Consider the following 57,671-nt stretch of genomic DNA (forward strand, 5'->3'; position numbering starts at 1 on the left):
GTTGGTGAGACGGGCGTCGACCCGGTCGCGCTGGGAGATGGGGTCGCGCTTCCACTGGTAGAACGCTTGTTTGGAGAAGCGCAACACCCGGCAGGTCACCGTGACGGGGACACCGTCGACGGCCAGTTCACGGACCAGCGGGTAGATCATTTTGGGTTGACGTCCCGGGACAGATACGCGACAGCCCGGCGCATGACCTCAGCTTCCTACTCGAGCAGCCGGGTGCGTTTCTTGGCATCCCGCAGTTCCGCGGACTCCTTCTCGGTCACGCCCGGCTTGACGCCTTCCTCGACGTCGGCTNCGGCGGAACTCGGGTGGGTAGGGCTTGGGCATGTTGACATCCTTCCAGCGAAGACGAATCTCCACAGGTTAGGAGTCAACCAAACCGGGGGCAGTCCCTCCTTTCCGGCGGGGAAGACGGGTAGTGCGTCCTGGATTCCTTCCGGTAGATCTCCGCTCAGCACCCGGTCCAGCAGCACTTTGCGGTCGGGCTGGGCCAGCGCCCAGGCGTCGAACTGCAGCTGCCACTGGGCACGGGATTCCCAGCCACGCTCGATGGCACCGCGGGTGTGAGCGAGCACGGCCGGATCGACGGTGAAGGCTTCTGCCGGGTCGAAGCCGAGCACGACCTTGACCGCGGCGAGTTCCTCCGAGCCGAGGGCCGACCCGTGGATCTTGCCGCTGTTCTGTTTCGTGGGCGACGGCCAACCGATGATCGTCTTGAGGATGATGATCGACGGCTTGGACGTCTCTGCTTGGGCGGCCTCGATCGCATGGTTCAGGGCTGCGACGTCTTCGACGTAGTCGCCCGTCTTCTTCCAGTCCACGGTCTGCACGTGCCAGTCGTACGCGGCGTAGCGGGCGGCAACGTCCTCGGTGAACGCGATATTGGTATCGTCCTCGATGGAAATCTGGTTCGAGTCATAGATCACCACGAGGTTGCCGAGCTGCTGGTGACCGGCCAGCGAGGACGCCTCGCTCGTGATTCCCTCCTACAGATCACCGTCACCGGCGATCACGTACACGAAGTGATCGAACGGGCTGCCGCCAGCCACTGCATCCGGATCGAACAGGCCTCGCTCGAAACGTGACGCGTACGCGAATCCGACGGCGGAGGCCAGACCCTGGCCGAGCGGCCCTGTCGTGATCTCCACCCCGTCCGTGTGGCCGTATTCCGGATGTCCGGGTGTCTTGGATCCCCAGGTCCGCAGTGCCTTCAGGTCGTCGATCTCCAGGCCATAGCCGCCCAGATAGAGCTGGATGTACTGTGTCAGGGAGCTGTGTCCGACGGAGAGAATGAACCGGTCCCGACCGAGCCAGGCACTGTCACTGGGGTCACGGCGCATGACCTTTTGGAACAGCAGGTAGGCGACGGGTGCGAGACTCATGGCCGTCCCCGGGTGCCCATTTCCCACCTTCTCGACTGCATCGGCAGCCAGGATGCGGCTCGTATCAACGGCTTTGTCGTCGAGGGAAGTCCAGAGGAACGTGGACATGAAGGTACTTCCAGTCTTTGTACGAGGTACTGCAGCCGATTCCCGATCCTGGTGGGCTGCCTGGGGAGCGGGTCAGAAGCGGGTCATACTGAGGCCGACGGCGTCCGCACTTCCAATGCTTTCCCGACGGCGTGTAGGAGCTCGTCCCAGGAAGCAACGAATTTTTCGACACCCTGGCGCTCCAGCAGTTCGGCGACCTCGTCGTAGGAGATGCCCTGGTCAGCAATTGCGTTGAGCAGCTCCCTGGCTGTGTTGTAGGAGCCCGTGATCGTGTCGCCGGCGACGACACCGTGGTCGAAGACCGCGTCAAGCGTCTTTTCGGGCATCGTATTCACAACAGCCGGTGCGACGAGCTCAACGACATAGGTGGTGTCGAGGAGACCAGGGTCCTTGACTCCGGTGGACGCCCACAGCGGTCGTTGCCTGTTGGCCCCCGCGGATAGGAGCTCGGCGGCGCGGTCAGTCCTGAATGCGTTTTCGTACACTTCGTATGCGAGCTGGGCGTTCGCGATGCCGGATTTGCCCTTGAGGGCAGCTGCTTCCGCGGTGCCCATAGCCTCGAGGCGCTTGTCGATTTCAAGATCAAAGCGTGAGATGAAGAAGGAAGCGACGGAGTGAATTGTCGTCAGGTCGATGCCCGCCTGACGAGCCCTTTCGAGTCCGGCGAGGTACGCGTCGATCACTTCGGTGTAGCGCGAGAGGCTGAAAATGAGTGTGACGTTGACACTGATGCCGGCGGCGATCGTTTCCGTGATCGCGGTCAGGCCGGCGCGGGTGGCCGGGATCTTGATGAGCACGTTGGGCCTGTCAACGGCCTCGAAGAGTGCTTTCGCACGCGCGATGGTTCCGTGAGTGTCGTTCGCGAGGTCGGGCTCGACCTCGATAGACACGCGGCCGTCGGCCCCGTTCGTCGATTCATAGATGGCACGGAAGACGTCGCAAGCGTTGGCAACGTCCTCGGTCGTGATTTCGAAGAGGGTGTCCTCGACACTGGCCCCTGCCGCGGCTTTCTGCGAAATGGCGTCGTCGTAGTCCGTACCGGACGTGATCGCGGCGTGGAAGATGCTGGGGTTGGTGGTGACACCGGTAACTGTTTTCTGCTCAATCAGCTCCCGGAGGCTGCCCGTCCGGAGGCGACCACGGGAGAGGTCGTCGAGCCAGATGGAAACGCCGGCGTCGGACAGTAGCTGTGTGGGGGTATTTGTCATGTCATAACTCCTTGGACTTGGGGATTGTCGTCACGATTGTGCTCCGGACTTGAGACCGGTTGAGACGGCTAGCAGTGCCGCAGTAGTTCTCAGCGTCGGTTCTTGAATATCCTCCCGACCAACCACCGCTACGTAATGGCAGCGATGATCCAGCTCGACCGGTGGGACTCGCCCGGCATCAGCCGGATGAGATCGGTCCCGGAATTGAAGGCGTCCGGCGGACAGGTCATCGGTTCGACGGCCAGGCCGAGCCGGTTGATACCCGGTGCCGGCAGGTCGGCGGTGTGGATCTGCAGCCACGGGCAGTCCGTTCCCCAGCTCATGGTCACGCCGCTGCCGCCGGCCTCGCGCAGCTCAACCGTGGCGACGCCGTCGGCGTCGCGCACGAGCGCGGTGAAGGCGTGGTCGATCTGCACGGAACCGATCGGGCGCGGCTGCCGGAAGTCGAACGGGCCGCCGTCGACGTCGGTGAGGCCGACCGGCAGCAACCGGTCGGGCGTGACCCGCAGGTACCGTCCGGCCGGCAGGCTGAGCTGCCAGCTGTCCAGCGGCGAGTCGCCGGCGCGCAGATAAGGATGCGGGCAGACCCCGTATGGAGCCGTGCCGGTGCCGGAGTTCGTCGCCTCGACCGTGGTCGTGAGCCCCTCCGCCGAGAGCAAATAGCGGGCGACCAGGTCGAGCTGGAACGGGTAGCCGTCGCCGGCCGGCAGCCGCACCCCCAGCACAACCTCGCTGCCGCTGTGCGTCACCAGCTGCCAGTCCCGGTCGAAGACGAGCCCGTGCAGGGCGCAGTCGCGCGACGGTTCGTTGATCAGCAACTGCCGGGTCATTCCGTCGAGGTGGTACCGCCCGTCGGCCACCCGGTTGGGCCAGGGTGCGGCGAGCGCCCCGCGGAAGTTGACCATCGGCTGATCCTCCGCGAAGCTGACGATCAGGTCCCGTGAGTCATGCTGCAACACCCGCAGGGTGGCCCCGATCCCCGTCACGACGGCCCGGTAGCCGTGGGCGGAGATCTCGTACTGGGCCCGCGACGGCTCGGTCACTCCGCCCGCAGTTCGAGGGCCGTCCAGGAGACCGGCGGCAGGGTGAGCGTGACCACTCCGTTCGCGTACAGCGCGGACGCGTTGGCGGCCAGGCCGACGCGGTCGCGGGCCTCGAGCGTGTTCGCGGCGTAAACATCCGTGTCGCTCAGGGTCTGCACCTCGATGATGCCGATTTGCCCGAGAGCGGCGACGTCGATCGTGATCGTGGCGTCTTCGGTCTGTGAACGGTTCACCAGGAACACGGATGTCCCCCCGGTCGCCGCGTCATGCGTCGCGACTGCGTCGACAAGCGGCACGGTGCCGTAGACCTCGGTGTCGTAGTGCTCTGCTTCGAGCTTGACCTCGAGGGCGACTCCGGTGGCGAGCCGCGAGGTGACCGCAAACGGGAAGAAGGTCGTCTGCCGCCAAGCCGGACCGTTCGGCTCGGTCATGATCGGCGCAATCACGTTGACGAGCTGCGCGAGCGAAGCGCTGGTCACGCGGTCGGCATGCTTGAGCAGTGAGATCAGAAGACTGCCGAACACTACGGCATCCGCCACCGTGTAGGAGTCTTCGAGCAGGCGAGGCGCGACCGGCCAGTTGTCGAGGCCGGTGATCTTGTCGACGCCCTCGAACCGGTCGATGTACCAGACGTTCCACTCGTCGAAGGAGATGTTGATGGTCTTGTCACTGCCCCGCACGGCCTTCACGTGGTCGGCGGTCGCGACGACCGATTCGATGAACCGGTCCATGTTTACGCCGGAGGCCAGGAAGGAGTCAAGGTCGCCGTTCTTCTCCTCGTAGTAGGCGTGGCAGGAGATGTAGTCGACGTCGTCGTAGGTGTGGCCGAGCACGACACGTTCCCACTCACCGAAGGTCGGCATCTGCGCGCTCGAGGAGCCGCAGACGACCAGTTCGACCGACGGGTCGAGCTGGCGCATCCCCTTCGCGGTGCGGGACGCGATCTTGCCATAGTCGTCGGCCGAGCGGTGGCCGAGCTGCCACGGGCCGTCCATCTCGTTGCCGAGGCACCACATCTTCACGCCGAAAGCATCCCGCTTCCCATTGGCGATCCGACGTTCGGCGAGATCCGTGCCGTTGCCAAGGTTGGCGTATTCGAGCAGGTCGAGCGCCTCGGACACTCCCCGGGTGCCGAGGTTGACGGCGAGCATGAGCTCGCTGCCGACCTTCTCCAGCCAGGACGAGAATTCGTGCAGGCCGATCTGGTTGGTCTCGGTGGAATGCCAGGCTAGGTCGAGCCGGGTCGGCCGCGCGGCCCGGGGGCCCACGCTGTCCTCCCAGCGGAAGCCGGAGACGAAGTTGCCGCCGGGGTAGCGGATCGCCGAGACGCCGAGCTCCTTGACGAGGTCGATCACGTCTTCGCGGAATCCCTCCGCGTCGGCCGAGGCGTGCCCGGGTTCGTAGATACCGTCGTAGACGCAGCGGCCGAGGTGTTCGACGAACGATCCGAACAGGCGGCGGTTGATGGCTCCGACCGTGAAGTGCGGGTCGAGGGTGAGGCTGGCGGTAGACATGGTGTTTCTTTCTTCGTGCTGGTCAAGACGTGGGAGGGTGCGAACGACGGATGCCCGGGGTCCGGGCCGGCCGCCTACTTGAGCGCGCCGAGCGAGAGGCCGCCCTGCCAGTACTTCTGCAGGGAGAGGAACGCGATGATGAGCGGGAGCACCGAGACGAAGGCACCCGTGACGATCAGGTTCCAGACCTGTTCGCCGCCGGCGCCGGCGTTGGACAGCGCCTGCCAGTTGTTCAGTCCGACGGTCACAGGCAGCAGGTTCGGGTCGCTGAGCACGGCGAGGGGCAGGAAGAAGTTGTTCCAGGTGCCGACCACCGAGAGCAGCAGCACCGTGACGATTGCGGGCCGCAGGAGCGGCAGCGCCACCTGGAAGAAGGTGCGCAGTTCGCCAGCCCCGTCGACGCGGGCGGCGTCGAGCAGTTCGTCCGGAATGGCATCCTGCGTGTAGACCCGCATCAGGTAGACGCCGAAGGGGCTGAGCAGCGAGGGCAGGATGACGGCCCAGATCGTGTTGACCAGGCCGAAGTTGCTCAGCAACACGAAGGTCGGGATCACGAGCGCCGTCATGGGCACCATCACGGCGCCCAGCAGCAGCGCGAAGAAGGCGTTGCGCCCGCGGAACCGGTACTTCGCGAAGCCGTAGCCGGCGAGCACCGCGAGGATGGTGGCGCCGATGCCGGCGGTGAACGCGTAGAAGAACGAGTTGCCCAGCCAGCGCCAGTAGATGCCGCCCTGGTGTTCGAACAGGCCGGCGATGTTGTTCCACAGGTTGAAGTTCTCGTCGAACCAGAGCGGCCCACCGGTGCCGCTGAAGAGCCCGGCGGTGTCCTTGGTCGCGGCCACGAGGAGCCACCACAGCGGGGTGATGAAGTAGACCACGAGGATGAGCAGCAGGATGTGCGACCCGATCCGTTTGCCGCCGTCGCGCGCTGTGTTGCGGCGGCGCACGAGGGAACCGGAGCCGGCCTGGGCGGGCTGCACGGGGGCATCCGTCCGGGGCGTGAGAATCGCCATTATTTGAGTCCGCTCTGCTTGCGGGTGAGGAAGAGGAAGAGGTAGGAACCGATGAAGACCACGATGCCGAGCGCGAAGGAGATCGCCGCGGCGTAGTTGAACTGGCTGTAGGAGAAGGCGAGCGAGTACGCGTACATGTTCGGCGTGTAGGACACCGGGATGGCGCCCTGGGCGACGGCCCGGAGCACCTGTGGTTCGGTGAAGAACTGCAGGGTGCCGATCAGGGAGAAGATGAGCACCATCACCATCGAGGAGGAGATCATCGGAATCTTGACGCGTAGGGCGATCTGGCGGCCGTTCGCACCATCCAGGCGGGCGGCCTCGTAGATGGCCGGGTCGATGCCGCGCAGGGCGGCGTAGATGATGATCATGTAGTAGCCGGCCCATTGCCAGGTGACGATGTTGACGAGGCTGGCGAAGATGCTGCCCTGGGACAGGAAGTCGGGGGCGGCGAGGCCGACGAGGCCGAAGATGTCGGTGGCCGGTCCGAAGCGGGGGCTGTAGAGGAAGCCCCACATCAGCGCCCCGATCACGACGGGGATGGCGTAGGGCACGAAGATCATCAGTCGGGAGAACTTCGACAGGGCGGTGGAGAGGTTGTCGAGCACGAGCGCCGCCACGAGGGCGACGATCATCTGGGCGGGGATCATGATCAGGGCGAACTGGCCGACCCGCCCGAGCCCACCGAGGAAGATCGGGTCGGTGAATGCCTTCGCGTAGTTCGCGAACCAGGTGAAGGAGGTGCCGGTGGCGAGGGTGCTCGTGTGCAGGCTCATCCAGAATGCATAGGCGAGAGGTGCCACCAGGAAGGTGAGGAAGACGATGCCGAACGGGGCGACGAACAGCCAGCCCCAGCGCTGTCGCTTGCGGTCCATCCGGTCGATGCTGTTTTTTCGCGGCTTCCGAACCGGCAGCGGCGGGGCCGCCTTGGTGGCCGCAGGCGTGAGTGCCATGAATTCATCCTTTTTCCAAGCGATTTTCCAAGCGAAGCCCTGAGGGGCTGCGGGATGCTGCCGGCCGGCCGGTGAGACCGGCCGACAGCGAGTGCGGGGTGAGCCGCGTTACTCGGCGACCGTGAACCCCTGCTCGGCCGCGTACTTCACGAGGGTGGCCTGCAGGTCGTCGAGCGCCTGCGAACCGTCCTGCTCGCCCTGCACCATGGAGTAGAGCTCCTCGGTCAGCTGGTCGTAGGCGTAGTTCTGGAACGGGCTGAACGTGGCGCCGTCATAGCCGGCGGCCGCGGTCAGGAAGACCTCCTTATTGATCTGCTGCCCGCCGAAGAACGGGTACTCGAGGTTGACGAAGTAATCGGAGTCGAGCATCGGCGCGTAGGAGGGGAACAGTGCGCCCTTTTCGACGCCGATCTTCCACGCTTCGTCGGTGCCGAAGATCTCGATGGCCACCTGGGCGGCGAGCTCCTTGTCCGTGGCTTGGCTGGTCACGGCGAAGGTCGAACCACCCCAGTTGACCTGCACCGGGTTCGCGGCGTCCCACTGCGGCAGCGGGGCGACGCGCCAGACGGCATCCGTGTCGGCGTCGGAGAGTCCCTGCAGATAGCCGGGTCCCCACGCCGCGGCGAGGTAGACGGCGTAGGTGCCGTCAACCAGGCTGGTGTTGTAGTCGGCGGTGAAGGCGTCGTCGGTCGTGACGAGGCCCTTCTGCACGAGGCCGTTCCAGTAGTTCAGCACGTCCTTCGATCCCTGGTCGTCAACGGCGATGCCGATGTCGGTCGGGCTGGTCGAGTCGTAAACGAACGGCACCGATCCGGCCTGGGCGAACAGTGCCTGGTTGAAGGCGCGGCCGTTGGTCGGGAAGTTGACCAGCACGCCGTCGGAGCCGGCGGACTTGAGGGCCTGCGCCGCGGTCTCGAACTCGGCCCAGGTGGTGGGAACGGGGATGCCGTACTGGTCGAAGAGATCCTGCCGGTAGAGCATGCCCATCGGGCCGCCGTCGACCGGGATGGCGTAGACGGCGTCGCCGCTCGACGCATCCTTCCAGGAGCCCTCGGTGTACTTGTCCTTCACATCGTTGGCACCGTACTCGGTGAGGTCGACGAGGGCATTGCGGATCGTGAAGCTCGAGAGCACCTCGGACTCGAGCATGATGACGTCCGGGGCACCGGACTTCGACTCGATCGCGGTGGAGAACTTGGTGTATTCGTCGTTGCCCTGGCCGGCGTTGGTCCAGCAGACCTGCACATCGTCGTGGCTGGTGTTGAACACGTCGACGACCTCTTCGAACGCGGGGTACCAGGCCCAGACGCTGACCTGGGGTGCATCCTTGTTCACGATCTTGTTCGTGCAGGAGGCTTCCGGCTTCGACTTCGATGCGGCGCCTTCGGCGGAGCATCCGGTGAGCGCGACGGCGGCGACGGCGATGACGCCGACCGCGGCCATGAACTTGACCTTCATGTTTTTGGTTTCCTCTCACGGTGTTGGAACACCGTTGTTCAAACTGTGATCAGCGCGTGAGGCGGCTGAGTGGTGCAGGAGGTGGTGCGGTCATTCTGAGACGCCAGCGGGGGCGAGGGGCCGTCGTTGGGTGCTTTACAACGTTGTAGGTAAACGTTGTAAATTTATCATTGCGAGTCCGTGGGCATGTTGTCAAGCGAATCGCCGAGATTCATCCGGGCAATGCCGGTCAGGCGGTCAGGGGCCCCGTGGACTCACGTTCGACCACGCGGAAGTCGGCCAGGATCTCCCGGGGCGGGGCGGCCGGGCCGGTGTCCGCGATGCGTTCGAGCAGGATGCGCACGGCGGTCTCGGCGATCTCTTCCCGGCCGGGATCCACGGTGGAGAGGGTCGGCAGGCTGTATTGGGCCTCGTCCAGGTCGTCGAAGCCGATCGCCGCGACGTCCGCCGGGATGCGGAGCCCGGCCTCCTGCAGCACCCGCATGGCGCCGAGGGTCAGGGTGTCGTTGAGCCCGAAGACGGCGTCGAAGTGCACCCCCGACGCGAGCAGTTCGCGCATCGCGGTCGCGCCGTTCGACCGGTGCCAGAGCGTCGTGTAGCCGATCAGGGCCGGATCGAAGGGGATGCCGGCAGCCTCGAGCGCCTCGCGGTAGCCGCGCAGGCGCAGACCGGCCGAGCCGATGATTTCCCCCTCGTGCGCGCCGATGATGGCGATGCGGCGGCGCCCCTGACTGATCAGGTGTTCGGTGGCGGCCCGCGCGGCGTCCACGTTGCGCATCGTGACGTGGTCCGTCGGTCCGCCGAAGATGCGTTCGCCCAGCAGCACGAGCGGATAGCCCACACTCAGGTGCTCGGCGTCGTCACTGTCCATGCCGAGGGCGCTGAAGAGCAGGCCGTCGGTCATCTGTCGGCGCGGGCTGGAGAGCAGCTCAATTTCCCTGCGGCGGTCGCCTCCGGTCTGTTCGATCAGCACGGTCACGTGGTGGCGCTCGGCCGAGCGGATCACGGCATCCGCAAGCTCCGCGAAATAGCTCAGCGACAGCTCGGGCACGGCGAGGCCGATCACGCCGGTGCGCCCGGAGCGCAGGCTGCGGGCCGATAGGTTGGGCTGGTAATCGAGTTCCGCAATCGCCTCGAGGACACGCTGCTTGGTCGAGGGCCGGATATGCGGGTAGTCGTTGATGACGTTGGAGACCGTCTTGATCGAGACCTCGGCGATCCGCGCAACGTCGTGCAGCGTTGCCGCCATGAGGACCCCTTTGGTATGCGAACGACGGATGCGTCGACATCCGTTCTCAGATATTTTACAACGTTGCACCCCTCTCCCGTGCAGTCAGGGGCGCCGGGGCGCAGTGCTCCCCCGCACGATCAGTTCCGGCTGGATCACGGGGATCAGCTCGGCGGGCTCGCCGCCCATCAGGCGCAGCACCCGCTCCACCGCCAGCCGGCCGACCTCGTTGAAGTCGAGGCGAACGGTGGTGAGGCTCGGCTGGAAGTAGCGGGCCTCGCTCATGTCGTCGAAGCCGACCACGCTCACGTCGCCGGGCACCTGGACGCCCCGCTCGGCCAGCGCCTTGATCACGCCCAGGGCCATCGAGTCGTTGGCCACCAGGACCGCGGTGATGGAGGGGGCGTCCGCGATGGCCAGGCCGGCCCGGTAGCCGGAATCGGCCGTCCAGTCGTCGGTGCGGAACTCGGGATTGACCGTTCGGCGGTGCTCGGCGAGTTCGGCCAGCCAGCCCGTACGGCGCGCGTCCGAGGCCATCCAGCCGGGCGGGCCGCCCACGTGCCAGACGGTCTCGTGGCCCAGCTCGAGCAGGTGCCGGGTGGCCAGTCGCGCGCCGAGCGCGTCGTTCATCGACACGGCCGTCGAACTGGCCGGGGAGCCCTGTTCGAACCGCACGATTGCCACCTCGTGGTCCAGCCCGCGCAGCACCTCGACGGCGGCCGTCATGGGGGCGAGCACGATGATTCCGTCGACCGCGTCCGCGACGAGCGTGTCCAGCGCGGCACGGATGCCCGCCGAATCGACCTGGGGAATGCTCACCAGGCTCGTGGCGTAGCCGTTGCGCCGCGCCTCCTCAGCAATCCCGAACAACACCAGCGCCGACCCGTGCACCGGGAGGGAGTAGGAGACGACGCCCAGGTTCATGGACCGGTTCGTCGCGAGGGCGCGTGCGGCGGAATTGCGGTTGTAGCGCAGCTGCGTGATGGCCCGTTCGACCCGTTCGCGCACCTCCGGACCGACGTTGCTGTGCCCGTTAACGACGCGGGACACGGTCTGCTGCGACACTCCGGCGAGTTTCGCCACGTCGATCATGCGCACGCTGCGGCCGCCCGGTCGAGGCTCCCTGCTCATCTGCACTCCCCTCCCGAGGGGAGATCCCTGGTTGAAACATGTTAGCGCACCATGCACAGTGTTTTTAATGCCTGAAGGGAGAGGGAATCAGCCGCTCCACCGGCAGTGAAGCCGTGGCAACAGCGCACCGATCACTGATTGACACGCCCTGATAGTGCGCTAACATGCATCAACGTCAACAATCATCAACGGCGAATCCCGCACGAAGTTGGCGTTCTGTATCCGCATGCCGGCAAGGGAGTCGATTCATGAGCGAGACCGCAGCACAACCCGATGCGCCCACATCATCCGGCGCCGAGTCCTACGTCATCGGCGTCGACTACGGCACCCTGTCCGGCCGCGCGGTCGTCGTGCGGGTCTCGGACGGCGCCGAACTCGGCTCGGCCGTGCTCGACTATCCGCACGCGGTCATGGACACCACCCTCGCTGCCACGGGCGGGAAGCTGCCGCCGGAGTGGGCGTTGCAGGTTCCGCAGGACTACGTCGCCGTGCTGAAGAGCGCCGTGCCGGCCGCCGTCGCCAACGCGGGCATCGACCCGGCCCGGGTCATCGGCGTCGGCACCGACTTCACCGCCTGCACCATGGTTCCGGTCATCGCCGACGGCACCCCGCTCAATGAGCTCCCCGGGTACGCCGACCGCCCGCACGCCTACGTCAAGCTGTGGAAGCACCACGCGGCGCAGCCCCAGGCCGACCGCATCAACGAGCTCGCGGCGGAGCGCGGCGAGAGCTGGCTGCCGCGCTACGGCGGACTGATTTCCAGCGAATGGGAGTTCGCGAAGGGCCTCCAGCTGCTGGAGGAAGACCCGGAACTCTACGCGCGGATGGACCACTGGGTCGAGGCGGCAGACTGGATCGTCTGGCAGCTGACCGGCCACTATGTGCGGAACGCCTGCACCGCCGGCTACAAGGGCATCCTGCAGGACGGCACCTACCCCGGGGAAGACTTCCTTGCCGCGCTCAATCCCGGCTTCGCGCGCTTCGCCACCGAGAAGGTGGCCCATGAGATCGGGCAGCTGGGCGCATCCGCCGGTACCCTCTCCGCAGAGGCCGCGGCCTGGACCGGACTGCCGGAGGGCATCGCCGTGGCGGTCGGAAACGTCGACGCGCACGTCAGCGCTCCGGCCGCCCAGGCCGTGCTGCCGGGCCAGATGGTGGCCATCATGGGCACCTCGACCTGCCACGTGATGAACTCGGACCGGCTCGCCGAGGTGCCTGGCATGTGCGGGGTCGTCGACGGCGGCATCGTCTCGGGGCTCTACGGCTACGAGGCCGGGCAGTCCGGCGTGGGTGACATATTTGCCTGGTACGTCAACAACCAGGTCCCCGCCCGCTACTTCGCCGCGGCGGAGGCGGCGGGCCTGAGCGTGCACCAGCACCTCACCGAGTTGATCAAGGACCAGCCCGTCGGCGGGCACGGGCTGATCGCCCTCGACTGGCACAGCGGCAACCGCTCGGTGCTCGTCGACCATGAACTCTCCGGGCTCGTGCTGGGCACGACGCTCACCACCCGGCCGGAGGAGATCTACCGGGCCCTGCTCGAGGCCACCGCGTTCGGCGCGCGCACGATCGTCGAGACCTTCAACGCGAGCGGGGTTCCGGTGACCGAGTTCATCGTGGCCGGTGGGCTACTCAAGAACGCGTTCCTGATGCAGACTTATAGCGACATTCTGCGGATGCCGATTTCCACCATAGACAGCGGGCAGGGGCCCGCGCTCGGCTCGGCCATCCACGCGGCGGTCGCCGCCGGCGCGTATCCCGATGTGCGCGCGGCCGGCCAGGCCATGGGAAAGCTCAACAAGAACGTGTACACGCCCAACGACGCGGAGGCGACGGCCTACGACAAACTGTTCGCCGAGTACTCGCTCCTGCACGATTACTTCGGCCGGGGCGCGAACGACGTGATGCACCGGCTGAAGGCGCTAAAGCGCGACGCAGGTGCATCGCTCGACTCGGCGGCGGTGCCGGCATGAGCTCTTTCGGCCCCGCCGTCGACGCGGCCATCCTGCGTGTCCGTGAGGACGTCGCCCGGCTGCACGGCGAGCTCACCCGCTACGGGCTCGTGGTCTGGACCGGTGGCAACGTCTCCGGTCGGGTGCCCGGCGCCGACCTGTTCGTGATTAAGCCCAGCGGCGTCGACTACGACGATCTCACGCCCGAGAACATGATCCTGTGTGACCTCGACGGCGCCGTCATCCCCGGCTCCACCGGTTCCGACCGGTCGCCGTCGAGCGACACCGCCGCGCACGCTTACGTCTACAGCCACCTGCCGGAGGTGGGTGGAGTCGTGCACACCCACTCCACCTACGCCACCGCGTGGGCCGCCCGCGGGGAAGCGATTCCGTGCGTGATCACGGCCATGGCCGACGAGTTCGGCGGGCCCGTACCGGTCGGCCGGTTTGCGATCATCGGTGACGACACGATCGGCCGCGGCATCGTCGACACCCTCACCGGCCACCGCTCCCGCGCGGTTCTGATGCAGAACCACGGCCCGTTCACGATCGGCAAGGATGCCCGCGACGCCGTCAAGGCCGCCGTGATGGTCGAAGACGTCGCCCGCACCGTGCACCTCGCCCGCCAGGGCGGCGACCTCATCCCGATCCCGCAAGCGGCGATCGACTCCCTTTTCAACCGCTACCAGAACGTCTACGGACAAGCACCTCAAGGAGCACTGCGCTAATGCCAACACTCACCACTACCCTCGACCACTACGAAGTCTGGTTCCTCACCGGCAGCCAGAACCTCTACGGCGCGGAAACCCTGCGGCAGGTCGCCGAGCAGTCCCGGGCGATCGCCGACGCGCTCGGCGCGAGCAGCGCCATCCCGGTGAAGATCGTCTGGAAGCCCGTGCTCACCGACTCGGAGTCGATCCGCCGGGCCGCGCTCAACGCGAACTCAGACGACCGTGTAATCGGCCTGATCGCGTGGATGCACACCTTCTCTCCCGCGAAGATGTGGATCTCCGGGCTCGACGCCCTGACCAAGCCGCTGCTGCACCTGCACACCCAGGCCAACGTCGAACTGCCGTGGAGCGAGATCGACTTCGACTTCATGAACCTCAACCAGGCCGCGCACGGCGACCGGGAGTTCGGCTACATCCAGACCCGCCTCGGCGTCTCCCGCAAGACCGTCGTCGGTCACGTCTCCAACCCCGCCGTGACGCACCAAGTCGGAACCTGGACCCGCGCGGCCGCCGGTTGGGCCGCATCCCGCAGCATGAAACTCGCCCGCTTCGGCGACAACATGCGCTACGTCGCCGTCACCGAGGGCGACAAGACCGAGGCCGAGCTGCGCTTCGGCGTGCAGGTGAATACCTGGCCGGTCAACGAACTCGCCGAGGCCGTGCACGCGGCGACGGATGCCGACATCACCGCCCTAGTCGCGGAGTACAACGACCTCTACGACGTGGCCCCCGAATTGCGCAGGGAAGGCGAGCGCCACGAGTCGCTCCGATACGGTGCCGCGATCGAGATCGGACTCAAGTCCTTCCTCGAGGCCGGCGGCTTCAGCGCCTTCACCACGAGCTTCGAAGACCTCGGCGCGCTCCGCCAGCTGCCCGGCCTCGCCGTGCAGCGGCTGATGGAACAGGGCTACGGCTTCGCCGGGGAGGGCGACTGGAAGACGGCCATCCTCGTGCGCGTGGCCAACGTGATGGGCGCCGGCCTGCCCGGCGGCGCGAGCCTGATGGAGGACTACACCTACGACCTCACCCCAGGGGCCGAACTGATCCTCGGCGCCCACATGCTCGAGGTGAATCCGGCACTCTCGACCGAGAAGCCCACCCTCGAAATCCACCCGCTCGGCATCGGCGACCGCGAAGACCCCGTGCGCCTGGTCTTCAACGCCGCCCCCGGCCCCGCCGTCGTGGTCGCGATGAGCGACATGCGCGAGCGGTTCCGTTTGATCGCCAACGTGGTCGAGGTCGTTGAGCCCACCGAGGCACTCCCGAAGCTCCCGGTCGGCCGCGCCGTCTGGCGCCCCGCGCCCGACTTCGCCACCTCCGCCGCGGCCTGGCTCACCGCCGGCGCTGCCCACCACACGGTCATGTCGACTGCCGTCGGCATCGAGGTATTCCAGGACTACGCCGAGATGGCTCACACCGAACTCCTCGTGATCGACCAGTCCACGACATTGCGCGACTTCGGCCGGGAGGTGCGATGGAATCAGGCCTATTACCGGCTGGCGCAAGGACTGTAGCTCCGGGGCGAACACGGGACGCGTGCCTCAACTTGGCGGGGGTCCCTTCGGTCTTACCTTTCGCGGCCGTCGTCGCGGGTGCGAGGGTCGTCGGTCGGTTTCGCTTCGTCGCCGCCGGTAGCCTGGCAGACCTTCACGGTGAGGCGCACGCTACGCTTCCCGCAGCAGATCGGCCGTGGCCGACCGCGAGGCGCAACCGCTCCTGCCGGCGGACGCATTCATCCATGACGTCGCCAGGCTGATGCGCCCAGTCGGGCTGCTCGATGGCGATCGCCATGCTGCGTTCCTCGAGGCGCACAGCAAGGCACTCGTACCGTTCGGCGAGGTGGACCCACCATGCGGGGTGGGTGGCGGCGGCATCGAGCACCCGCCGATCGGCAATCCACGCCAGTAATGCAGGGCGCTCGGTTGCTAACACTGGAGGCTGGTCGGCGGGGCCTGTTTGGATGCATCCCACTCAACGCGTCCACCAGGACGCTCGTCGCACGGTGGTCGGCCGCCGTCGCGGCCAACCGGGCCCGGTCAGGTCCTACGAGACCGCAGATGAGTGTGTCGATCCCAGCCGCGTCGCCCGCAGGCGAAGTTCGTTGATCCCACAAATTAGAGCAAGGCGAGCCAAGAAGTGAGCACTGCCCGCCAGCGATCGCGATCTGAGTTCCAGCTCATTGTGTGATCTGCGTAGAAAGCCTCAAGGTCGACTAGGTCAGGTCGCAGCTCCCAGAGGCGAGTTGAGGGCTCGAACGGCGAAGAAGTATCGAGTGTGCCGTGAAGGATGAGTGTCGGCACCGTTAGCTCTCCGGCCCGAACAATCCAGTCGAAACGGTGTAGTCCAACGGGGTTCCGGAGACCCGTCACTGCAGCTAGCAGCCGGGAGTTGAGCCACGGCAAGGAGAGTGCGCCGGTCCATGCAGGCAGGCCCGAGCGGGCGCAGTTCGCCTCTATCGTCGAGACCCAGTCGAGGACAGGCGACTCGAGCACGAGCCCCACGACGACGCCGCGAAGCTCGTGCTCGGCGGCGAGCTGTAGTGCAATGGCCGCACCCATCGACCACCCAAAGAGGACGACGTCGCGTGCGCCGTTCTCGCGAGCGAAGCGCACAGCCGCGCGCACATCATCAACCTCAGCGGCTCCGAGCTGGGACCTCCCCGCCCCAACGACCGGTCCTTCACCGTCATTCCGATACGTAACGACGAGCGACGTCAACCCGGCATCCGCGGCGACCTGAACGCCACGAAGTGTTCCGGCGCGCGGTCCTCAGCGTTGTCTACGAGGTCTCCCTCGCGGTGTCTGGGGCGGCAACTTCACATTTAGCTACGCCCTCGGCGCAGTAGTCGATGGTTCATTGGCCTTACTGTTTTTTCGGTCGTCCTTCAAATTGCGAAGAGTCCCTCCAGAAACGGCACTTGACCCCATCGAAGCACCGCGATGGAAGCCAATCAAATTCTAGCTATCGGGGTTCGTTTCGCGGTCCGTGGGTGCAGCCAGCTCTAGACCGTTTCGCTAGGACATTCTCGGCGTCTCTCTGCACCCGGAAGGACTCGCCGACGGCTGTTCCCCTGGACCAGCACCAAGCCAGCCGCGAGAATGGAAGCAGCTGAAGTGGCGAGCATAGCCGTCAACACCAAATCGGGTTTCAATATCATCGCCCGCCCGGTCATGGACGTGAATTCGCACTGTAACCCCAGCGGGATCAACGCGATCCGGCCAACGATCGGCTGTGCAGGGTCCACGCTCTCGCGCGACGCCGGGAGTGCGTCCACAACGCACGAATAGCTTGGATCGCGAACTGCATATATCGCCGCAGCAGGCGGCAATGCCATGAAGATAGCCAGCCCGCACAACGCAGCAGCCGCCCATCCCCTTGTTCCCATTCGGCCATGCAACCACATTCCCATGCGACCGCCGGGACTTTCTCCTCAAGTCGCGGGAAGTGACCGCACAGGGTTCCGAATTCGGGCAATGCCTTGTTCGAGAACCGCAGAGCGAGTCGGGGCAGGTGTCGATGCCGGACTGGGCGCGTGCTGGAAAACAACGAACGTCATCTCGCGACTGCCGCTGAGACGATTGTGCGATCGCTTGCCAGACGATGAAGCGCCCAGCGATTCCCTAAATTCCCCGCTGCCGAATGCGTGGTGCTCTCTGTGGCCGCCAATCCGTACGACTAACCCCCAGATGCAAGACGGAGTTCAATTGCTTTCTCAATCAGCCCACGGTTAGTGACCGATGCCCCATCAATGAAGATCCGGCGGCGATACTCCAGCTCCCCCATCTCGAGCGCAAGCTTGCCAAGCACCTCGTCGGCGAAGCTGGATGAAACGACACCCACTTGTGTCAGATCCACGACAATCTGCTTTGCACCAGCGGAGAGGTAGTTCTGTATGCGCACTCGAACCTCGCTTCCCTTGACGCGGGAACCGATTGAGTCCTCAATCTCGGCCGCATCTATCCGGTAATGCCCGGGCCCTACCTCGATTTCTTCAAGCAGTTCGCTCCCCCGATCCGTGCGACCGAGCGCCTCGTTGATGCTCACCGGCGTGGCACAGTCGAGTTGCCAGTCAACGGTTGTCGATTGATGGCGATCGGGGTCGAGCACAGGTCTGTTCAAGTCGCTGCTCGCGGTCACCACTCCAGCTTTTGACATCCAAAGTCCCCGTCCAGACCGGATCGAAAGACTCCCGCCATTTATTTCGATTGCCCGTCTAAGGCCGAAGAGACCATTTCCTTGATTCATCCGTCCCTTGCTGGTGACGCCCGCTTGAGCGGCGTGAGCGATTGCCAAATGGGCCTCTCGGAGCTGGGATGGGTCGATGTGTGATTCTGCACTTGCGCGAACCAAGGATTGTTGGACACCGACTCCCATATCCGAAACAGCTATAACGCACTTTCTGCTCTGATCATGCAGCTGCATCATGACGTAACCAGCCGGAGCTTTGCTGTGCTGGAAGACGTTGTCGAGAACCTCATAAATGCACCAATTGAGAGCATCGATGACACCGGCTTCGCAGGCAACCTTGTCTGTTAGTGCATCCATATACTTCGAGGTGAGTTGGTGAGCCTCATCCTCATTCCTGTACTTCCAAACAACGTTCGTGAGTGCCGTCTCATATCGGACATAGCGGTCCACCGTCATTGGGTCGATGACCCCCAATCGCTCTTTCTCTGCAGGCAGATTCGGGGCGGTGAAAGTCTTTCCCGCTTCGCGCATTGTGTCGATTGCCGCAGCGAACGGTACCGCACCGTTCGGATACACACTCCCATGCCCAAGTTCGATTTGAACGGGCTCCTCGGGATCCCAACCACGCGACGACCGGATGAGGTCGTCAACGTAGTCGTGGCCGCGCAGCGCAGGTACTTTGTACTGAATCATTGGATCCCCCCAAATTACCTCCGAGCATGAGCGAAGGTACTTCACAATACGATGTCTCGATCGCGGCAAGAGCTCACTGGGCCCCGATCCGCAGAATGGGGTTGGATTCGGCTGTACTAGGCGAAGCCCAGGATCTCGCAGAAGCCGTTGGACTCTTTCCCGTTACCGGTTCGCGCCTTGACCCGGCCCGGCCACAACCGAGCATCCGAGCTCGGAGGTCATCACTGTTCGATTAGTCCTCGTCGGGTGCGAATGCTCTGTCGAGCAGAGCCGCGGTCGCCGGATTCACCAGCTCGCTCCGTTGGATGTAGTGCTGCACCATGATCTTCGTGTCCGTGTGGCCGAGCAGCTCCGCAGCGAGTTCGATGTTGGCGTTGGCGTTGACCGCAGTCGCAACCGTGCGGCGGAACATGTGCGGGGTCACATCCTCGATTCCCGCTCCCCCGAGAACGTGACGCAATTGTCGACGCACGTTCGCGGTGGTCAAGGGGGTGCCGTCTCGGGATTGGAACAGCAGTTCATCCAGACCTATGCTGCCGACTTTGGCGAGCCGTCGACGGACCGCGTCGGCGGTGAACGTGGGCAGTGCCACAACGCGGCGCGATTTGGCGGTTTTGGGGTGGTCCTGCCGGAAGGTCTGCTCGCCGTTGCGGCTGACAATGGTGCCGGCCAGGCGGATGGACGGTATGGCGCTGGTGATGTCGACGTCCCGGCGACGGATGGCCAGCACCCCGCCGATTCGGGCCGATGTGCCGAGCATGAGCTCGATGATCGCGCCGAGCTGGCCGTCGGGTTTGGGCCCGGAGATGTGATTGACGGCGCTCTCCCACCGGGCGATCGCCGCGCGGATCACGTTCACCTCCGGGGCCGTGAGCGCATCCGGGAGATGCGGTTCGCGGTACAGGCGGGACACGTGGTCCATCGGATTGCTGGGGAGAATCTCATGCCGTACCGCCAGCGCCAGCCGCAGGACGACACGGCCTTGCTTGGCCCGGCTGTGGGAAAGCTTCGCCAGCTGCTTGATGAAGTGATCGCAGCGAGCAACACCAATCTCACGCAGCGTGAGACTGCGAAACACCGGGAGCACGAGCGTTCGCATGTTGCGCTCGTATAGATTCCGGGTCGTCTTCGAGATTCGATTCTCCATGTCGATGTCCTCGAGCCAGTACGTCGCCAAGTCTCCGAACGAGCTGTCCGGCGTCAGCGACGTGTTCGTCGGCTGCTGCAGATATCTCGTCGTGAGCTTGCTCTTCAGCGATCGCTCAGCAGCCCGGGCGGTGTCTCCGGTGGCCTGAACCTGGCGCGTCTGACCGTCCCAGTCCCGGTAGCGGGTCCGCGCCTCGAATCGGCCGGACGGCGTCACCCGGATGGTGACGTCGCCGAAGGTACTGATCGTCAACCGTGGCCGCGACATCTCAGCTCACCGCCGATCGGGGCGCCGGGGCGGGCTGGAGGGCTCCCGCTGCTCGGCAATCCAGGCCCGCACGTCGGAGATGGCGAACTTCAGATGCTTGCCGAACCGGTAGGCCGTCGGGCCTTTGCCGCGCACCCGCCAGTCGTAGACGGTGGAGATAGGAATGCCCAGGTAGGACGCCAGCTCGGTGATGTCCATCAGGGGTTCCAGGCCCCACGCGTCGGTGGAGGGGGTGGAAGAGGAGGTTGGGTAGTCGTCGTGGATGCTCATACCCAGGAGGTGCGCACCGCAATCCCGGAGGATCGGGATGGACCGAGAACGACGTCGCCGCCCCGGATAGGAAGGCCGTCTCAGCGGCTCCAGGCAGGAGTAAAAGATGGATTTGTGATGGGGTAGTCAAATCTCTAACCAAAAAAGTCCCGAAAACCCTTGAGTTTCCGGGACATTTGGTGGGCCGTTTGCGAAAGCCAGCAGGGAGAGGATCGTCGGTGAAGGTGGAGCTCCATTTCCTCCACAGCCCTCATTGTTTTCCTCCAGGAAGGCCAGCGCCTGACCAGTCTCGGATCAAACCCAGCGCGAGGCGCGAATCTATTCGCCGCTCAGCGGTGTCGACGACCAGTGCAGCTTGTTCGAAGTGGGATAGGGCAATCGCTTGGTTCGCGGATCGAAGTCAGCATCCGACGCGTTGATCACAAGCGGGCGGACTCCCCTGGCAACCATCGCGGCACGATCCGACTTGGCCAGTTCCTCGACCAGCCTCTGACGGACCGGCACGATCGCCTCGAAGAGGAGATCATCCACAGCCTCCACTAGTTCAAGGAAGCGGCTCACCATCGGCGGCGGTAGCGTCTGAGAATAGGTCGCTGCCGTCACATCTCTCACCCGCAGGGTGCCCGCAGGGTGCCCGCATCAAGGATTCCAACGGGGAAGGTCGTGTGGAGCTCAGACTGGGAATGCGCAATCGTGGTGTTCCTGAATGCTCCCCGGGAATCTCAGTGAACTTCACGCCCTACCCCCTACGAATTCGAAGGTGAGCCCACTGGGAAGTTCCCTCCTTCGACCAACCGTAGGATTTGCGATCGTCGCATCCGCGTTTCCGGCGAGGAACGAAGATTGCGTATTGAAAAGCAACAGCTTTCCAAGACACCAGGTGCGCCTGTATCTCGCCGCCCACTTTCCGCGCTGGCCCACGCCCCCGGAGGCACCACGCGGTCGAGCATGTCAGCCACGTCGAAGAGCGCACCTCCGGTCGGCTGTCGGTCGTGCTCACCCTTCGATATCGCTTTCCGGTGAGCCCCGACGGGCCCCACATCGATTCGTTGCCTAATCCAACAAATAACGTCGAAAATCCTTGACCGCGTCCCGAACGCGCCGTTATGGTACGAATACCTGTTTTGACACCGGCGTCGAAACGATCGAAAGGTGATATACGATGACGAACAATCCGCTCTGGGCTCACGGCCCCCGCTTCCCAGCCGCTGCTTCTTTTGCGCGGCACCCACTCCCCCGCGGAGAACACGGTCCGCTCCGGCGCTACGGACTGGTCGCGAGCGCGACCGCGTTCGGCCTTCTGGCCAGCGCCCTCGTGCTGCCTGCCGCGCAGGCCGAAGCCGCCGACGCGACGGTCTTCCTGCAGGAGGACTTCGAGGACGGCTCGTACGATCCGCTCACCCAGAACGGCGGGGCGACGCTCTCGGTGGTAGACGCCGACGGCGACAAGGCGCTGCTCGTGCAGGGCCGCACGAATGACTACGACGGGGTGAAGACACCGGCGAACCTGCTGCAGCCCGGTGGCTCGTACACGTTCACGGCGCAGGTGAAGCTCTCGGCCGCCGCAGGCACGACCACCTCGGCCCGCTTCGTTGTCGAACCGGCCTACACCTGGGTGGGGAACGCAACGGTGACAGCGGATGCCTGGACCACCATGAGCGGCACCTTCGAAGCACCCGCCGGTTCGGACCCCGCAACCCTTCGCGCCTATATCGGCACGGACGCGCTCGCCGGACCCTACGACTACCTTCTCGACGACATCGAGATCACCGGCACTGCGGCCCCCGCGCAGCCCGACACCTGGCAGCCCACCCCGGACGCTTCCTTCGTGCCCGGTGGCGCCGTCGCCGCGACGGCCACGCCGGTCGGCACGGCCCGCGGCACCGGCAATCGTGTCGCGCTCACCTTCGACGACGGACCGAACCCCGGCGAGACCGCCGCGATCCTGGACGTTCTCAAGGCGCAGGGCATCCACGCCACCTTCTGCATCATCGGCCAGAACGTGCAGCAGGCCGAGGGAACCGAGCTGCTCAAGCGCATCGTGGCCGAGGGCCACACCCTCTGCAACCACGGCACCTCCTACGCCGACATGGGATCCTGGACGCAGGCGCAGGTCGAGACCGACCTCAAGGCCAACCTCCGCATCATCCGCGAGGCCGTCGGCGATCCGACGCTCGCCGTTCCGTACTTCCGCGCTCCGAACGGCAGCTGGGGCGCGACCGGCGCGGTGGCCGCGGCGCTGGGGATGCAGCCACTCGGGCTCGGCTCGGTGATCTTCGACTGGGACGGCAACGACCTGAGCGAGGCCACCCTGACGGCGAACCTGCGCGCGGCCTTCACCCCGGGCGCGATCGTCCTCGCGCACGACGGCGGCGGTGACCGCACGAACACGGTGAAGGCGGTCACCACCGTCGTCGCCGAGAAGGTGGCCGAGGGCTGGACCTTCACGCTGCCGCAGGGCGGGGTCGGTGCCCCGGCGCCGACGGGCTTCTCCTCCGACTTCGAGGAGGGCACCGACGGCTGGACCGCTCGCGGCGACGGCGTGCTGGTGACACCCAGCACCGATGCCCGTACCGGCTCGGGCAGCCTGCTCGTCACCACTCGCACCCAGCCGTGGCACGGCGCCACGATCGACGTGACCGCCGACATGCCCGTGGCCACGGCCCTGGGCATTTCAGTCTGGGCCAAGCTCGCTCCGGGGCAATCGCCCGCGGGTCTGAAGATCTCGGTGCAGCGTGACAACGGCGGTGGCAGCGCCTACGAGGGTGTCGCCGGCGCGGGCGCGCAGGTCACCGCCGACGGCTGGACCCTCCTCAGCGGCACCTACACGCTCGCGGCCGCCGCCGACCGAGTCCAGGTGTACGTCGAGGGCCCGGTCGGTATCGACTTCCTGCTCGATGACTTCGTGATCGAGCCGATCGTCGAGAAGGGGATCCAGACGGATGTCCCGTCCCTGAAGGACGTGCTGGTCGCCGATGGCATCGAGCACGTGGGCGTCGCCATCGACGCGCGCGAGACGGTCGGTACCGCTGCCGACCTGGTGAAAAAGCACTTCAACGCATTCACCCCCGAGAACGCCGGCAAGCCGGAGAGCGTGCAGCCCGTCGAGGGGCAGTTCACCTTCACGCAGCTCGACCAGCTGCTCGACTTCGCCGACGCCAACGGGATCGACGTGTACGGACACGTGTTGGCCTGGCACTCGCAGACCCCGGCCTGGTTCTTCCTCGACGGTGCAAGGCCGCTGACGAACAGCACGGCCGACCAGGCGATTCTCAAGGCCCGGATGCGTGCGCACATCGGCGGCATCGCCGCCCACCTCGACGCGCGCTACCCGGACGGCAACAGCCCGGTGTGGGCGTGGGACGTGGTGAACGAGGTCATCGCCGACGGTGACACCGCCAACCCGCACGACATGCGCGACAGCCGCTGGTTCCAGGTGCTGGGCGAGGGCTTCGTCGACGAGGCCTTCCGGCTGGCGGACGAGTACTTCCCGGACGCGGCCCTGTTCATCAACGACTACAACACCGAGATGCCCGAGAAACGGGCCGACTACGTCTCGTTGATCGGTGCGTTGATCGCCCGCGGCGTGCCGATCGACGGAGTGGGCCACCAGGCCCACGTCGACATCGCCCGGCCGGTGCAGTGGCTCGAGGACTCGATCACGGCGGTCGAGGGCCTCGACCCGGACCTTCTCCAGGCCATCACCGAACTCGACGTGAACGCCTCGACCGAGAACCAGGGCGCGGATGTCAGCGGCGCACCGGTCGACCCGTACAGCCCGGCCTTCGAGAACGATGAAGACGCGGCGGCCGAGGTCGGCTACTACTACCGGGACCTGTTCGCGATGCTGCGGAAGCACGACTCCTCGATCGAGTCGGTCACCTTCTGGGGCATCAGCAACGCCCGCACCTGGCTGCGCACCTGGCCGATGGCGCGCCCGTGGGAGCAGCCGCTCCCGTTCGATGACGACCTGCAGGTCACCCCGGCCTACTGGGGCATCGTCGACCCGACGAAGCTGCCCGCCCGCCCGGCGGACGTGCTCGCCCCGCGGATCGCGGACCCGTCGGATGTGCGTGCCGTCGCCAATGGAGCAGCCGGAGTGAAGGTGCGCTACTCGCTGCCCGAGGCGATCGACACCCTCGACGGGGTCGTCCCGCTGGAGTGCACCTCGCCGAGCGGCAGCCGCTTCACGATCGGCACGACCACCGTGACGTGCACGGCAACGGATGCCGCGGGCAACACCCGCACCGCCACCTTCGACGTGATCGTCACGCGAAAGGTTCCGGGCAAGAAGTGACCCGCCGGATCTCGGCATAAGCAAGACGAAAGCCCCGGTGAAGGACTCTTCACCGGGGCTTTCGTCTTCGCCAGGTCTTCCGACGCTTGAAGGTAGGGCGTACAGTACCCCGCAATACGGCAACCACGGGCTCGACGAAGCGCCTGAGACAGCTGGATTGCCAGCGGTGAGCCAAGCCGTGTGGCAGCGCGAAAGCGAGATGACATGATCGGTCCAGTTGCTCAGATTCCGGCGGAAAACAGAACATCCCTCGACCTCTACCTGTTGAGGTTCGGAAAGGATGGACAGCTCGAGAGCCCCCAGACCGCGACGCTCGCTGTCGAAGCCGCGCGCGCAGCCACAGACGTGTTCGTGTTCTCCCACGGGTGGAACAACGTCTACGGGGACGCGCTGCGCAATTACACCCGGTTTGCCGAAGGCTTCATCGCCCAGCGCGCGAAGTTCAAACTGAAGGTGCCCGAGGACTATCGTCCGGTGTGATAGGAATCGTCTGACCATCCAACTGGTTTGTGCTGGACTCCGAGAAGGGCCCGGTCATCGCGGGTGCCGCCCCAAAGTAGTGCTTATTGGATTGCGCGCTCCTGACTCGTCAAGGTCACTGCCTCGAAAAGGATTCGGCTGTTTGAAGAATCCTCGGCAAGACAGAGGTCAAGGTCCACAGTGAACACGAAAGGTTCGATTAGTTCTCGGACGAATCATCCCCCACGCTCAAGAAACTGGAGCGAAAGATTGTGACCATCGAGCGCGCACTGAACTAGCTGAGGGACAACAGCCTAGAGCCAGCCGGTTACGTCCCTGTGAGTGGTGTGGTTTCCGGCTTCTGAGTGTTGCTTCGTCAACGTGAAGAGCCACCGTGGGATGGTCAGTGAGTACCGAACAAAGAACTCACGAAGGACACCACACGATGGCTCTAGATCAGTCTGCCTCCATCGAGTCGCTGAACAGCCAGATCAAGAGCAACGGACCCGAAGACATCGAGTCCGCCAGCAGACGTCGCGTTCGCGGATTCGGCGCCGCCCAGATCATCGTGACGATGCTGCTGACGAACTTCAACCTCCGCAAGATCGCCGCTTTCATCAGCGACAAGATCAAAGAGGAGGCGAAGAAGCCGGTCAACGGAGAACCCATCGTCCGCCCGATTCGCCGCCGCGACCGCGAATTCCACAACCCCTACACGGACACCTACCCGGCCGGCGTGATGCGGCCGGACAAGGCCAAACACCCTGCATCGGATGAGACCGGCGGACCACCGCTAAGGACCTAACCGTCCGGCTCAAGAACCGATACTGCCCGTGAGGGCAAAACACCCAGCTTTCGAGACAATCCGGCGCGCGTGGAAACGCGTTCAACAGCGGAGATCACAACCACAACTCAAGAATCATACTTCGTGAATACGTGGGGCACGCTGCGAGCCTCGCATGCTCGCCGAGCGGGACGCCGTTTGGAGAGAGGGTGGCCACAGCTTTGCTTACTTATCCGTGCTGATCGGACTCGAACAACTGAGTCGAAATCCACCGCCGCCACGAACCGACAGTTACCGACCAATGAGACTCTCAACAGGGATTCCCTGCTGTTCGAGCCGACGTCGACCGACAGGGACCAGCCCGAGCCGACGAGGTATATCGAGAGTATGTCTAGAGTTCTACCGGACGTGGGCACTCACCTCCAGCCAAAGGCCCCGTTCGTGCAGATGAGCCTCTGGTGCTGTCAGACGATGTCGTAAGGTGCGAGCGTCTCATACTCATGCTTGAGTTCTAACAGTTGGAAATTCAGCCGCTTTCTTTCAGAGGGAGAATCAGCTATCGATGCCTGAGTCTCCTGCTCATCGATATAGGCCTCGATTGCACGATCAATGTCAGCTTGAAGGCCAAGTATTTTTTCCGTCAACGCATCCTGTTCTGCTGGATCGTCGGCACCGTTTAGCGAATCGGCCAATCTCGACTTGGACCTCTCCAGGGAACGCAGCTCCTCCTCGATCTGCGCCATGCGCGTGGCGCTTGAGAGCAGTCCCATTCTCGGCGAGTCCAGTAGAGCAAGCCGAACACTCGTTTCACGGATTTGAGAGCGCACACGAGCGGCGGAGAGGCTCCAGTTCAGGCGTTCAGACTCGTGCTGCACTGAGAGGCTCTCAACTTCGTCATAAGTTGACTGACTGATGTTCGCATTGAATTCCTCTTGGGCACGGCTCAAGAACTGCTTCAACGAATAGAAGTGAACCTGGTGCCCTGTTTGATTCTTGAACTCTTGTACAAGTTCCGGCCGGGGGCCGATTGTCTTTCCGTGTTCTTGACGCCACCAGTCCTCTTTGTCGTCGCCGGTAATGAAAAGGACGTCTTTCTGATTGCTGCTTGCGTGCTCCATCAACTGCATCCAGAGGACAAGGTCGCCGTACCTCTGCGGTTCGGGCTTCTTCGAGTCCCTATATCCAGGAGGTATCTGCGACTGGTAGCGCTTCGCCCCGTCTTCGTAAAGCTTTTTCATTCGGCCGTCCTCGAACGGCTCCCCTACTCGACCGTCGAAAAGCGCGGTCACGAGAATCGCCGTCGTGTCTTCGTCCATATTGTGAGGGACGTGAGGATGTGCCTCCTTCGCAGCGCTGACCATCGCGATCAGGTCGTCTGACATGACCTGATGGTGGGACAAGAACTTCGCAACGTCAACGGACTCGTTCTTGCGGAATTGGCCCATGTCCTTCGCGAAGGCAGCCTGGGCGCTCGACAGATTCTTGATTACGGAGTTGAAGGCCGACACTTGCTCGTCAATTACGTTTAAACGGTTCTTGTGGAACTCGAGGGCAACCTGGTGAGGAATCCATAGTCGGTCGCAGACGGTTTGCAGAACGGCCGCGAACTCCGTTCTCGAGGCCTCCGAATAGCGGTATAAGTCTAGGAGAACGTTCGTGTCGACCACGATGGCAGCGCCTGCCCAAAGATGCTCGAACTCTGCCCCCGTCGGCGGGTAAAAATGACCGAGAGTACTTCGCACGACAACCCCAATTCCTAAGTCGCAGCCGGCTCACCCGGACCTTATTCATTACCGTATCAATAGCCCGCCAGGGCACTGTGCGTGTCCGTCGACACCACGGAAAGAGCCAAGAGTTTCCGAGTTGCTATCAGCGATTCAGGTGTGATTTAGTACGGTGAATCCGGCCAATGGTTCCGAGTAGCAGGTAGCCGCCACCGATCAGGAGTCCCTCGCCGTGGAGCCCCGAGCGCCTGTGGACGAGCGAGTCCCGGACCTGGACCGGGAACGAGCAGGGAGTCGCGCCACCTTCGACCGGCAGCAATCAGTCCGTACCGACGAGGTCGAGAATATGCCCGTCGTCACGCTTCCGGAGGGGCACCAGGACATCCACCCTGACTCGCACCCAGTGAGCCATACGGGGCGATGGGCCATTGAGTCTATGTCGGCCGACGGCGTGTGTAAGTCGAGTCAACAAACCAGAGGAAGCTCGTCAAGTGGGCGAGACCGATCACCGCATTGATCCGACTGTACTGACGCTTAGAGACACCGTGGACTGAGCCGTGCCTGTTGAACGAATGGGGGATCTTGTCGCCCGCACTCGGGAAGTACGGGCGGTGAATGCCCCACAGCTGGCTGAATGCAAAGAACTGTCGCGAGGAGAAGCCCTCGGCATCAAAACGCTTCCGACCGAGGACATCCCTACGAAGTGGTTGCCCGAGTTGCTTTTGCAGTAGTGAATCAAGCGTTGTCGCCGTGAACGCCTGGGACAACTCGTGATGTCCCTCTCGAAGCCCCTGTGCCGATTTCAGGGCGTAGCCCACGTACGGTGCAGTCTGCACTGACTGCATGCGCTGAAGAAGCTCTTCGCAGTCTGTGATGATGCTCCGCCATCGCGAGCCGAAGACGGCACGACGTTTCGCTGCATTCGGTGCTGAGAAGATTGCTTCTACTGTGGCCGGACGAGGCACCCAGGCAATAGGAAGTCCCTCGTTCAACATGATGTGTTCGCACTTGTCGAGTTCAATGTCATCGACGGCAGAGAGGTTCGCGGGAAATAAACCGCGCCGCAGGTCTGCGCGCGTTGGCAGGTCCTTGAGTAGGTCTGATGCCCAACGCTCGAGAATGCCGTTGATGGGGACTGCCCGCACCAAAGAATCCCCAAAGCCCGCCTGCCACAGCAACGCGGGTGTGATCAAAGACCCCAAGTTCTTCGACGACAACTCCTGCTGAGCAAACAACGGCCCAACCGACGCGCTCACGGACTTGACGAAGGAATCACCAAGACTCGACTGCCACATCGACGCGGGTGTGATCAAAGCCGCCGCATTCTTAGACAACAGCTCGTTCTGAGCAAACAACGGCCCAACCGACGCGCTCACAGACTTGACGAAGGAATCACCAAGACCGGACTGCCACAGCAACGTCGGCGCGATCAAAGTCCCCAAATTCTTCGACAACAAATCCTGCTGAGCAAACGACGGGCCAACGGACGCGTTTACAGACTTGACAAAGGAATCACCAAGACCGGACTGCCACAGCAATGTGGGCGCGATCAAAGCCGCCGCATTCTTAGACAACAACTCGTGCTGAGAAAGCAACCGAGAAACCGACGCGCCCAATGACTTCGCAACGGAATCCCCGAGAGTTACCCGGAATCTCCGATCGGACACAGGAACGGGGGCGAGCGATTCAAGAAGTTCGGAGAAGTCCTCTTGCCCTTCTCCGCTACCGCCGCCGTCGCGTCCTTCACCGGCAGTCTCTCTGTCACTCATGGGGATCGATCGTAGCTAGTCCTGCAGTCTGTATTGCTTCTTCCCCCGGCTCGAGGTCCGCTTCGAGCCCCCAGATCTCGCTGTCATCGAATTCGCACTCGCAAGAGAGCAGCTGGCCCCCGCAGCTCGGGCACTCTTCCTGGTCACAATATGGCCCATGGAGATCCGCAATGCCGGCGGCGCAGTCGGGGCAATAGTCGAGAGGCTCATCATCACTCATCCAGGTTGACCAATGCGTTTCAGCTCCCCACCGAAGCCTCGCGTACTCGACGCACGACCGACTCAGAACGACGATTTGCTGAGCCGCAACTAACCGACGCGGCCACCTGCGATGCATCATGCGGCCCCGGTACTCGATGAACTCCTTGTTAAAAGACTCCACTAGGTCCATGGCAGTCTGGACGTGAGCGTTGTCGATATGCTCCGACAGCGAGCCGCTGAAGTGTTGGTGGTGGAAGCCATCTAAGAATTCGAAGATGAGCAGGTAGTTCTCCCTCACCTCTTCGGCGATGAGGTCAACCTCGTAGTGTGTAATGTTGTTTCGCCATTTGATCGCCGTGCTGATCGCCTCTAGATCGGACTTCTGCACACCGACGTGGATATTCGAAAGTCTCGTCAATGCCTTGCCGAGTGAGGCCGTGTTCTTGCCTGGCTGGTCGATATTCTCCCAAATCAAGAGCGCGTGCTCATTGAAAAGGCGCTGTTTGATCACAAGCTCAACCGCGTGGACCAGATTGAGTACGGCGAACTTCCACCGAGTGGGATCGACAGCGGCCTTTTCGACATACCCGAGGGACTCGTTCAGCGAATCATATGCATTCTCGATCAAGGTGAGTCGCAGAGGAGTCCTGTCAACGACTTCCTTCGATCCCTCCGGGAGCTGCGTCACCCGCGTTGGACTGATGCCGGACGAGTGTGCCGAGCCGCCCTTCAAATCGTGGGTCAGCGAGCTCAGGGCACCGCTTATGGCCTTCAAATCAGCACGATCCTCAATCATGAACCGCGGATCGGTTCTAGCGATAACCTATCGACAACGTCGGACGGAAGCAGTCGCATGTCTGTGAGCGCTCCTTCCACGGCATCCTCACGATCGGCATCGTCGGCGATATTTCGCAATGTGATGAGTCTCTTCCAGAGCCGCTCTGCGGAGAGAGCTAGATCTCTCATCGTTTCAGGATCGACTTTGTAGGTGAATGCCTCAGCGATCACCATTGCGTCAGACTTGAATACATCCTTGGGCGAGATCATGATGCTGACGCTGCCGGGTGGGATCCCGGCGTTCAGATCGGCAGCCAAGAACTCCAGATGATGGTTGGTCTGCCGCACGTCATCCAACCCGATAGCGCCCTCCGGCTTGTGTTCGCTCTTTGCCTCAAGAGTCATCCACAACTCGTTATCCCAGCACCAGACTGAGTCCGCACGTCCGTCCCCGTCTGGCTTCCAAGCGTTGGCGCCAAGCAGGTCACCGAGCATCGAAAGTGCCGGCTCAAAAGCAGTATGGGATACGTCGGCAAGGCCCTCATGCATGGCGAGGACTCGCTTGTCATGTTTGCCACTATTCGTCGTCGCGCGAACTGCCTTCGCCAGAGCCCGGATGGCAACAGCGTCAGAGGGAGCCTTGGGTTTGGCTGACTGTCCCGGCAAAGGCATCGTCCCCTTCATCCATGTCGCCGGGGTCGCCGCTAGGACTGCACGATCCGCGAGACCATCTGCAGCCTTCACGACCGCGCTCAAGTCGTTCCTTCTTCCCGCAGCGTTCAGGTACACGGCGGCAAGAAACAGCTCCATCGCGTGGTAACCCCGGGCCGATCGGGCATTCGAAAGGGATTCCGCAGCGGCATGGAAATTTTCGCCCGCACCCTGCCAATCGTCATGCCAAGCACATTCGACAGCCAAAACTTCATAGGAGGCCGATACCTCGAGCGCGACGGCCGCATCAGGCTGCCGTCTCACGACCTCGCTCCGATACTCACTCAGGATCGGTTCGGCCTCCGTCAACCATGCCTCTCCCTGTTCGAGAAACACGCGCACGTTCTCGATGAGCTCGTCCGCCGCGGTTTCTGATTGCTCCAGTCCAAATCGAACCTCGGCCTGCAGGTCCTCGTCCAGCGCTGACTGGACTTCCGGACGCGAGAGGTAGGTTGTTGTGTCCGGGTCGGCCACAATGACCACTGCCCAGTCCTCAGGCCCGCGCGTGCACCGACCTGTGCCCTGGACCACTCTGCTTCGAACGCGTTCGTCAATAGCAGCGGATGCCCGCGCTCTCGAGGCAAGGAAACGCTCCTGAAGGTGGGTCGCATTGGGATGCCCGTAGAGAACTACAGCTCGGCATGCGCTTCCCGGTAGGTCGATACCGTCATACCGGTTCGCGAGGATACATAGCGAATTCGAGGATGCTGCGAACGCATCAAAGGAATCTTCCACGTCTGAGCGATGGAAGACTGCCCAATTCGCGGGGACGAGCGCCGCCTCGGCGTGGCTTACCGCGAAGTCGCTGGGAGTGATGACGATCGCCTTACCAGCCAGCTCGATTAGTGTGCGCGACAGCGCTTCCGGGTCGGCTCCCTGGACCATTTGGGGGAACACTACGAAGCGCCGTCCCGATTTTGGCCGCCCAGCTGACTCAGGCAGCGAAAGCCGCTTGATGGCAGGGCGACCAAAGGCACGTTCCAGCTCGCCGCCCGATCCAAGCGTTGCGGAGAGATAAATGCGTTGGGCTGCCTGGGAGAACGTGGAATTTTCGAAGGTGGGCGGCACTAAGGGACGAATACTGATCTCGTCCCAGGTGATATACACCGAGCATGCGGACAGGTGGCCCCTCAATGCTCCATACCGAAACGACTGTTCCCTCCACGCTTTGTCGTCTCTCAAGCCGAGCTTGCTCAACGCAGCGTCTAATGGGCCCAGCCAGTCGTCGTTCAGCACGGGGAAGACAACATCTACCGACCGTCGCGTGCCGGCACTCGGCGTGTTCATGATGAGCTCCTTGTTGAGCCCTTCCCTCAGAGCCTCAATCAGATCCTCATAGATTTCCGCATGCTTACCGCGATCGACGTTGACCGTGTATGCAGCCGTGACGTACTGCTCCCCCGCGTGGGCATCGTCGAAGATGATCAGGTCAGGGTTGGTGATCTTGGGATTGACGTTGAAGATCGAGCTGTACGTGACGACTGCTGTCGCTCGACCGCTCTCGAATTTGACCTTATCGGCCGTGTCCCAGTACTTGGCGGAGCCTGAAAGATCGACGACGGGTATGCCCTGACGTTTGGCGGCCGACACCACCTGACGCACGAGTTGAACCGTGGGGCAGGCAAACACGGTTCGCCCCTTCTTGGAACGGCGACGCCAATCCGCGATCAAGAGACCTGGGAGCGTTTTCCCCGTTCCAGTCGGCAGCTCTATCGCTAGATCGCGCGACGTAGAAAAGTTCTGTGCGTAGTCACGCAAGATGTCCGCCTGATGAGACCACAAGCTCGCAACGCTCTTGCCGGTCCGAGGGAGAAGCTGAAAGAGCTGCTCCGGGGTAGCTGCCGTCAGTTCTGGCGCCGATCGTTGCTTGAATGCCAAGAGTCCTCCGGGATCAGTGGCAACTTCACCACGGATCGAGTAAACCACCTCGACCAGCCATTCAAGGGACGCCCCGGGACGTGTGGCGAGACGAGAACATGGCTCAGCAGCCACGTCCTCGGGCGCGTTCGGCACGCTTTGAATCGATATCCACCAGCCCGGCAACGTCGCTCTCCGGCCGCACGGAAGGCACTAGAGCCGATTCGACGGCAGCTACCTGCTCCTCAGTAAGCCAATGATCGGATTCTCCGTAGATCCCGTCATACTCGATTGGGGGCATGCTGGCAGGGTACGACGCCTCCCCCATTTCTTACAGACGTCGATGCTTTCGCTGGTAACGTCGGGCCAACTCCTCTCGACGGGAGACTTGGCCTCGTCTGGCACGAGGTGGCCGACCCGGAAGAGCGACCGCCAACCCCTGTACGCATTGGCTGTTCAAGCGGACAACGAGAACATGCTCGAAATCCTCTGCCTAACCGTGACTCTGAGAAATGTGCTGCGAAACGACATCGGCGGTACGCAAGTTCGCGAGAAGCACGTTACCGAGCGAGCGCTTCCCACGAGACCGGAATCCCAGCATCGCTAAGCTCGCGCGCCACATTGAGTCGCCACCCCCCCGCGGAGTCGATTGGGATATAGACAAGACCCGTAACGTCACCAGGCTCCTCGACTCCCTCCTCATAGAGAACAGCTACTCGCCGCCTACCAAGAGCGCCAAAAAAGAAGCCCATCTCAAAGATCACATTTTGGCGCCCACGCGGGCGGTCCGCGTCCGCATCCTTGGCGCGCCCCAGATCATCAGCCGTAAGGAGCACGACGGCATATCCAGTTGTCGCCGCGTTGTTTTCGAATTTCTCGATTAGCGAGCGTCCATTGTTTGCCTGCTCATGCAAGATCACCGGCTCGTGACCAGTTAGGGAGACGAGAAATCGCGCCAACTCATGCTTCAACGCGCCGTTGTGGCCATGGACGATAAAGACTCGTCCATCACGCGCAGCCTCAGCACTTTGCTCCGGAGTCTCAGTGGTTGTGATGACATTCTCAATTTCAACTGCGAGCTCTATATCTTCATCCGCAAGTTCAGCCTCAAGAATCCCCGCCTCAAGGATGGAAATGACTTCTCGAACTCCCTGGGGTTGATAGCCGCTAATGTCCATTCCCTCGTAATAGAAATCTGGGCTGTAGCTGACCCCAGCGAACTTCTTGTGCATCGCGCTATCAGCACCGAAAACGCTCCGCAAAACGACTTCAGTTCGGTTGAGCCAACCGTCAAAATCTCGAGGCGTCCCGAGGTTCCCATCATCAATTTGGTTGGTAAGGAGCTCGATCTTCCGGCGGAGGTTCATGTCCTGAGACTAATGCGTCGCACAGCGTCCTTTCGGCAAGGAGCACGCCCCTCGGCCAACCGCGTTCCTTGGTTCAAGCGAGCGTCGCGTAACCCATGTGTTTCAAGACACAGGGGATATAGGACACTCTGTGTGTAGGAAACACAGTCGAGCGGATGCTGACACAGCATCCGTTAGAGCCAGGCGCTTCACAGGGGGAGATATGAAATTAGACGCGGTCATAGTGAAGAATTTCCGGGGGTACGCACGTGGCCACCCACATTAGGTGGCAACGTTCGGTGAGGCTCGAATCAGCGAGGAGCTCCAGCTCGGCGTCGTCCAAGACGCTGAGCCGCTGAATCGTCTCCCGAGTCACGCGCACGGTCGATGAGGTAGTGCGCGCCTGAAGGAGGTTTCCCTCGATGGCGACCTGCCGTACTCTACCCCAGTCGCGCTCACGCAAGTACACCGACGCGACCTGGTCAGCCTCACGAACCAGGAGTCCCCCACTAGTGAAGGACAGCGCGTAACGACCATGCGCGTCGGTACTTATCGCCAACTGGTGTCTTCTTCCGGGTTTAGGGCAGTCGATCAGGCTATAGCGAACCACCGACATCCATGACGGTGGCAGTCTGGGGCGTGGCGGTTCAGTCAGGTTCAGAACTTCCTGACGCTGCTGCACCGCCACTGCGGACCCACTTGTCCACCTCGCTGGCCTGAAACTTCCACAGACGGCTGATCTTGTGGGCGGGCATGTTTTTCTCGGCGATCCAGGTGTAGACGGTGTCTTTGGTGACCCCAAGGTGGGCGGCGATGTCGTCTGCGGACAGCCAAGGCTCGGTCACAAAGGCCCTCCATCTGCGTAGCGGACCCGAGTAGGTCAGCGTTCCCGATGATACTGGAGTGGACCGGGTTTAGTAGGGGAAGACTGGGCGTGGCCGGGTATTCTTGCTGGTATCGGTGCGAACGAGTCAACTAGCATCGGTCTACTTGCCTGCATGGTGCGAGTTCAGACACGTGCACCAATACGACCTACCCTGAGATCCCGGCTGGCTTCGCTGTCGCGGCCAGCGAAGCCAGCCACGCAGAGACGACTGCCCTCCAACGCTCGCGATCCGAGTTCCAGCCCATCGTGTGATCAGCGCCGAATGTCTCAAGGTCGACGATGTCGGGACGAAGCATCCTGAGGCGGGTCGAAGCCTCGAACGGCGACGACGTGTCGAGGTTGCCGTGGAGAATCAGCATCGGCACCGTCAGCTCTCCGGCGCGGGCAATCCAGTCGAAACTGCGCAAACCAACGGGGCCGGCGAGACCGGTCATTCGAACTAGCGGCAGCAAATTGAGCCACGGCACAGCGAGTGCGCCACTCCATGCAGGCAGGCCCGACCGTGCGCAGTTGGCTTCTATCGTCGAGACCCAGTCGAGGACAGGCGACTCAAGCACGAGCCCCACAACGATGCCGCGGAGCTCGTGCTCGGCGGCAAGCTGTAGTGCAATGGCTGCACCCATCGACCATCCAAAGAGGATGACGTTGCGGGCGCCGTTGTCGCGAGCGAAGGACAAGGCCGCTCGTACGTCATCTACCTCGGCAGCACCGAGTTCGGATCTACCAGTACCCGCTATTGGTCCCTCCCCGTCGTTCCGATACGTCACAACGAGCGACGTCAACCCGGCGTCCGAGGCAACTTGAACTCCACGAAGCGTCCCGGCGCGCGGACTACCGAGACCGTGGATATGGATTGCCCACGTGGTCGTCGGGTCGCCTTGAGGATTGATGAGCCAGGCGGGTGCCGGGCCCACATCCGTCAGGACATCGACATCCGTGGCCTCCTGGTCGGCATCCTCCGGGCTTGCGAAGAGGATGCCGCTCCAAGATGCTCGCTCGCCGGCAGCCAAGCCTTTCCCCGTCTCCCCCAGCACCTCGCGGCCGACGAGTCCCGGCCCGCGGTCCTCGACGTCGTGCGACAGCCGGACCCAGCCACCGTTCTCGAGGATGAGGCAGTAGAGGCCGGGCGCTGCAGTGGCCGACGTGCGATCGAGGATGACGATGGGCCGCTCCCCCGAGTCGTCCACGCCTCGAATGGTGAGGTCGTAGCTTCGCCCGCTTGCGGGGGCGGTCAGGCGCCTCGCGATCATCAGTCCGAGCCCTCCGAGTGCTATTCCAGCGGCGGCAGCCCCTCCAGCAACCGCCCAACCGGCTCTCATCGCTGCTGCCCTTCTCTTTCTGCTGCCGGTGCAGCGACAGGTGTTGAATCGGACGAACCGGCTCCGAGCAGGTGACGTTCGGCGCGCTCCACGAGTTCCCTGTCCTGGTCGTCGACCTCAAACGCAACCCGCGCGTCTATCATCGCGTCGCGGATCTCGACGACCTGGCGATGGAGAAGTGTCTCGGGCTTGTCAGCGTGGAACGGAACGTGTTCGTTGTGGCTGATCCCCGGCCGAACCCTCGTTGCTTCGGCCCAGATCGGCCCGAGCTCTTTGATGAGCATCCGGGTCTGCCTTTCACGAGCGCGCGCCTGCAGAGCACGGGAGGCAGGCTGGCCGGCGAACCCGAGGCAGAGGAAGAAGATCGTCAGCAGAAGCATTGGTCCATACGCGACTGAGATGGCCGCCATCAACTCCAGCTTGGTGGCCACATGGGCGACATCCATTGTGATGACGACAACGCTGAGAACGACCCCAAAGATGCTTCCGACAAGCAGAGAAGCAGCGGGTAGCCGCTCTACGCCCCTGCTGCTTCGGAGCTGCCGCGCAGCGAGTGCTGCCATAGCGGTCAGGACGATTCCACAGTATGAGAATTGGATCATCGAGTAGGCGGCGGCCGCTGGTTGCGCACCGAGGTCAAGCATGAAGTTGGTCGTGGTGCCGCCACGATCGATGAAGAGAAACGCAATGACCGCAGCGATGAGTGCGGTCACGAGTACGAACCGGCTGAGCACGAGCCGGACGGCCCACGGTTGATGCTCGGAGGCTTTCATCACGGCCCGGCCAAGGAAAAAGACGCCGAACATCAACGCAACATCCGCTATGAGAGTAACCGCGTTGACGCCGCTCGCGAGCCCGTCGAGCAGCCGATAGACCGGGTCGTTATTCAGCGTCATCGCGATGGCGATCGTCAGTGCGGCGTAGGTGATGTTGCGCTCGGCACGTGCTGTCGCCGATAGACGTCATTCCGGATTTCGTCCCTGTTCTCGGCTACGCGGACGACGCCATCGTTGTCGCGATCGCTCTTCGATTCGCGACTCGTCGGGCAGGCAGCGATGCGGTCCAACGGCACTGGCCAGGAACGCCCGACGGGCTAACGGCCGTTCTCCGTCTGGCCGGTTTGAAATCCTCCACGTAACGCGCGTATTCGCTCGAGGGTCCGCACCCGTCGGGCAAGCACGGGTGCACTCCCATGATCGGTACTGCTCAACGGCTCCGGTGCGTCTGTCACGGAATCGATCCTCTGTGGGCGACCGTTGGGCGTTCCCCCGCGAGTCAGATCGAATTCGGACTCACAGGGAGGAGTGCAGTTCTGCGGCTCGCCGGAAGGTCCACCGCCACACTGGTGGCTGCGATCGACCGTAGGCTCCGACGAAGCACGGACCGATATCGGCAACCGCAGCGAATCCTTCGGGAACGCGGAGTACGAGCAGAGCAAAGACTCGATCGTCAACATCCAGCCGATCCAGAGACCACACTTCCCGGTTGAGAACTTGATCGCCGAGTTCGGCTGCGCGGCCCATAGCCTCCTCGACGACAGCGATCGACTCGGACCCAGGTACTTCCGGCGGGATCGCCGACAGAAACAAGTCCATCACCGCCGTTCGGGCAGCACCTTGAATACTGCCATCCAGAGAGACACCGACCCCGTGCCCCATCGTCCGCATCCCCTCACGGTGCATAGTGCGAATGAAGTATTCGAGGTTGGGACTCGGTCGAACCGCCACGGTAGTCTCGAGCCATTCCCCGGTAGGACCGCCCCAGGCAACGACCTCGAGGTCGTCATCGTCCGTCCCACGGGGCACAAGAGCCGTAGGGCTTCTCTTAGGTGTCGTCACCTTCACAGGCTTGTCCCGTGACAGCGAACTTGTCAACAGCCTCGGGCATTCCGGAGAAACAGGACGGCGTTGTGGGCAAGCCAGCCCGCACAGGGTTCCCCTTGCGGGCACAACGATCCGTGCGGCTTCGCACGCGGCACCGCAATAAAAACTGGCTCCGCCTTCCTACAGTTTCAAGGGCAAGCTGGTGGCTGCTGCGCACCTTCAGCACGAGGGCAAACCCTTTCTCGCTACGGCAAAGGAGCACACGATGAACATGACGATCGACGCCACCATGGGGGGCGCCATCCTCACGATCGACCAGGCGGCGGCCTACCTCTCGATCCCGAAGGCGACCCTGTACACCTGGCGGACTCGACGAACGGGATTTGGCCCGCCAGCGGTGAAGCTTGGCGGATGCTTACGCTACCGTCGCTCTGACCTGGACGCCTGGGTCGCCGATCATGTCGAGAGCTTCGACGACCTCCCTGGCGGCCGCGACGACGGAGCAGCAGCGGGTGTCTCCCTGTCCCGTGCTAGTCGGCCGCGCTGACAGGGCGACAAGATGGGACGCGGACGCCCACCGACATCCTTGGGCACCTGGGGCACGATCCGAACGACGCGAGTTCGCGAGGGTGTCTACCGCGCACGCACCCGGATCCGAGACAAGGACGGCGTGGCCCGAGAAGTCACAGCCACCGGCACGACCGTCGCGGCCGCGGAACGTGCCCTGCGCGAGAAACTGGTGGACCGCGCAACACCGACGCAACAGGCGATCACTGCCCCACGACGATCGCCACGCTCGCCACGCTGTGGCTCAAGTACCTGCGCGATGAGGGCCGCATCGAGGGCACAACGATCAACGAGTACGAACGTGTACTCACCAAGGTCGTGATACCCGAATTCGGCGGACTGCGCCTTCGGGAAGTGACAACAAGTCGACTGGATCTGTTTCTGGTCCAGCTCCGGGCGACCAGCATCAGCCGTCAGCGCAAGACAAAGGTGGTGTTGGGCGCGATGCTGGGTTTGGCGGTTCGCCACGACGCGCTCGCCGTGAACCCCGTCCAGCAGACTTCACGTATTCACCGCGAGAGGTCTGAGCCCCGGTCGTTGAGCCTCGAGGACCTCAGCGCGGTGCGCAAAGCGCTCGGTGCGTGGACGACTGAGCGACGGCCTGGACCAAAGGCGTCCGGCGACATGGCCGACATCATCGACCTCATGCTTGCGACTGGAGCGCGGATCGGCGAGATCCTCGCCCTGCGCTGGGAGGACATTGCCCTCGATGCCCTACGGCCCAACCTCACCATCAACGGCACGATCAAGACGGAGCCGGGCAAAGGCACATACCGAAAGGCCCGCCCGAAGTCGGACTCCAGCGTGAGAACAGTTGCGCTCCCGGACTTTGCCATCATCATGCTCAAGCGCCGGCATACGGCATCGCCCGTGAACCCGATCGACGCGGTGTTCTCGACACGGAACGGCACTTGGCAGCAGGTCAACAACGTCGAGCGGCGCTGGCGGCAGATCCGTCAGGACACCGGACTCGACTGGGTCACGCCCCACACGTTCCGAAAGACCGTGGCCACTCTCATCTCCGAACGTGTCAACGCCGAGACCGCCGCCCACCAGCTCGGCCACTCCTCCCCCGCGATCACCCGCGAGTTCTACATTTCCAAACCGGCGATCGCCGCCGACGTTGCGCGCATTCTCGAGGACCTGGCTAGAGCCAATCCGGCAGCCACCGCGAATACTTCGCGAATAAGTAGGGAATAGCGGCTACGGGTTCAAATGCCAAACCGGCCCTGACCTCACGTTTCCGCAGATCAGAGCCGGTTCAATTGGTCGGGCTGACAGGATTTGAACCTGCGACCCCTTGACCCCCAGTCAAGTGCGCTACCAAGCTGCGCCACAGCCCGCCGCTCCTGCAACGATTCCAGCGAACAGAACCAGCAGGAGACAACTTGAATATCTTACCGCGTCCCGGGAGCGCTTGCGGACACCATCCGTCGCTTGAGCGCGGAATCTGCGGGCCGGTGTCCTCATGGTGCGCGCCAGCGTTACGCGGGGGGCTGCGCCGCTTCGCGGGTGGCGTGCCACGCGCGAAGCGGCGCACGTACAGCGCGGCGGTGCGACTCTGCGGGCGTAGCGTGAGTGCATGCCAGCAGAGCGCGAAGTCAGGGTCGAAGCCGTCGCATCCGTGCCGTGGGAAGACGTAAGCCAGGTGTTCGGCACCCGCGGCGACCCCGCACGGTGCTGGTGCCAGTACTTCAAGCTGGCGAACCGGGACTTCGAGACCTCCACCGCAAACGCGTGTGCCGGGATGCTGCGGGAGCAGGTGCAGGCCAGCTCGCCCGGACCCGGCGTGATCGCGTATCTCGACGGGGAGCCGGTCGGGTGGTGCGCGGTCGAGCCCAAAATGGCGTATTCGAGACTGCAACGGGCGAAGGTGGTCACGGAGGGCAGTCGGCAGGAGCCCGACGACGCATCCGTGTGGGCGGTGACGTGCTTCGTGGTGCGGGTCGGGTATCGGCGGCGCGGGGTGGCGGCGGCGCTGCTGCGCGGGGCGGTCGCGCAGGCCCGCGGCGGCGGGGCCAGGGTGGTGGAGGGGTACCAGGTGGATGTGGCGCTGCGCCCGAAGGCGCCGTCGGCGGAGTTGTACCACGGCACCATGTCGCTGTTCGCTGCGGCCGGGTTCGTGGAGGTGGCGCGGGTGCGGACAGACCGGGTCGTGATGGAGCTGATGGTGTAGACAACCGACAAGGCCCCGGCCGGGAGATGCAACATCTCCCGGCCGGGGCCTTTTGTCGTGCAGCGTGCAGCGTGCCGAGCGCTGAGCGTTCAGCGCAAACCGGCTAGCGCTTGCGCTTCTCGCGCACGCGCATGCTGATGTTGATCGGGCTTCCCTCGAAGCCGTAGACCTCGCGCAGGCGACGCTGGATGTAGCGTCGGTAGCCCGGGTCGAGGAACCCGGTGGTGAAGATGACGAAGGTCGGCGGGCGGCTGGACGCCTGGGTGCCGAACAGGATGCGAGGCTGCTTGCCGCTGCGCACGGGGTGCGGGTGCGACGCGGCCAGCTCGGCGAGGAACGCGTTGAACTTTCCCGTGGCGATGCGGGTGTCCCAGGCCTCGAGAGCGGTCTCGAGGGCCGGAACGAGCTTCTCCATGTGGCGGCCGGTCTTGGCCGAGATGTTCACCCGCGGAGCCCAGGACACGTGTGCCAGGTCCTGCTCGATTTCACGTTCCAGGTAGCGGCGACGGTCGTCGTCGATCTGGTCCCACTTGTTGAAGGCCAGCACGAGGGCGCGACCGGATTCGAGCACCAGGTCGATCACGCGCACGTCCTGCTCGCTGATCACCTCGGTCACGTCGATCAGAACCACGGCCACCTCGGCCTTTTCGAGGGCGGCGCTGGTGCGCAGCGAGGCGTAGAAGTCGGCGCCCTGGGAGAGGTGTACGCGACGACGGATGCCGGCCGTGTCGACAAAGCGCCACACCCTGCCGCCGAGCTCAACCTGCTCGTCGACGGGGTCGCGCGTGGTGCCGGCGAGCTCGTTGACAACAACGCGCTCCTCGCCGACGACCTTGTTCAGCAGGCTCGACTTGCCCACGTTCGGTCGGCCGAGGATCGCGACGCGGCGCGGTCCGCCGACTTCCTGCTTGGCGACGGCGGAGATCTCGGGGAGTTCCTCGAGGATCGCGTCGAGGAGGTCGGCGACGCCGCGGCCGTGCAGGGCCGAGACAGGCCACGGCTGGCCGAGGCCGAGCGCCCAAAGGCTCGCGGCCTCCGGCTCCTGGCGGATGTCGTCGACCTTGTTGGCGACGAGGAAGACGGGCTTGCCGGCCTTGCGCAGCAGGCGCACGACGGCCTCGTCGGTGGAGGTCGGCCCCACGTTGGCGTCGACGACGAACATGACAACGTCGCAGAGTTCGATGGCGAGTTCGGCCTGGGCGGCGACCGAGGCGTCGATGCCCTTGGCGTCGGGCTCCCAGCCGCCGGTGTCGACGAGGCTGAAGCGGCGTTCGTGCCATTCGCCCTTGTAGGTGACGCGGTCGCGGGTCACGCCGGGGGTGTCCTCCACGACGGCCTCGCGGCGGCCGAGGATGCGGTTCACGAGCGCTGACTTGCCCACGTTCGGGCGGCCGACGATGGCGATGACCGGCAGGGCCGGCAGGTACTGGATGGCGTCGGGGTCTTCCGTCACCGTGTCGAGAACGTCGAAGTCCTCGTCATCGAGGTCGTACTCGTTGAGTCCCGTGCGGAGCGCGGCGGCGCGTTGCGTCACCAGGTCGTCGTCGAGGTCGTCCAAGCGCGTCACCAGTTCGGTGTCGAGGTCGGGGATCGTGTCGTCGAAGTCGTTGTTGTTGGTCATGCGATGGCCTCGCGGTAGGTATTGATGACGTCGAGGACCGCGTCAATGGTCTGTTCGAAGTCGAGATGGGTGGAGTCGACGGTGGTCACTCCGTCTGCGGCGCTCATGAATTCGACTACCTGTGAGTCAGCGCGATCCCTCGATCGCAACTGTTCTGCCACGGTTTCAGCCGACTGGGTCGATATTTCCGCAGAGCGCCTAGTCATTCTAGCCTCCTCGGAAGCCGTGAGCAGTATGCGGATCTCTGCGGTGGGGGCGACCACGGTGGTGATGTCCCGGCCCTCGATCACGATTCCGGTGCGCTTGGAGCTTGCCGCGATGGCGCGGAACAGCTCCGTCAGGTGCGTGCGCACCTCCGGGATGCGGGCCAGGGAGCTGACGATGGCGGAGACGGCGGGGTCGCGGATCGCGTCGGTGACATCCGCCTGGCCGACCCGAACGACGTGCTCGTCGGGGGCGATACCGATGGTGTAGTCGAAGTCGCCCAGGGCGGCCACGACGGCGTCGGTGTTCTCCGGGTCGATGCCCCGGTCGCTGACGAACCAGGCGAAGGCCCGGTAGGCGGCGCCCGTGTCGAGGTAGTCGAAGCCGATGCGCCTGGCGGCGGCGCGGCTGACGCTGGACTTGCCGCTGCCGGCCGGCCCGTCGATGGCGACGATGTGGGGGCTTGAGTGACGACCCATGATTAACCAGCAATCCGCCAGCCGCGGGCGGCCAGCTCTTCGGTGAGGCGACCAACGGCCTCAGGGAGAACAGAAATTTCGGCCAGGCCCAGTTGGGCGCCCGGTGAGTGCTCGAGGCGGAGGTCTTCGAGGTTGACCCCGACCTCGCCGACCTCGTTGAGGAGTCGGGCCAGCTGCCCGGGGGTGTCGTCGACCATCACGCTCAGCGACACGAAACGGCGGTCCTGGCCGTGCTTGCCGGGCAGGCGGGCCACCCCGGCGTTACCGCCGGCGAGTTCCTCGGCCACCTTGCGGCGCGCGCCCGGTGCGGCCGGGGCTTCCAAGGCGTCGATGAAGCGGTCGAGGTCGTTGCGGTAGGCCAGCAGGATGTCCCGCACGGGTTCGGCGTTCGCGCCGAGGATCTGCACCCACAGCTCGGGGTCGCTGGCCGCGACGCGGGTCACGTCGCGCAGACCCTGGCCGGCGAGATTGAGGGCCGAGCCGGCGGCATCCGTCAACCGGCGAGCCATGATCGTGGAGACGACCTGCGGCACGTGGGAGATCAGCGCCACGGCACGGTCGTGCTCCTCGGGGCTCATCTCGACCAGGATCGCGCCGAGGTCGAGGATCAGGTCGTCGATCGCGGTGGCCTGCTGGTAGCTGATCGCGTCGTGCGCGGCCACCACCCAGGGGCGCCCGACGAAGAGGTCGGCGCGGCCGGCGAGGGGTCCCCCGCGTTCGCGGCCGGCCATCGGGTGACCGCCGATGTAGCGGGACACGTCGGCGCCCAGCTCGCGCAACTCCTGCAGCGGGGCGAGCTTGACGCTCGCGACATCCGTCACGATCGCCCGCGGGTAGGCGGCCAGCTCACGCGCGACGATCTCGGCCGTCACGTCGGGCGGCACGCAGACCACGATCAGTTGCGGCAGGTCGCCGGCCGTGGCGGCGCGGCCGGCGCCGTAGTCGACGGCGATGCTGAGGTTGGTCGGCGACGCGTCGGCGAGGATGACGTCGATGCCGCGCGCGCGGAGGCCCAGGCCGATGCTGGTGCCGAGCAGGCCGGCGCCCACGACGCGCACGGGCCCGATCAGGCGAGATTCAACCACTGGAACTCCTGACCAGGGCCTAGATCTTGGTTTCGGCCCGCGACACGGTGAGCAGCTGCCCGAGTTCGACCTTGGTCAGGTCGCGCACGGCGCCCACCCGGAGCGTGCCGAGGTGCAGCGGGCCGAACTGGCGGCGCACGAGGTCGACGACGGGGTGGCCAACGGACTCCATCATGCGGCGCACGATACGATTGCGGCCGGAGTGCAGGGTGAGCTCGACCAGGCTGAAGCCGTCACCGGGAGGGCTGGTCAGGATGCGCGCCTTGTCGGCGGAGATGGGCCCGTCGTCGAGTTCGATGCCGCTCTGCAGCAGCTGGATGGTCTGCGCCGACACGCGGCCCTCGACCTTGGCGATGTAGGTCTTCAAGACCCCGAACGACGGATGCGCGAGCACGTGCGCGAGATCGCCGTCGTTGGTCAGGATCAGCAGGCCGCTCGTCATCGCGTCGAGGCGGCCCACGTTGAACAGGCGCTCGTCGAATTGGTCGGTGAACTCGCGCAAGTCGGGGCGTCCACTCTCGTCCTGCATCGACGAGACCACGCCGACGGGCTTGTTCAGCATCACGTAGCGGCGGCTGGTGTCCAGCTGCACGGCGACGTTGTCGACCATGATCAGGTCGGAGTCGGGGTGGATCCGGCGGCCCAGTTCGGTGACGACCTTGCCGTTCACGCGCACGCGGCCGGCGGCGATCATCTCCTCGGAGACTCGGCGGGAGGCGACGCCGGCGGAGGCCATGACCTTCTGCAGGCGCACGCCGTCGGCGGCGGCCTCGGGGTTGGTGGGTGTCCCCTGAATCCCCTGATTGTCGTTAGTCATGGCAGTTCCTCAAATCCGTTCGCGCCGTCATTGAGCAACGGCGATAGGTAGGGCAACTCGTCGAGCGAGTTGATTCCGAGCTGGGCTAGCAGAAGGTCTGTGGTGCCGTAATTGATCGCACCGGTCTCACTGTCGGTGAACGCTTCGGTGATCAGACCGCGGCCGAGCAGCGTGCGCACGACCGAATCCACATTAACGGCACGAATCGAGGCTACAGCCCCGCGGCTGATCGGTTGCTTGTAGGCGATCACGGCGAGGGTCTCCAGGGCCGCCTGCGACAGCCGGCTCGGGTTCTGGGTGACCACGAAGTCGGCCACAGTCACATCGTGCTCGGGCCGCACGTAGATGCGCCAGCCGCCGGCCACCTCGCGCAGCTCGAAGCCGCGGCGCACGGTGCCGGCGAGGCCGTCGAAGTCGGCCACGAGCCGGGCGACGGATGCCCGCACCTCCTCCAGCGTGCCATCGACCGCCGCGGCGAGCTGCAGCAGCCCCTGCGGTTCGTCGGCGACCATCAGGATGGCCTCGAGGGTGCGCTCGAGCGGAGGTTCTGTGTTCATAGTCGTGTCACTGCTCATAGTCGTGTCACTGCTCATAGTCGTGTCACTGCTCATAGTCGGCTCCGAGGTTGGCGAGGGTGTCGTCGGTCCAGGTCTCGGCACTCCAGTGCAGGCTGAGGTCGCCGAGCGGCACGAGCTGGTCGAAAGAGATGGCGTCGAGGCGGTACAACTCGAGCACGGCCAGGAAACGGGCGATCACGACGCCCTTCACCTCGGCGCCCACGATCAGCTCGCGGAACGTGAGCGTGTCGGCGGCGCGCAGCATCCGTACCACGTAGGCCGCCTGTTCACGAATGCTGACCAGCGGCGCGTGCAGGTGGTCGAGCCCCACGCCGGGCAGAACCCGCGGGGTGAGTGCGAGGGCGGCCAGGGCGGCGAAGTCGCCGAGGGAGAGAGTCCAGACCAGCTCGGGGGTCTGGCGACGGAATTTCTCCTCCAGCCGCACCGCCCGCACGTGCCGGGTGGACTCGGCGTCGAGCCGGCCCTGGAACCAGGCGCTCGCGCTCTTGAAGGCCCGGTACTGCAGCAGCCGGGCGAACAGGAGGTCGCGGGCCTCGAGCAGGGCCACGTCTTCGGCGTCGACAAGCTCACCCTGCGGCAGCAGCCCGACGACCTTGAGGTCGAGAAGGGTGGCCGCGACCACCAGGAACTCGGTGGCCTGGTCGAGCTCTTCGTCCTGGTCGAGGCCGCGCAGGTAGGCGATGAACTCGTCCGTGACCCGGCTCAGGGAGATCTCGGTGATGTCGAGTTCGTGCTTGCCGATCAGGGACAGGAGCAGGTCGAACGGACCCTCGAAGTTGCCGAGGGCGACCGAAAACGACTTCGGTGCGGCCGCGTCAGGCGACGGCGCCACGCTGGATCAGTTCCCGCGCCGCCTGCTTGTAGGCCTTGGCGGCCGCGTGCTCGGGTGCGAATTCGGTGATCGGGACGCCGGCGACGCTCGCGTCGGGGAACTTGACCGTGCGGCCGATGACCGTCTCGAGCACACTGTCGCCGAACGCGTCGACGACCCTCTCGAGCACCTCGCGGGAGTGCAGGGTGCGGGAGTCGAACATGGTCGCCAGGATGCCGTCGAGTTCGATGGCCGGGTTGAGCCGGTCCCGCACCTTGTCGATGGTCTCGATCAGGAGCGCCACACCGCGGAGGGCGAAAAACTCGCACTCGAGCGGGATGAGTACGCCGTGGCTGGCCGTGAGCGCGTTGACGGTAAGGATGCCCAGCGATGGCTGGCAGTCGATCAGGATGACGTCGTAGTCGCCGGAGATCTTGCGCAGCACTCGGGCCAGGATCTGTTCGCGGGCGACCTCGTTGACGAGGTGCACCTCCGCGGCGGACAGGTCGATGTTGGCCGGGATGATGTCGAGGTTGTGCACCGACGTCTTCTGGATGGCGTCGTGCGGGCTGACCGAGCCGCTCAGCAGAAGGTCATAGATGGTGGTGACGTCGTGGGTGGGCACACCGAGACCGGCGGAGAGGGCGCCTTGCGGGTCGAAGTCGATGGCGAGCACGCGGCGGCCGTAGCCGGCGAGGGCGGCCCCCAGGTTGATGGTGGTCGTCGTCTTGCCGACGCCGCCCTTCTGGTTGCACAGCGAAATGATGCGCGCCGGGCCATGACTGGGCAGAACCGCGGGTTCGTCGAAGTCGCGCTTGGGTCGGCCCGTCGCACCGACCGGTACCTCGTCTAAACCGGAAAGTCGTGTCCGGTCATCCTGCTTGCGCGCCACTGAGATGTCCTCGATCCGTCTTACACCTGTCACTGTCTCCACTGTAGCGATCGGATCGGGCATGTTGCGGCACGGATCGCCGAAAACCGCAGGTCTGCCGCGCGAATCCGGCGTTTCCGGGTGCCTGGGCGGTCTCAAATCTTGGGAGCAGGGTCGGTCACAGCCTCGTGCGTTAAGATTTCCGAGTGCCTCAGCTACTCACTCCCCTCCGTATCGCGCTCGTTTGCCTGCACACCTCCCCGGGCGCCGAGCCCGGCTCGGGCGACGCGGGCGGAATGAACGTGGTCGTGCGGCACCAGGCGGAGGCTCTGGCATCCGCCGGCCACCACGTCGAGATCCTCACCCGCCGCTCCTCCCCCGGGTCGGAGACCGCGCAACTGAGCCCGGGCGTGACGCTCCGCTTCCTCGACGCCGGACCGGCCCGTCCCGTGCCGAAGGGCGACCACGAGGGGTTCATCGACGCGTTCCGCGTGCAGATGGATGCGCTCGGTCCGTACGACGTCATCCACTCGCACCATTGGTTCTCGGGCATGGCGGCGCTGCCGCTCGCACGCCGCCGGGGCACCCCGCACGTGCAGAGCTTCCACAGCATCGCCGCCGACGCGTCGACGCCGCTGTCGGCGGGCGAGCGCCCCGAGTCCCCCGGGCGTATGGCCGGCGAGGCCTGGCTGGCGCAGGAGTCGGATGCCCTGGTCGCCATCAGCGAGGCCGAGGCCGACACCATCGTGCAGCGGCTCGGCGGTGCGCCCGAGCGCATCTCGATCGTGCTGCCGGGGGTGGACGGCATTCTGTTCCGGCCCACGGACATCCGGAATGTCGGTGCCGCCGGGGCTGGGGCTGCCGAGCTTTCTGGACCGATCGACATCCGCGGGTACGCGGTCGTCGCAGGGCGCCTGCAGCCGCTGAAGGGCCTCGACCTCGCGATCGAGGCGATCGCCGCCGTGCCGGAGCCGATCCGGCCCGAACTCGTGATCGCCGGCGACGCGTCGGCCGACTACGACGGCTATATCGACGAGCTTCGGTCCCTCGCGGCCCGGCACGGAATCGAGCGCAATGTGCGTTTCGTGGGTCCGCAGTCCCGCGTGGACCTGGCTCTGCTGCTGAGCGGCGCTCGGGTCGTTCTCGTACCCTCGCACAGCGAAACGTATGGGCTCGTGGCGCTGGAAGCGGCCGCGAGCGGTGTTCCCGTCGTCGCCGCGGCGGCCGGCGGACTGCGCGAGGCGGTGCTCGACGGCGACACCGGCGTGGTGCTGGACTCGCGCGACCCGAAGGTCTGGGCCGGCGCGCTCACGCAGATTCTCTCGAACCCCGCGTTCGCCCGGCGTCTGTCGCTCGCCGCGCGCGAGCGGGCCGAGCACCTGGACTGGCCGCGGTCGGCAGAAGGCCTCGTGACCGTGTACCGGGCGCTCATGCGCCCCGGTGCCGGCGACCGCCGCCCCTCGCTGCTCAGCGCGTGAGTCTGCTGGACGGAGTTCCCAGTGTTCTGTTCGTGCACGCTCATCCCGATGACGAAACCATTGCGACGGGTGCGCTGATTGCGGAAGTGGTGGCCCGGGGCATCCGGGTGTCGCTGCTGACCGCCACACGCGGCGAGCAGGGCGAGGTCGTGCGCGGGCCGCTGTCGGTGCTCGAGGGCACGGATGAGCTCACCCGGGAACGCGAACGGGAGCTCGCCGGCGCCGCGACGGCCCTCGGCATCGACGGGCGGTTCTGGCTGGGAACGCCGCCCGCGCGCGCCGCGGGCCTTGAGCCGCGCGCGTACCGGGACTCGGGCATGACCTGGATCCGTCCTGGGCTGGCCGGGCCGGCCGACGACATCGACGGCGACGCCCTGGTGCGGGCGCCGCTCGGCGACGTGACCGCGGATGTGGCCGCGCTGATCGGGCAGCTTCGGCCTGCCCTCGTGATCAGCTACGACAACGCTGGCGGGTACGGGCATCCGGATCACGTCCGCATGCACGAGGCGGCGGTTGCCGGTAGTCGTTTGGCGGGGGTCGCGTTTGCCGAGGTGGTGCAGGTGGGGGTGGATGGTGCTCCATCGGGTGCGGGTGCGGCGGGTGCTGCCGATGCTGCGGGTGCTGCGGGTGCTGCCGAGTGGTTCGACCTGTCGGCGCACCTCGCGACGGTCACGGCTGCCCTGCGCTGCCACGCGAGCCAGCTCACCGTCGACGGTGACCACATCGTGCACTCCGGCGGGCAGCGCGAGCCGATCATCACCGTGGTGGGGCTGCGGCTGCTCTGAGGTCGGCCGCACCGACCTGCGCCCGTCTGCGGGGTCTGCGCTGGCTTCCGCTGGTCAGCCGCCGGCCTGGTGTGTGGCCCCTCGTGCATCACTCCTGCAAATCCTGCGGAATAGGCCCGAAAACACGGTGGAACCGGCTCCCGGCAGCCAAATTGCCGGAGTTAGCCAGGGAGGGCGCCGAGACTCCGACGGCTGACGCCGCGGGTGACGGATGCCCCGCGCGGCGGATGCCCCGCGCGGCGAACCCGACCGCAACTGTTGCCGTTCCGGACGATTGTTGCCAGTACGCGGGCAACAGCTGTCCGGAACGGGAACAGTTAGGCGGGGTTGGGCTATTTATCCCGGACCGGCGGGGCCGTCGCAGCCGCGAGCGTGGGCGGCAATCGGCATCCGTCGTCACGTAAGTTCGGAGATAATCGCGACACGCCGCATTCGGTGGCCGCTTGAACGGAATGTCCCGGAAAGCTCAAACGTCAGCGGCGCGCGGCGGCCCCGGCCGCGACTGTTGCCGTTCCGGACGATTGTTGCCAGTACGTGGGCAACAGCTGTCCGGAACGGGAACAGTTAGGCGGGGTTGGGGTCCGGGTGCGGCGAGAGCGGCGAGACCGGCGAGAGCGGCGAGACAGGCGAGACCGGCGGGACCGGCGGGACCGGCGGGACCGGCGAGACCACGGGCGCCGTGCGGGACACCCGCGCCCGCGGATGCGCCGTCGTGTACATGTCGCGCAGGGTATCCGCGGTGACGAGCGTGTAGATCTGGGTGGTGGCCACCGAGGAGTGGCCGAGCAGCTCCTGAACCACGCGCACATCGGCCCCGCCCTCGAGCAGGTGCGTCGCGAAAGAGTGCCGCAGCGTGTGCGGCGAGACGTGCCCCTCGAGGCCGGCGCGTTCGGCCGCGGCCCGGATGATCAACCACGCGTTCTGCCGGCTGAGCCTCCTGCCGCGCAGTCCCAAGAACAGGGCCGGCGTCGCCGGTCCACGGGCGGAGAGCAGCGGTCTCCCCCGCACCAGGAACGTGTCGATGGCCGCGCGCGCGTAACTGCCGACCGGCACGATGCGCTGCTTGTCGCCCTTGCCGGTGAGGCGCACCACCTCGGGATCGAGCACATCGTCCACATTGAGGTTGACCACCTCCGAGACGCGGGCGCCCGTGGCGTAGAGCAGCTCGAGCAGCGCCTTGTCGCGCAGGTTGTGCACCTCGTCGCCGTCGGTCGCCGCGAGCAACAGCGTGACCTGTTCGATCGAAATGGCCTTGGGCAGCCGGGTGCCGAGCTTCGGCGGCTTGGACTCGTGGGCGACATCCGTGTCGACCACGCCCTCCTCGAGCAGAAATCGGTGAAACCCGCGAACGGTCGAGAGGATGCGCGCGATCGACGCCGCGGTCAGCGGCGACTCCTCGCGGGATCCCAAGAACCGCACGTAGTCGGAGATGTGCTGCCGGGTGACGTCGGCGAGTCCGGTCAACCCGACAGCGGCAAGCCACCGGCTGTAGATGGCCAGGTCACGCCGGTAGGCGGACACCGTGTTGGTGCTCAGGCCGCGTTCGATCGCGATGTGCCGCAGATACGAGTCCACGGCCGCCGCGACGACCCCACCGGCAACTCCCGGAGCAGGCGGACCGCCCACACCCGTGACGCCCCGGCCAGCAGGAACACCGGCCGCACCGCTCACACCACCAGTCGAGGCCAACCGGTCACACCGTGTGGTCCCAATTGACCGGATGCCGCGGCCACGGCTCATCCGCCGCCCCGAGAGTGCTCCAGCCACGCGCGCGGGCTGCCTGGGCGGCGAGCACCCCGATCACCAGCGGCGGGTTCTGCACCCGGCGGGCCAGCACGGCATCGACACAGTCATCGAGCGGCACCCAGCGCACCTCGATGTCGGCTTCCTCCTCGGTACGTTCGAAGACCTCCGGAGCCGCGGCGAGGCCGCGCGCCAGGTAGATGCGGATGACCTCGTTGCTGCCGCCGGGCGAGGTGGCGAACTCACCGAGCACATTCCACTCGGTGGCGACGAGGTCGGCCTCCTCGGCCAGCTCGCGCTGGGCTCCGACGAGCGGATGCTCGCCGTCTTCGTCGAGCAACCCGGCCGGCAGCTCCCAATCGCGCGTGCGCACGGGGTGCCGGTACTGCTTGATCAGCAGCACCTGGTTGTGCTCGTCGAGGGCGAGGATCGCCACGGCGCCCGGGTGGTCCAGGTACTCGCGCATGATGCCGGAGCCGTTATAGCCGAAGGTGTCGCGGCGGACATCCCACACCTTGCCGTCGAAGGCGATCTCGGTGGCTGTGACCGGGGCGAATGCGGGCTCGTCCGCCAGCATGGACGGGTCCGAGCCGGTGGAGTTGTCGGCGCTGACCGATCCCTCGGCCACGGCGTCAGACAACTGCCGGGACGTCGAGATCGTCGACGGCGTCGGACGCCTCGACCTCGAACAGGCGGCTGGCCTGCTGGCGGGCCAGGGCCGCGCTGATCAGGCCACGGAACAACGGATGCGCGTGGCTGGGCCGGCTGCGCAGCTCCGGGTGCGCCTGCGTACCGACGTAGAACGGGTGCTCCTCGCGCTTCAGCTCGACGTACTCGACCAGGTGGCGGTCGGGTGAGGTACCCGAGAACCACAGGCCGGCATCCGCGATCTGAGAGCGGAACGCGTTGTTGACCTCGTAGCGGTGGCGGTGACGTTCGGACGCCTCGGAGGCACCGTAGAGCTCGGCCACGATGGATCCCTCGGCCAGGGCGGCCGGGTAGAGGCCCAGGCGCATGGTGCCACCCAGGTCGCCGCCCGCGATGATCTCGACCTGCTCTTCCATGGTCGCGATCACCGGGAACTCGGTGTCCTCGTCGAACTCCGAGGAGGATGCGCCGGTGAGGCCGGCCTTGTTGCGGGCGTATTCGATGACCATGCACTGCAGGCCCAGGCAGAGGCCGAGCACGGGGACGCCGTTCTCGCGGGCGAACTTGAGGGCGCCGAGCTTGCCCTCGATGCCGCGCACGCCGAAGCCGCCGGGAACGCAGATGCCGTCGAGCTCTCCGAGCAGGCGGTTCGCGCCCTCCTCGGTCTCGCAGTCGTCGGAGGCGATCCAGGTGACTTGGACCCTGGTCTGGTTGGCGAATCCGCCGGCGCGCAGCGCTTCGGTGACCGACAGGTAGGCGTCGGGCAGGTCGATGTACTTGCCGACCAGTCCGATGGTGACGGTGTGCTGGGGCTCGCGCACGGCGTCGAGCACCTTCTGCCAACCGGTCCAGTCGACGCTAGTGACGGGCAGGCCGAGATGGTCGGTGATGTACTTGTCCAGGCCCTGGTCGTGCAGCATGGTGGGGATCTCGTAGATGCTCGGCACGTCGACCGCGTTGACCACGGCGTCTTCGTCGACGTCGCACATCAGCGCGATCTTGCGCTTGTTCGAGTCGGAGACGGGCCGGTCGCTGCGCAGCACGAGCGCATCCGGTTGGATGCCGATGGAACGCAGGGCGGCGACGGAATGCTGGGTGGGCTTGGTCTTCTGCTCCCCCGCGGCGCCGAGGAACGGCACCAGCGAGACGTGCACGAAGAAGACGTTGTTGCGGCCGAGTTCGTGGCGTACCTGGCGTGCCGCCTCGAGGAACGGCTGGGACTCGATGTCGCCGACCGTGCCGCCGATCTCGGAGATGATCACGTCGGGGCGCAGCTCGTCGCTGGCCTGCAGGCGCATGCGGCGCTTGATCTCGTCGGTGATGTGCGGGATGACCTGCACGGTGTCGCCGAGGTACTCGCCGCGGCGTTCCTTGGCGATCACCTGCGAGTAGACCTGGCCGGTCGTGACGTTCGCGGCCTGGTTGAGGTTGATATCGAGGAACCGCTCGTAGTGCCCGATGTCCAGGTCGGTCTCAGCACCGTCGTCGGTCACGAAGACCTCGCCGTGCTGAAACGGGTTCATCGTGCCGGGGTCCACGTTGAGATAGGGGTCCAGCTTCTGCATGACCACGCGGAGTCCGCTGGCCGTGAGGAGATTGCCGAGGCTCGCCGCCGTCAGGCCCTTGCCCAAAGAAGAAACGACACCACCGGTCACAAAGATGTGTCGTGTCGTGTCGTTGCGTACTGATTCGTCCGTGCTTTTATTTTCCACCACGGGCTTCGACTCTAGCATTGAGGGCTGACCTATCGGTTGGCGCGGGCGAGGTTCATGAGCTCCCGGGCATGTTCGAGTCCGCTCGCGGAATCGGGCAGGCCGGAGAGCAGGCGGGCCATTTCGGCGGCACGCTCGTCGCCGTGCAGCTGGCGCACGCTGCTGGCGGTGACGGAGCCGTCGCTGTCCTTGACGACGCTGAGGTGGTTGCCGGCGAACGCGGCCACCTGGGCAAGATGGGTGACCACGATCACCTGGGCGGTTTCGGCGAGCCGGGCCAGCCGGCGGCCGATCTCGATCGCCGCGGCGCCGCCCACGCCGGCGTCGACCTCGTCGAAGACGAAGGTCGGCACCGGGTCGGCCTGGTTGATGACGACCTCGATCGCAAGCATCACCCGGGACAGTTCGCCACCGGAGGCCCCGCGGGCCAGCGACCGTGGCTCCGCCCCCGCGTGCGGGCGCAGCAGAATCTTCACGAGGTCGCGTCCGGTGGCGGTGATCTCGGCCCGGCCGTCGACCTCGACCAGCAACGACGCGTTCGGCATGGCCAGGGCGGCCAGTTCGGCGGTGACGGCCGCACCCAGGGCCTCTGCGGCAGCGCGACGGATGCCGGTGAGCTGGTCGGCGAGGCCGTCGGTCGACTGGCGTGCGGCATCCGTTTCGGTGCGGAGCGTGTCGATGCGGTCGGAGTCGCTGTCGAGTTCGAGCAGGCGGGCACTGCCGGTGTCGAGGAAGTCGATGGCTTCGTCAAGGCCGCCCGCGTACTTGCGGGCCAGGCCGGTGAGCTCCGAGCGGCGCTCCTGGACGACCTCGAGTTCGCGGGCACCATCGGCGTCGAGGCCGGCCAGGTAGCTGGAGAGCTGCGCGGCGATGTCGGCAACCAGGAAGCCGGCGTTCGCGAGTGCCTCGGCCAGGGGCGGCAGGGCCGGGTCGTGCTCGCCGGCCCGTTCGAGCTGGCGCCGGGCGGACTCGAGCAGGGCGACGGCGTCGGGCATCTCGTCGGGGTTCTCCTCGGCGGAGAGCAGCTCCCGGGCCTGGGCGGCCGCGATGCGCAGCTCCTCGAGGTTGCCGAGGCGTTCGGCGCGTTCGCTGAGCGACTCGTCTTCGCCGCGCTGCGGGGCGACGAGTTCGATCTCGTCGATGGCGGCACGCAGCGTGTCGGCCTCGCGGGCGCGCTGGTCCTGCTCGTCGACGAGTCGGTCGAGCTCGCCCTGGTGGCCCTGCCAGCGGTGGTAGGCCCGCTGGAACAGGTCGAGGGTGTCGGCGAGCGTCGGCCCGGCGAAGCGGTCCAGGGCTGCAGCCTGGGCGACGGCCGAACGCAGACGCACCTGGTCGGACTGGCCGTGCACGACCACGAGCTCGCCACCGAGGTCACTGAGCACGCCGGCGGGGGCGCTGCGCCCGCCGACCACGGCCCGGCTGCGTCCCTCTGCGGACACCGAGCGGCTGAGGATGAGTTCGGGTCCGTCGAGGTCTCCGCCGGCGTCCCGCACGCGGGTGGCGACGGTGCCGTCGGCGGGGATCAGCCAGCGGCCCTCGACCCAGCTCTGCGGCTGGCCCTGCCGCACCAGTCCGGGGTCGGCACGCTGGCCGAGCAGCAGGCCGAGGGCGGTGACGACCATGGTTTTGCCGGCGCCGGTCTCGCCGGTCACGGCGGTGAATCCGGGGCCGAGCGGCAGGGTGGCCTCGGCAATGACACCGAGGTCACGGATGACGAGTTCCTCGATCATGCGGAACTCCTATTCACGGCCGACCGGGCCTCTCCAGCCCGTGACGGGCAGGTTGAATTTGTTGACCAGTCGGTCGGTGAACGGGCCGCTGTGCAGGCGGGCCAGGCGAACGGGAATCGGTGAACGGCGCACGATCACGCGGGAGCCCGGCGGCAGGTCGTGCACGCGGCGGCCGTCGGCGCAGAGCACCGCGGCCCCGCCGGTGCGGGCGAGCACCTCCACGGCGAGCGACGAGTCCGGGCCCACGACGAGCGGGCGGGCGAAGAGGGCGTGGGCGCTGAGCGGCACCAGCAGCAGCGCGTCGAGCGTCGGCCAGACGATCGGGCCGCCACCCGAGAAGGCGTAGGCGGTGGAGCCCGTGGGGGTGGACATGACCACGCCGTCGCAGCCGAAGGAGGAGAGCGGGCGGCCGTCGACCTCGATGACGACCTCGAGCATCCGTTCACGGCTGGATTTCTCGACTGTGGCCTCGTTCAACGCCCAGGTCTCGTAGATCACCTGATCGCCGAGCTTGACCCGAACGGCGAGGGCCATGCGTTCCTCGACCAGGTAGTCGCGCAGCAGGGCCCGGCGCACGGCCTCACCGAGGTCGTCGCGCTCGCTCTCGGCGAGGAAGCCTACGTGGCCGAGGTTGATGCCGAGCAGTGGGGCCGAGCAGCCGCGCACGATTTCGGCGGCACGCAGGATGGTGCCGTCGCCGCCGAGCACGATCACGAGTTCGAGTTCGGTGGTCGCGACGCCCTCGTGCAGGATCGCGATCTGGTCGTCGAGGTCCGGGCAGTGCGCGAGCAGGTCGGCGCGCTCGTTGCGGGCCAGAACCGGCACGGCTCCGGCGGCCAGCAGCTGCTGGCAGACGGTGACGGCGGCCTCGAGGGAATCCGTGCGGCCGGTGTGCGCGACGACGAGGATGTTGCGTGGTGCTGCACTCATTTAGTCACTCCCACCAGCGCCGTTGTGCGTTCGATCCATTCTGTCGGATTGCTGCCGACCGCGCTCGACAGCCAGCACAGGTACTCGCGGTTTCCGGCGCCTCCGGCGATAGGCGAGGCGATCAAACCGTTCGTCTTGAGGCCGAGGTCCCACGCCGCCCAGAGCACACCGGCAATCGCGTCGGCGCGGAGGCCCGGATCGTGCACGATGCCCTCGCGGATACTGCCCTTGCCGACCTCGAATTGCGGCTTGATCAGCAGCACGAAGTCGGCACCGTCGGCGGCGGTCGCCACCAGGGCCGGCAGGACGGTGGTCAGGGAGATGAAGGAGAGGTCCGCCACGACCAGGTCGGCGCGCTGCGGCACGCCGGAGGCGGCCGCGATCTTCTCGGCCGTGGCGTAGCGCAGGTTGAACCCCTCGACGAGCACGAGTCGCGGCTCGGTCGCCAGCTGCGGGGCCAGTTGCCCGTGCCCCACATCCACCCCGATGACCTGGCCGGCGCCGCGTTCGAGCAGCACCTGGCTGAAGCCGCCCGTGGACGCACCGGCGTCGAGCACCGTGCGGCCCTCCACCGGAATGGCGAAGGCGTCGAGGGCGGCGATGAGTTTGTGGGCGCCGCGGCTGACGTAGTGGTCGGTGGCCGCCACCTCGATCAGCTGGGTGTCCCGCACCTTGGCGGATGCCTTGACGACGGGCGTGCCGTCGACCGTGACCAGTCCGCCCACGATCAGCTGCGCGGCGACGGTGCGGGACCGGGCCAGACCGCGCTCGGCGATGGCCGAGTCGAGGCGCTGGTCGGGCATCCGCTCGTCGGCAACGCCGGGGTCACTGGCACTGGTGTCGGGGGCGTCATCATCGGGGGCGTCCATCGGGGTTCCGTCGACGTCGGTCATGAGTGGCTCGCCCGGGGAACGTCTCCCCCTTCGAGGTGGCCCCGCAGCCCGTCGTGCTCCTGAACGTACGCGGCGGCGCGCTCCTCGAGGGGCAGGTCTTCGATCGCGGCGAGCCTCGCGGGAAGATCCTGGGTTACGTCGTCCGTCGTCACGTGGGGCTGATTCACCCTCTCCACGTTACCGTCCGAGATACAGTCGCTCCGGAACAGTGAGCCCGTAGATGGGCCGACCGGATGCCCAGATCACGGCGCAGGCGGCGCGGAGCAGGTTGATCGCCCCGTCACCCTCGGCCACGATC

The 57,671-nt window shown here is 65.3% G+C and carries 49 protein-coding genes, 1 tRNA gene and 3 pseudogenes (1 of these 53 running past the window's edge); 13 read left to right on the forward strand and 40 right to left on the reverse strand.

All coding sequences use genetic code 11. The annotated features are described in order from the left end of the window. The 10 genes and pseudogenes from E3O62_RS11845 to E3O62_RS11890 all read right to left on the reverse strand — a co-directional run. Positions 1 to 257, reverse strand: a pseudogene (locus E3O62_RS11845) (IS3 family transposase); the annotation flags it as partial. 141 nt (positions 258 to 398) lie between these two features. Beyond that, positions 399 to 1,496, reverse strand: a pseudogene (locus E3O62_RS11850) (transketolase); the annotation flags it as partial. Positions 1,497 to 1,579: 83 nt separating this feature from the next. After that, the gene (gene tal, locus E3O62_RS11855; RefSeq protein ID WP_134398636.1) at positions 1,580 to 2,704 is read right to left on the reverse strand and encodes a transaldolase; all 1,125 of its coding nucleotides are present in this window, start codon (positions 2,702 to 2,704) and stop codon (positions 1,580 to 1,582) included. Positions 2,705 to 2,832: 128 nt separating this feature from the next. Continuing rightward, positions 2,833 to 3,747, reverse strand: coding sequence for an aldose 1-epimerase family protein (locus E3O62_RS11860; protein WP_134398637.1), 915 nt, complete (start codon positions 3,745 to 3,747; stop codon positions 2,833 to 2,835). Further along, positions 3,744 to 5,261 carry an alpha-N-arabinofuranosidase gene (locus E3O62_RS11865; RefSeq protein WP_134398638.1) on the reverse strand — a complete coding sequence of 506 codons (1,518 nt, stop codon included), beginning with the start codon at positions 5,259 to 5,261 and terminating at the stop codon, positions 3,744 to 3,746. The genes E3O62_RS11860 and E3O62_RS11865 overlap by 4 nt, the downstream gene beginning before the upstream one ends. 74 nt (positions 5,262 to 5,335) lie before the next feature. Further along, the gene (locus E3O62_RS11870; protein ID WP_134398639.1) at positions 5,336 to 6,274 is read right to left on the reverse strand and encodes a carbohydrate ABC transporter permease; all 939 of its coding nucleotides are present in this window, start codon (positions 6,272 to 6,274) and stop codon (positions 5,336 to 5,338) included. Then, positions 6,274 to 7,227, reverse strand: a complete 954-nt coding sequence (locus tag E3O62_RS11875) for a carbohydrate ABC transporter permease (protein ID WP_241973461.1) — start codon at positions 7,225 to 7,227, stop codon at positions 6,274 to 6,276. Before E3O62_RS11875 ends, E3O62_RS11870 begins: the two co-directional genes overlap by 1 nt. Positions 7,228 to 7,335: 108 nt before the next feature. Continuing rightward, positions 7,336 to 8,685 carry an ABC transporter substrate-binding protein gene (locus E3O62_RS11880; RefSeq protein WP_134398640.1) on the reverse strand — a complete coding sequence of 450 codons (1,350 nt, stop codon included), beginning with the start codon at positions 8,683 to 8,685 and terminating at the stop codon, positions 7,336 to 7,338. 229 nt (positions 8,686 to 8,914) lie between these two features. Continuing rightward, the gene (locus E3O62_RS11885) at positions 8,915 to 9,934 is read right to left on the reverse strand and encodes a LacI family DNA-binding transcriptional regulator (RefSeq protein WP_134398641.1); all 1,020 of its coding nucleotides are present in this window, start codon (positions 9,932 to 9,934) and stop codon (positions 8,915 to 8,917) included. A gap of 84 nt (positions 9,935 to 10,018) precedes the next feature. Next, positions 10,019 to 11,044: a LacI family DNA-binding transcriptional regulator gene (locus E3O62_RS11890; RefSeq protein WP_241973462.1), complete on the reverse strand. Its 1,026-nt coding sequence runs from the start codon at positions 11,042 to 11,044 to the stop codon at positions 10,019 to 10,021. A 248-nt stretch (positions 11,045 to 11,292) separates the two neighbouring features. On the opposite strand from E3O62_RS11890, the gene araB reads away from it, so the two are divergent. The 4 genes from araB (at position 11,293) to E3O62_RS11910 (ending at position 15,635) form a co-directional block, all read left to right on the forward strand. Beyond that, positions 11,293 to 13,017 (forward strand): ribulokinase, encoded by a 1,725-nt coding sequence (gene araB, locus E3O62_RS11895; protein WP_134398642.1) that lies wholly within the window; start codon positions 11,293 to 11,295, stop codon positions 13,015 to 13,017. Continuing rightward, positions 13,014 to 13,724: an L-ribulose-5-phosphate 4-epimerase gene (locus E3O62_RS11900; RefSeq protein ID WP_134398643.1), complete on the forward strand. Its 711-nt coding sequence runs from the start codon at positions 13,014 to 13,016 to the stop codon at positions 13,722 to 13,724. Before araB ends, E3O62_RS11900 begins: the two co-directional genes overlap by 4 nt. Further along, entirely contained in the window at positions 13,724 to 15,241 is a 1,518-nt protein-coding gene (gene araA, locus E3O62_RS11905; protein ID WP_134398644.1) for an L-arabinose isomerase, read from the forward strand. Before E3O62_RS11900 ends, araA begins: the two co-directional genes overlap by 1 nt. Before the next feature lie 175 nt (positions 15,242 to 15,416). Continuing rightward, a complete protein-coding gene (locus tag E3O62_RS11910) occupies positions 15,417 to 15,635 on the forward strand; it encodes a hypothetical protein (RefSeq protein WP_134398645.1) in 219 nt (72 codons plus the stop codon). Positions 15,636 to 15,841: 206 nt separating this feature from the next. Here the strand turns inward: E3O62_RS11910 and E3O62_RS11915 are convergent. From E3O62_RS11915 to E3O62_RS11935, 5 genes and pseudogenes are all read right to left on the reverse strand, one after another. Next, positions 15,842 to 16,450, reverse strand: a pseudogene (locus tag E3O62_RS11915) (alpha/beta hydrolase family protein); the annotation flags it as partial. Between the two features lie 952 nt (positions 16,451 to 17,402). Further along, positions 17,403 to 18,608 (reverse strand): STAS-like domain-containing protein, encoded by a 1,206-nt coding sequence (locus E3O62_RS11920; protein WP_134398647.1) that lies wholly within the window; start codon positions 18,606 to 18,608, stop codon positions 17,403 to 17,405. 232 nt (positions 18,609 to 18,840) lie between these two features. Continuing rightward, positions 18,841 to 20,007, reverse strand: coding sequence for a tyrosine-type recombinase/integrase (locus tag E3O62_RS11925; RefSeq protein WP_241973463.1), 1,167 nt, complete (start codon positions 20,005 to 20,007; stop codon positions 18,841 to 18,843). Positions 20,008 to 20,028: 21 nt separating this feature from the next. Continuing rightward, a complete protein-coding gene (locus tag E3O62_RS11930) occupies positions 20,029 to 20,292 on the reverse strand; it encodes a helix-turn-helix domain-containing protein (RefSeq protein WP_241973464.1) in 264 nt (87 codons plus the stop codon). 318 nt (positions 20,293 to 20,610) lie between these two features. Further along, positions 20,611 to 20,895, reverse strand: a complete 285-nt coding sequence (locus E3O62_RS11935; RefSeq protein WP_134398649.1) for a hypothetical protein — start codon at positions 20,893 to 20,895, stop codon at positions 20,611 to 20,613. A 559-nt stretch (positions 20,896 to 21,454) separates the two neighbouring features. On the opposite strand from E3O62_RS11935, the gene E3O62_RS11940 reads away from it, so the two are divergent. The 3 genes from E3O62_RS11940 to E3O62_RS11950 all read left to right on the forward strand — a co-directional run bounded on the left by E3O62_RS11940 (position 21,455) and on the right by E3O62_RS11950 (position 25,853). Next, complete coding sequence (locus E3O62_RS11940; protein WP_134398650.1) at positions 21,455 to 24,589, forward strand: endo-1,4-beta-xylanase; 3,135 nt, start codon at positions 21,455 to 21,457, stop codon at positions 24,587 to 24,589. Between the two features lie 204 nt (positions 24,590 to 24,793). After that, positions 24,794 to 25,069, forward strand: a complete 276-nt coding sequence (locus E3O62_RS11945) for a hypothetical protein (protein ID WP_134398651.1) — start codon at positions 24,794 to 24,796, stop codon at positions 25,067 to 25,069. A gap of 424 nt (positions 25,070 to 25,493) precedes the next feature. Continuing rightward, positions 25,494 to 25,853: a hypothetical protein gene (locus tag E3O62_RS11950; RefSeq protein ID WP_134398652.1), complete on the forward strand. Its 360-nt coding sequence runs from the start codon at positions 25,494 to 25,496 to the stop codon at positions 25,851 to 25,853. 443 nt (positions 25,854 to 26,296) lie between these two features. On the opposite strand, the gene E3O62_RS11955 is transcribed toward E3O62_RS11950, so the two are convergent. The 9 genes from E3O62_RS11955 to E3O62_RS11995 form a co-directional block, all read right to left on the reverse strand. Then, positions 26,297 to 27,574 carry a PIN-like domain-containing protein gene (locus E3O62_RS11955; RefSeq protein WP_134398653.1) on the reverse strand — a complete coding sequence of 426 codons (1,278 nt, stop codon included), beginning with the start codon at positions 27,572 to 27,574 and terminating at the stop codon, positions 26,297 to 26,299. Positions 27,575 to 27,990: 416 nt separating this feature from the next. Beyond that, on the reverse strand, positions 27,991 to 29,325 hold the full coding sequence (locus E3O62_RS11960; RefSeq protein ID WP_134398654.1) for a hypothetical protein: 1,335 nt from the start codon (positions 29,323 to 29,325) through the stop codon (positions 27,991 to 27,993). Further along, on the reverse strand, positions 29,318 to 30,322 hold the full coding sequence (locus E3O62_RS11965; protein ID WP_134398655.1) for a hypothetical protein: 1,005 nt from the start codon (positions 30,320 to 30,322) through the stop codon (positions 29,318 to 29,320). The genes E3O62_RS11960 and E3O62_RS11965 overlap by 8 nt, the downstream gene beginning before the upstream one ends. After that, positions 30,319 to 32,892: a DEAD/DEAH box helicase gene (locus E3O62_RS11970; protein ID WP_166786474.1), complete on the reverse strand. Its 2,574-nt coding sequence runs from the start codon at positions 32,890 to 32,892 to the stop codon at positions 30,319 to 30,321. Before E3O62_RS11970 ends, E3O62_RS11965 begins: the two co-directional genes overlap by 4 nt. Positions 32,893 to 33,431: 539 nt before the next feature. Continuing rightward, on the reverse strand, positions 33,432 to 34,238 hold the full coding sequence (locus E3O62_RS11975; protein ID WP_134398657.1) for a TIR domain-containing protein: 807 nt from the start codon (positions 34,236 to 34,238) through the stop codon (positions 33,432 to 33,434). A gap of 208 nt (positions 34,239 to 34,446) precedes the next feature. Then, positions 34,447 to 34,833, reverse strand: a complete 387-nt coding sequence (locus E3O62_RS11980) for a BrxA family protein (protein ID WP_241973465.1) — start codon at positions 34,831 to 34,833, stop codon at positions 34,447 to 34,449. A gap of 31 nt (positions 34,834 to 34,864) precedes the next feature. Further along, positions 34,865 to 35,062, reverse strand: coding sequence for a helix-turn-helix domain-containing protein (locus E3O62_RS11985; protein ID WP_134398659.1), 198 nt, complete (start codon positions 35,060 to 35,062; stop codon positions 34,865 to 34,867). Positions 35,063 to 35,249: 187 nt separating this feature from the next. Then, positions 35,250 to 36,290: a S9 family peptidase gene (locus tag E3O62_RS11990; protein WP_241973466.1), complete on the reverse strand. Its 1,041-nt coding sequence runs from the start codon at positions 36,288 to 36,290 to the stop codon at positions 35,250 to 35,252. Between the two features lie 128 nt (positions 36,291 to 36,418). After that, positions 36,419 to 37,318 (reverse strand): DUF6545 domain-containing protein, encoded by a 900-nt coding sequence (locus E3O62_RS11995; RefSeq protein WP_134398661.1) that lies wholly within the window; start codon positions 37,316 to 37,318, stop codon positions 36,419 to 36,421. A 47-nt stretch (positions 37,319 to 37,365) separates the two neighbouring features. Between E3O62_RS11995 and E3O62_RS12000 the strand changes: the two genes are divergently transcribed. From E3O62_RS12000 to E3O62_RS16830, 3 genes are all read left to right on the forward strand, one after another. Beyond that, positions 37,366 to 37,560: a YkvA family protein gene (locus E3O62_RS12000; protein ID WP_134398662.1), complete on the forward strand. Its 195-nt coding sequence runs from the start codon at positions 37,366 to 37,368 to the stop codon at positions 37,558 to 37,560. A 950-nt stretch (positions 37,561 to 38,510) separates the two neighbouring features. Next, the gene (locus E3O62_RS12005) at positions 38,511 to 38,792 is read left to right on the forward strand and encodes an AlpA family transcriptional regulator (RefSeq protein WP_134398663.1); all 282 of its coding nucleotides are present in this window, start codon (positions 38,511 to 38,513) and stop codon (positions 38,790 to 38,792) included. A 644-nt stretch (positions 38,793 to 39,436) separates the two neighbouring features. Continuing rightward, the gene (locus E3O62_RS16830) at positions 39,437 to 40,012 is read left to right on the forward strand and encodes a site-specific integrase (protein WP_198413791.1); all 576 of its coding nucleotides are present in this window, start codon (positions 39,437 to 39,439) and stop codon (positions 40,010 to 40,012) included. 66 nt (positions 40,013 to 40,078) lie between these two features. On the opposite strand, the gene E3O62_RS12015 is transcribed toward E3O62_RS16830, so the two are convergent. After that, a tRNA-Pro gene (locus E3O62_RS12015) sits at positions 40,079 to 40,155 on the reverse strand. A 239-nt stretch (positions 40,156 to 40,394) separates the two neighbouring features. Here E3O62_RS12015 and E3O62_RS12020 point away from each other — a divergent pair. Then, positions 40,395 to 40,988 (forward strand): GNAT family N-acetyltransferase, encoded by a 594-nt coding sequence (locus E3O62_RS12020; RefSeq protein ID WP_134398664.1) that lies wholly within the window; start codon positions 40,395 to 40,397, stop codon positions 40,986 to 40,988. 103 nt (positions 40,989 to 41,091) lie between these two features. On the opposite strand, the gene der is transcribed toward E3O62_RS12020, so the two are convergent. Genes der through E3O62_RS12055 form a run of 7 tightly spaced genes read right to left on the reverse strand, consistent with a single transcriptional unit; the run spans position 41,092 to position 47,475 of the window. Then, on the reverse strand, positions 41,092 to 42,609 hold the full coding sequence (gene der, locus E3O62_RS12025; RefSeq protein ID WP_134395788.1) for a ribosome biogenesis GTPase Der: 1,518 nt from the start codon (positions 42,607 to 42,609) through the stop codon (positions 41,092 to 41,094). Continuing rightward, positions 42,606 to 43,292 carry a (d)CMP kinase gene (gene cmk, locus E3O62_RS12030; protein WP_134398665.1) on the reverse strand — a complete coding sequence of 229 codons (687 nt, stop codon included), beginning with the start codon at positions 43,290 to 43,292 and terminating at the stop codon, positions 42,606 to 42,608. Before cmk ends, der begins: the two co-directional genes overlap by 4 nt. 2 nt (positions 43,293 to 43,294) lie before the next feature. Further along, positions 43,295 to 44,377 (reverse strand): prephenate dehydrogenase, encoded by a 1,083-nt coding sequence (locus tag E3O62_RS12035; protein WP_134398666.1) that lies wholly within the window; start codon positions 44,375 to 44,377, stop codon positions 43,295 to 43,297. A gap of 19 nt (positions 44,378 to 44,396) precedes the next feature. Further along, on the reverse strand, positions 44,397 to 45,194 hold the full coding sequence (locus tag E3O62_RS12040; RefSeq protein ID WP_134398667.1) for a pseudouridine synthase: 798 nt from the start codon (positions 45,192 to 45,194) through the stop codon (positions 44,397 to 44,399). Then, the gene (locus E3O62_RS12045; protein WP_370448925.1) at positions 45,191 to 45,769 is read right to left on the reverse strand and encodes an SMC-Scp complex subunit ScpB; all 579 of its coding nucleotides are present in this window, start codon (positions 45,767 to 45,769) and stop codon (positions 45,191 to 45,193) included. Before E3O62_RS12045 ends, E3O62_RS12040 begins: the two co-directional genes overlap by 4 nt. 25 nt (positions 45,770 to 45,794) lie before the next feature. Then, entirely contained in the window at positions 45,795 to 46,604 is an 810-nt protein-coding gene (locus E3O62_RS12050) for a ScpA family protein (protein WP_134398669.1), read from the reverse strand. Beyond that, on the reverse strand, positions 46,588 to 47,475 hold the full coding sequence (locus tag E3O62_RS12055) for a ParA family protein (protein ID WP_233191344.1): 888 nt from the start codon (positions 47,473 to 47,475) through the stop codon (positions 46,588 to 46,590). The genes E3O62_RS12050 and E3O62_RS12055 overlap by 17 nt, the downstream gene beginning before the upstream one ends. A gap of 185 nt (positions 47,476 to 47,660) precedes the next feature. Here E3O62_RS12055 and E3O62_RS12060 point away from each other — a divergent pair, with 185 nt between their 5' ends. Beyond that, positions 47,661 to 48,932 carry a glycosyltransferase gene (locus E3O62_RS12060; protein WP_241973468.1) on the forward strand — a complete coding sequence of 424 codons (1,272 nt, stop codon included), beginning with the start codon at positions 47,661 to 47,663 and terminating at the stop codon, positions 48,930 to 48,932. Positions 48,933 to 48,964: 32 nt separating this feature from the next. Then, a complete protein-coding gene (locus E3O62_RS16605) occupies positions 48,965 to 49,717 on the forward strand; it encodes a PIG-L family deacetylase (RefSeq protein WP_166786475.1) in 753 nt (250 codons plus the stop codon). A 564-nt stretch (positions 49,718 to 50,281) separates the two neighbouring features. Here E3O62_RS16605 and xerD read toward each other — a convergent pair. The 8 genes from xerD to E3O62_RS12100 form a co-directional block, all read right to left on the reverse strand. Further along, positions 50,282 to 51,388, reverse strand: a complete 1,107-nt coding sequence (gene xerD, locus E3O62_RS12070; protein ID WP_370448924.1) for a site-specific tyrosine recombinase XerD — start codon at positions 51,386 to 51,388, stop codon at positions 50,282 to 50,284. Positions 51,389 to 51,410: 22 nt separating this feature from the next. After that, positions 51,411 to 52,037: an NUDIX hydrolase gene (locus tag E3O62_RS12075; protein WP_134395847.1), complete on the reverse strand. Its 627-nt coding sequence runs from the start codon at positions 52,035 to 52,037 to the stop codon at positions 51,411 to 51,413. Between the two features lie 55 nt (positions 52,038 to 52,092). Next, positions 52,093 to 53,841, reverse strand: a complete 1,749-nt coding sequence (locus tag E3O62_RS12080) for a CTP synthase (protein ID WP_134395774.1) — start codon at positions 53,839 to 53,841, stop codon at positions 52,093 to 52,095. 11 nt (positions 53,842 to 53,852) lie between these two features. Continuing rightward, positions 53,853 to 55,550 carry a DNA repair protein RecN gene (recN, locus tag E3O62_RS12085; protein WP_134398672.1) on the reverse strand — a complete coding sequence of 566 codons (1,698 nt, stop codon included), beginning with the start codon at positions 55,548 to 55,550 and terminating at the stop codon, positions 53,853 to 53,855. Between the two features lie 9 nt (positions 55,551 to 55,559). After that, entirely contained in the window at positions 55,560 to 56,480 is a 921-nt protein-coding gene (locus tag E3O62_RS12090) for an NAD kinase (RefSeq protein ID WP_134395770.1), read from the reverse strand. After that, positions 56,477 to 57,283 (reverse strand): TlyA family RNA methyltransferase, encoded by an 807-nt coding sequence (locus E3O62_RS12095; RefSeq protein WP_134398679.1) that lies wholly within the window; start codon positions 57,281 to 57,283, stop codon positions 56,477 to 56,479. The genes E3O62_RS12090 and E3O62_RS12095 overlap by 4 nt, the downstream gene beginning before the upstream one ends. Before the next feature lie 86 nt (positions 57,284 to 57,369). Further along, positions 57,370 to 57,540, reverse strand: a complete 171-nt coding sequence (locus tag E3O62_RS16610) for a hypothetical protein (RefSeq protein WP_166786473.1) — start codon at positions 57,538 to 57,540, stop codon at positions 57,370 to 57,372. A 10-nt stretch (positions 57,541 to 57,550) separates the two neighbouring features. Next, positions 57,551 to 57,671, reverse strand: the end of a protein-coding gene (locus E3O62_RS12100; protein WP_241973469.1) for an HAD-IIA family hydrolase. The gene runs 911 nt beyond the window's last position; the window shows 121 of its 1,032 coding nt (coding positions 912–1,032); its start codon lies beyond the right edge, outside the window — the gene reads right to left on this strand; its stop codon occupies positions 57,551 to 57,553.

Origin of the sequence: Cryobacterium sp. TMT2-15-1 (genome assembly GCF_004402345.1) — a bacterium.
GTDB classification, from domain to species: Bacteria; Actinomycetota; Actinomycetes; order Actinomycetales; family Microbacteriaceae; genus Cryobacterium; species Cryobacterium sandaracinum.

Bases quoted from the DNA above. Each gene is read 5' to 3' on its own strand.
- araB (WP_134398642.1), top strand. From the start codon at position 11,293: ATGAGCGAGACCGCAGCACAACCCGATGCGCCCACATCATCCGGCGCC.
- E3O62_RS11995 (WP_134398661.1), bottom strand. From the start codon at position 37,318: ATGACGCTGAATAACGACCCGGTCTATCGGCTGCTCGACGGGCTCGCG.
- E3O62_RS16830 (WP_198413791.1), top strand. From the start codon at position 39,437: ATGGCCGACATCATCGACCTCATGCTTGCGACTGGAGCGCGGATCGGC.
- der (WP_134395788.1), bottom strand. From the start codon at position 42,609: ATGACCAACAACAACGACTTCGACGACACGATCCCCGACCTCGACACC.
- E3O62_RS12040 (WP_134398667.1), bottom strand. From the start codon at position 45,194: ATGACTAACGACAATCAGGGGATTCAGGGGACACCCACCAACCCCGAG.
- E3O62_RS11960 (WP_134398654.1), bottom strand. From the start codon at position 29,325: ATGAGTGACAGAGAGACTGCCGGTGAAGGACGCGACGGCGGCGGTAGC.
- E3O62_RS12020 (WP_134398664.1), top strand. From the start codon at position 40,395: ATGCCAGCAGAGCGCGAAGTCAGGGTCGAAGCCGTCGCATCCGTGCCG.
- E3O62_RS12045 (WP_370448925.1), bottom strand. From the start codon at position 45,769: ATGAGCAGTGACACGACTATGAACACAGAACCTCCGCTCGAGCGCACC.
- E3O62_RS11885 (WP_134398641.1), bottom strand. From the start codon at position 9,934: ATGGCGGCAACGCTGCACGACGTTGCGCGGATCGCCGAGGTCTCGATC.
- E3O62_RS12095 (WP_134398679.1), bottom strand. From the start codon at position 57,283: ATGCCCGACCAGCGCCTCGACTCGGCCATCGCCGAGCGCGGTCTGGCC.
- E3O62_RS11950 (WP_134398652.1), top strand. From the start codon at position 25,494: ATGGCTCTAGATCAGTCTGCCTCCATCGAGTCGCTGAACAGCCAGATC.
- E3O62_RS11980 (WP_241973465.1), bottom strand. From the start codon at position 34,833: ATGTCGGTGGTTCGCTATAGCCTGATCGACTGCCCTAAACCCGGAAGA.
- E3O62_RS12075 (WP_134395847.1), bottom strand. From the start codon at position 52,037: ATGCTGGCGGACGAGCCCGCATTCGCCCCGGTCACAGCCACCGAGATC.
- E3O62_RS11880 (WP_134398640.1), bottom strand. From the start codon at position 8,685: ATGAAGGTCAAGTTCATGGCCGCGGTCGGCGTCATCGCCGTCGCCGCC.
- E3O62_RS11870 (WP_134398639.1), bottom strand. From the start codon at position 6,274: ATGGCGATTCTCACGCCCCGGACGGATGCCCCCGTGCAGCCCGCCCAG.
- E3O62_RS12080 (WP_134395774.1), bottom strand. From the start codon at position 53,841: ATGCTAGAGTCGAAGCCCGTGGTGGAAAATAAAAGCACGGACGAATCA.
- E3O62_RS11945 (WP_134398651.1), top strand. From the start codon at position 24,794: ATGATCGGTCCAGTTGCTCAGATTCCGGCGGAAAACAGAACATCCCTC.
- E3O62_RS11965 (WP_134398655.1), bottom strand. From the start codon at position 30,322: ATGATTGAGGATCGTGCTGATTTGAAGGCCATAAGCGGTGCCCTGAGC.
- E3O62_RS12090 (WP_134395770.1), bottom strand. From the start codon at position 56,480: ATGAGTGCAGCACCACGCAACATCCTCGTCGTCGCGCACACCGGCCGC.
- tal (WP_134398636.1), bottom strand. From the start codon at position 2,704: ATGACAAATACCCCCACACAGCTACTGTCCGACGCCGGCGTTTCCATC.
- E3O62_RS11890 (WP_241973462.1), bottom strand. From the start codon at position 11,044: ATGAGCAGGGAGCCTCGACCGGGCGGCCGCAGCGTGCGCATGATCGAC.
- E3O62_RS11900 (WP_134398643.1), top strand. From the start codon at position 13,014: ATGAGCTCTTTCGGCCCCGCCGTCGACGCGGCCATCCTGCGTGTCCGT.
- E3O62_RS12005 (WP_134398663.1), top strand. From the start codon at position 38,511: ATGAACATGACGATCGACGCCACCATGGGGGGCGCCATCCTCACGATC.
- E3O62_RS11975 (WP_134398657.1), bottom strand. From the start codon at position 34,238: ATGAACCTCCGCCGGAAGATCGAGCTCCTTACCAACCAAATTGATGAT.
- araA (WP_134398644.1), top strand. From the start codon at position 13,724: ATGCCAACACTCACCACTACCCTCGACCACTACGAAGTCTGGTTCCTC.
- cmk (WP_134398665.1), bottom strand. From the start codon at position 43,292: ATGGGTCGTCACTCAAGCCCCCACATCGTCGCCATCGACGGGCCGGCC.
- E3O62_RS11875 (WP_241973461.1), bottom strand. From the start codon at position 7,227: ATGGCACTCACGCCTGCGGCCACCAAGGCGGCCCCGCCGCTGCCGGTT.
- recN (WP_134398672.1), bottom strand. From the start codon at position 55,550: ATGATCGAGGAACTCGTCATCCGTGACCTCGGTGTCATTGCCGAGGCC.
- E3O62_RS11920 (WP_134398647.1), bottom strand. From the start codon at position 18,608: ATGATTCAGTACAAAGTACCTGCGCTGCGCGGCCACGACTACGTTGAC.
- E3O62_RS11940 (WP_134398650.1), top strand. From the start codon at position 21,455: ATGACGAACAATCCGCTCTGGGCTCACGGCCCCCGCTTCCCAGCCGCT.
- E3O62_RS11930 (WP_241973464.1), bottom strand. From the start codon at position 20,292: ATGAGCATCCACGACGACTACCCAACCTCCTCTTCCACCCCCTCCACC.
- E3O62_RS11865 (WP_134398638.1), bottom strand. From the start codon at position 5,261: ATGTCTACCGCCAGCCTCACCCTCGACCCGCACTTCACGGTCGGAGCC.